The following is a 57671-nucleotide window of genomic DNA, read 5'->3' on the forward strand; positions in this document are numbered from 1 at the left end:
GCGCCTCTTGCCGATCTCCCCCCTTGAGGGGGAGATGCCTGGCAAGGCAGAGGGGGGTGAGCGGCGTACTCTGTTCATCATGACAGGCGGGTTACGCCTCCCGATCATCCCGGGTCTACCGAAACGGTCGAAAAATCATGATGAGCGATGCCAATTCATAGGGTTTTCAGGTGAGGGGTGGCCAACTGCGCCGACGAAAGCATCTCACATGGTGGGTGCAATCAGAAATCTCTTGCGTTTGGCCACCATATGGCGGCTAAGTTACGGGACCAAACCGGGAGAATCCAATGGCCAAGGGTCAAGTTCGCAGCAACAAAGAAGTCAGAAAACCGAAGAAGGACAAGGCCGCACCCGTTGCCGCTCCGACACTCGGTTCGCAGGTCAAAGCCAGCGAAAGCACCACCAAGAAGAAATAAGTCCAGGCTGCATCACCACCGTCCGGCACCCGCACTTCGGATGCCGGAGTGGGCGGTTAGCAGATGACGACGTTTCGCGACGCAACACGGCTGGCCGTACCAGCCATGGAGACCTCCCATTATCAAGATCATGGTATTGCTTCACGCCGCCGTCGGCACCGACTGGCAGACCCCACCGAAAGGCACGGGGCTAAAGACGCTGTTCGAAGCCGAAGAGCAGGGCTTCATCCAGATTCGCGGCGAATTTCAGAAACGACAGTTCCGGTTGACGAGCATGGGCTTTGAATATGTCGAGCGGGATAAGCGGCGGCTAGAAGCGCGGCGGATGTAGGGTTGGGTTTCGTTTTCTGTTTGTGGGTGGGGTAGGACCCCTCACTGGCAATTTCTAACACTTAGCTTTCAGCTAAGATGTTGAAATTGCTATCTCTCCCACAGGGGGAGAGATAGGGGTTCGCTGTGCTCTTTGCATTTCGTCACGACTAGTGAACAGCTGAGAGTATTGTGGGATATTATCCGAAGTCAATACTCATCGATCTGCAAGACGCTCGGTCGTTTCATCAATGTGATTTTCAACACTGGTGATTAGTCCTTCGCATATTTTATCGACTAGCGATACTGACGGGTCATCCCAACTTAAAGTGTACCATCGTTTAACAAGCTCCTCTCCCTCAGAACTAAAAGCATCCCAGTCTGTTCTTGGATGTTTTATGACCATCTCAAATACGTAGCAATTTTGGAGGCTGGGCGCACAACTAACTACAAGCATGAGGCGTTGAAGTGTTCTAAACTTTGGGATCAGGCTTATTTTGATTTGAGCCCGTTCCAAAGAGCAGTTTAGTTCTAGGTCGAAACGGTCGATATAGTCGTGGCGTAATGCCTCTAGTAAACCGAAACTAGCAGCTTCCCAAGGGTTATTTTTGCGTTTCTCTCTTTTGATCTCAGCTGTCACAAGCCTATCAGGACGCTTTTCGCGTGAAAGGACGCGGATCATAAATTCGTCGCTAATTTTCTCGTAGTACCGAGGATACTCACTGATCTCTACATCAAAAAACTCTGAGAACTTCGGACTACTAAGGTTCTCTTTCAGTCCATCAAACAGACTTCCTATCAGTTCCTTGACCTGTAGCGGTGAGCCGATCCGACTTTCTGCTGCTAAAAGACGTTGCATCGGCGATGGCGGGGTCGTTATTGCCACATCCTCGTGGTCGCTTTCAGCATCGGTAACGAAAGGTGCGTCACTGTGATTGGCCTCAGCTTGGCCGAGTTGCAGCATTATTCGTTTTCGAAATTCGTCTAACGTCTTGGCATCATCTACTAAAGTTTCGCGACCAGTCCCCTGATAGACAAAGAAAGGAGTCTGACCGTTATTGTGTATGAAGTTGTCTCGCAAAGTGTTCGAAAGGTCAGTGTAGAAGATCGCTCCCTCTGTCTTGCGAATGCTCGCTTCGATAAACGCACGTGTATAGTCGCTGAGAGGAATCCCGCCCATCGATGTCTGATCGTTCATGGATGAAGAGAACTGAAAAACGTTACTGAAGCCGTCTTTGACCAAAGGGGGTGGTGGCACCTCTCTCTTGACTAACGGCATTCCCGAGTAGCAGGCATCTATCACAACAACCAAAGTGGTAGGGGAAGCTGTTCTAAAAAGCCCATGGAGCTCCGAGTGCGACACACCTGTTTCATTGGGCCGCCTAGTGTCAAAGGTTGTTCCGCAATAATAAAACTCACCTTCAATCTGTGCGCCATGACCAGAGAAAAAGAAAAAAACTTCATTTTTCTTTTCTTCTGCAGGCAGGGCATTTCGAACAGCGTCGCGCATTGCATCAGCATCAACGTTAATGCAGTCAACTATGTGATCGAACCTGCCGGTCGCATTTAGTAGGTCGTGCATTGCCTCGACATCCTGTTGGCAGCACGGCAGGTCATTCTCGCTTTGGTAGCTCGCATTTCCTATTAAAATGGCGGTAGAAGACATACTTCTCTCCAGCAACGATATAGGTACCTTGGGTTTGCGTCGATTTGATCCCATAAATCATTTCAGGCGGTTACGAGCCGCCTGAAATGATTCTTTGATAAAAGATGTCTCTTTAATGTAGCACCTATATCAGCTGCAACCACTCGTCGCGCCGCACGTATCGCACTTCTCGCAAGTCCCATTTCTCACCATCGTGAAATTCTGGCACTCGGAGCACATGTTGCCCGTGTAGCCCTGGGCAATCGAGCGGATGCGGCGTTCGGCTTCCTTCTTTTTGGCTTCCGTCTTGGCCGATGCGGCGTCTGCTGCTGCCTTGTCGGAGAAGAGAGCGGTGGCGGCCTGTTCGGATTCGGTGGCGAGGCCTTCTTCGATCTCTACCGATTCCTTGGCGCGTTCCTCGTAGTCACGCTTGAAGGCGACGACTTCGGAGGTGGAGATGGCGACGGTGGGTTCGAGCTTGCGGACCGTGTTGCCGGAGATCTGCGTGACCGTGCCGGAGGCGCGGGCAGGGGCAGCTGTTGCCGAACCCTTGGGCTCGGAGGAGGCGCGCTCGGGGGTGTTGGAGACGAGCGTTGGCTTGTAACCGCGGGTCCAGCCGGTGGAGACGAGGTTGGTCTTGCCTTCTTCGATGCCCTTGCCGAGTGCCGTCTGCGAGAAGTCGGACGTATCCACATGGGCCAGATCGTGACGGCCGAGGTAGGAGACGGCGAGTTCGCGGAAGACGTAGTCGAGGATCGATGTCGCGTTCTTGATCGCATCGTTGCCGATGACCATGCCGGCTGGCTCGAACTTGGTGAAGGTGAAGGCCTCCACATATTCTTCCAGCGGCACGCCATATTGCAGGCCGAGCGAGATGGCGATGGCGAAGTTGTTCATCATTGCACGGAAAGCAGCGCCTTCCTTGTGCATGTCGATGAAGATTTCGCCGATGCGACCGTCACCGAATTCGCCGGTGCGCAGATAGACCTTGTGTCCACCCACGGCTGCCTTCTGGGTGTAACCCTGACGGCGGTTCGGCAGTTTTTCACGCTCGCGGCTGACACGCTCGACAACGCGCTCGATGATCTTTTCGGTGATGGTGACGGCCTGGGCGGCCTGTGGCTGAGCGATCAGCTCTTCCATCGCATCTTCGTTGTCATCGTCTTCGACCAGCGATGCATTGAGCGGCTGGGACAGCTTGGAACCATCGCGGTAGAGAGCGTTGGCCTTCAGCGCCAGCTTCCAGGACAGCATGTAGGCTGCGCCGCAATCTTCCACCGTTGCATCATTCGGCATGTTGATGGTTTTGGAAATCGCACCCGAAATGAAGGGCTGCGCTGCCGCCATCATGCGGATGTGGGATTCCACCGAGAGGTAGCGCTTGCCGATCTTGCCGCAAGGGTTGGCGCAATCGAACACAGGCAAATGCTCGTCCTTCAGGAACGGTGCGCCTTCCAGCGTCATCGCGCCGCAAACATGCACGTTGGCCGCTTCGATGTCCTTCTTGGCAAAGCCGAGATGTTCCAGCAGGTTGAAGCTCATGTCGGCGAGCTGGTCGTCGGAAACCTTCAGGGTATCTTTCAGGAAGTCGGCGCCGAGCGTCCACTGGTTGAAGACGAACTTGATGTCGAAGGCGGCCTTCAGCGCGCCGTTGACGGCTTCGATCTTCTCGTCGGTAAAGCCCTTGGCTCGCAGCGTCGATGGGTTGACGGCAGGTGCCTGGTTGAGGTTGCCGTGGCCGACTGCGTAGGCTTCGATTTCGGCGATCTGGCTTTCCGAATAACCGAGCGAACGCAGGGATTCTGGAACAGCGCGGTTGATGATCTTGAAGTAGCCGCCACCGGCCAGCTTCTTGAACTTCACCAGTGCGAAATCAGGCTCGATGCCGGTCGTGTCGCAATCCATGACGAGGCCGATCGTGCCTGTCGGCGCGATGACGGTGGTCTGGGCGTTGCGGTAGCCGTTCTTCTCGCCAAGCTCCAGAGCCTTATCCCATGCGGCAACCGCGTGGGTGATGAGGTCTGCATCCGTGCAATCGGCATGGATGAGAGGCACAGGATTTACCGACAGGCCTTCGTAGCCATAGGCGAGGCCCTGAGCGGCGCGGCGATGGTTGCGGATGACGCGCAGCATGTTGTCGCGGTTGGGTGCAAAGCCCGGGAAGGGGCCGAGTTCGCCAGCCATTTCAGCCGATGTTGCGTAGGAAACGCCGGTCATGATGGCGGTCAAGGCACCGGCAATCGCACGGCCTTCATCGCTATCGTATGGGATGCCGGAGGACATCAGCAGGCCGCCGATATTGGCATAGCCGAGGCCGAGCGTGCGGTATTCGTAGGAGCGTTCGGCGATTTCCTTGGATGGGAACTGCGCCATCATGACGGAAACTTCGAGAACGACGGTCCACAGACGAACGGCGTGTTCGTAGTCGGCAATGTCGATGTTCTTTGTCTTGGCGTCCTTGAACTGAAGCAGGTTCAGCGAGGCAAGGTTGCAGGCCGTATCGTCAAGGAACATGTATTCCGAGCAGGGGTTTGATGCGCGGATGGGGCCAGCGGCTGGCGATGTGTGCCAGTCGTTCATGGTGGTGTTGAAGTGCAGGCCCGGATCAGCCGATGCCCATGCGGCGTGGGAAATCTTTTCCCAGAGCGCGCGAGCCTTCAGCGTCTTCATGACCTTGCCGTCCTTACGGGCGGTCAGGTTCCAGTCGCCATCGTCTTCCACGGCGCGCAGGAAGTCATCCTTCAGTGACACGGAGTTGTTGGAGTTCTGGCCCGAAACCGTGAGGTAGGCTTCCGAATCCCAATCGGTGTCGTAGGTCTTGAATTCGATATCCTTATAGCCCTGCTGGGCGAACTGGATGACGCGCTTGACGTAGTTTTCAGGAACCATGTCCTTCTTGGCAGCGCGGATTTCGCGCTTCAGGGCAGGGTTCTTGGCAGGGTCGAAGCAATCGCCGTTATCGGCTTCGCAGTTGACACAGGCCTTCATGATGGCCTTCAGGTGCTTGGCAACGATCTTGGAGCCGGTGACGAGGGCGGCAACCTTCTGCTCTTCGTTCACTTTCCAGTCGATGTAGGCTTCGATATCGGGGTGATCGGCATCGACGACGACCATCTTGGCCGCACGGCGGGTGGTGCCGCCGGACTTGATGGCACCGGCTGCGCGGTCACCGATCTTGAGGAAGCTCATGAGGCCGGAGGAACGACCACCGCCCGACAGCTTTTCGCCTTCGCCGCGCAGGTAGGAGAAGTTGGAGCCGGTGCCGGAGCCGTATTTGAACAGGCGTGCTTCACGCACCCACAGGTCCATGATGCCGCCTTCATTGACCAGATCGTCTTCGACGGACTGGATGAAGCAGGCATGTGGCTGCGGATGTTCGTAGGACGACTTGGACTTGGTCAGCTTGCCGGTGAAGGGATCGACATAGAAGTGGCCCTGGCCGGGGCCATCGATGCCATAGGCCCAGTGCAGGCCGGTGTTGAACCACTGTGGAGAGTTCGGCGCAACGCGCTGGGTGGCCAGCATGTAGGCAAGCTCATCCTTGAAGGCGGACGCATCTTCTTCGGTCGAGAAATATTTGCCCTTCCAGCCCCAGTAAGCCCATGTACCGGCCAGACGGTCGAACACCTGACGCGCATCGATTTCAGAACCGTAGCGCTCGTCTTCGGGAATGTCCTTCATTGCCTTTTCATCGGCAACGGAACGCCAGAGGAAGGAAGGAACGTCGTTTTCCTCAACCTTCTTCAGGCGGGCAGGGACGCCTGCCTTGCGGAAATATTTTTGCGCCAGAACGTCAGTCGCAACCTGGGAAAACTGCGCGGGAACGTCGATATCCGCCAGACGGAAAACGATGGAACCATCCGGGTTCTTGATCTCGCTCACGGCCTTGTGGAATTCGATTTCCGCGTAGGCAGACTGGCCGGGCTTCGTGAAGCGGCGTTCGATGCGCATTGTCTTTGTTCCTCGTCCTTGGGCGCCTATGGGCAGGGCGCAAAAAATCGCTCCAGCGTCGCACCTTATCGCGCGCCGCCGGTTTGTTGTGTTGCCGGTGAAACCATCATCCGTTGGATGACGCTTCCTCTATCTCGTGGTGATTTCGGCTGCAAGCATACTATATATAGTATTAACAGTTTGTTGTCGCCATATATCCCGCATTTTGTTTTGGCAGCAAAGCCAGTTCACAGACAGCCGATTGCGCTCACCCCCTCATGGCCGGAACGCAAGACAAACGCGTGAACTGAAACTGATGAGAACCGAAGGTGGAACACCTGATTCCGTTGCCGCCGCAACATGAGCATTACCTTGCGGATATGTGGTGATTCCGTCAAGGCCTAGTTTGCAAGCGTTTGTTAACCACAAGATATTGTGTGGGGCGGCTGTGGAAAACGGGGAAAGAAAAAGCACCTATAAAATTCAGGCACTTGGATGAATTTTAGAAAGTTCGACGCCGACTACCTTACGTTACGGATGGCAGATTTATCGCGTTTTTTCGTTTTTTTCGGTGTGGTGTACAAGCAACAGAACCTGATTTCCACAATTAGCGGTGCATCAGCAGATAGGCCTTTACAAACCTAAAAGGGCCGTTCGCAGGCCGGGCTTAATACCTGAAATATGGAATGCTTTCCGTTGCAAATATCGGTCGTGGGGTTCTCATTTTTTCGTTAAGACCAGGAAATTCGCGACAGCGCGTTCGCTGTGCGCCAATAGGAGACATCGAAAGTCAATTTCGTTAGGTTAGCATTGGCGGGGCGGAGAGGAACAATGCTTATAATTTTTGGCGGACTGTCTGGATCAGGAAAAAGCACCGTTGCTCAAGCGTTGGCGCGGAGAATTAGAGCGCTTTATCTGAGAGTGGACACAGTCGAGCAGGCAATCCGTACATCCGCACCATTAGCGGAAGGGCTGGGTGTTGGCCCAAGCGGGTATGTGACAGTCTATCGATTGGCGACCGATAACCTGCGGCTCGGGCACACGGTGATCGCAGACTCCGTGAATCCTTTACCTACAACTCGAAATGCATTTCGAGACGTAGCCGCTGAGTCTGGTACTAAATTCATCGAGGTCGAAATCGTTTGCTCCGATGCTGCGGTCCACCGTCATCGCGCCGAGACAAGACTACCCTCTGTTGATGGACTATCCCCGCCATCGTGGGCGGCAATCCAGAACAGGCACTATGAGGCTTGGATACCCGATCTGCGCATAGATACCTCCCTTCTGTCTGTCGAACAAAGTGTTGTGGAGATCGTGAGGAAACTGGGCGAATGACCGCTTCGGGCCAGAAGCGGTCATCGCGCGAAGTGCAGTTGTTCCTCGTCAGCTCAACAGAAGCGAAAAAAATAAGCCTACAAAAACCAAGACTGATGCGATGTATGCGGATTTCCAGTTTGGAAGATAGGGAAACCAAAACGGATAAATAAAGCGGTTCAGCAACAATGCGCCGGATGCCATAGAGGCGATAAAAAAGCATACGATAATATCGTGCAGGTCTACCATTTTCTCCCTCTTGCCCAAGATTCTACTTTTAAGGAGAGTGATGTAGTGCACTCGCCTTAGCGTAACGTGAAGATATCTATCAGGTCACATCTATGACCGCTTCGGGCCAACTGTAGACGTCAGTTTTGCGCCAAGAGCGGTCATTGTTAATAGCGGAAGACGACCTTATTTAGAGGCCATAAAAAACGACTGCTTTCATCCAAGTTTTGGCGATGGGGCAAGCGATCAGATTGGATGCTTGATGCAATTTCAAAGACCACGCCTACCGCTGTCGACTGACCGCCTTATCCTGCGCGAATTTGTAAGCGGTGATTTCCCCGACTATGCTGTGTACCACTCTCTGCCAGAGGTTTACCGTTATCTCTACGCGGCACCTCCGATGGGAGATGCTTTGCAAGAGCAATTCTCGAGGTTATTGGATGCTCCATTCGATCATGATGGCGACGTCTATCGACTGGCGGTTGAGCGAAAGGACGACCATGCGCTGATGGGTGAAGTGCTGTTAAAACTGGCAAATATAGATGCGTTGCAGGGCGAGGTTGGATACATTTTCAATCCAGCCTTTGCCGGAAATGGATATGCGTCGGAAGCAGTTGCCACTATGATCAACACAGGCTTCTCCTCTTTCGGATTTCACCGAATTTTCGCTCGACTGGATGCGGCAAACGCCGGTTCCGTCGGTGTGGTGAAACGCCTAGGACTGCGTCGGGAAGCACATTTGATCCAGAACGACCGCTTCAGAGATGTGTGGGGAGATGAGTACATCTATGCCGTTCTAGCAACGGAATGGAATTCCCGCACCGCCTAAATATCTGAATAGTTTACGCTATGAATATCCTAACTGCTTTGCGCCAACACCGGACGTTGCGGCTGTCGCAAAACTCGCTATTCTGCGACGTCGCAAATTTGGAGTTGGAACTAAACGCATACATAAGCAGGTAATTGTGATCGACCTACATCTGGAGCAGGAGTACGTCATAGACAAAGCGACCATCGCTGCGAGCGTCGGCGTTTCAGAATCGCGGGTCAAGGATTTTTACTTCCTCAATCCTATGGCTATGGCGGATGGACGACTGGCGATCCGCTGTTCGACGTGGTTCGAGCCCAAGCGGGTTATTGATCGCGGGGATGAGATTTTTCAGATCGATCTTATTGCCTCGGGGGCGGTGCTTGTTCGCGATCTGGCGCGGCACTTTCCCATACGGCATGGCGACGCTGCCGCGTTTAACACGCATGTCGCGGTGCCGATCGGCGATTCAACGCTGTACCTCACGGGCAGCGACCGCGCCCTGCTGGTGCCAGCCTCGCAAACGCATGAGCCCTATGCCATTGAAATTGCGCAACCTCTTGGAAGAGTGAGAGTCCATGAGGATAAGACCGGCGCCCTATACCCCGGTTACGCGGTTCACCCGGTCGCGGAGGGCAATGTCATCGCGGTGCCATTACAGGCGGCGTCATCGACACGATGGCTGGCGTTCCTTTCCGTTGACATCGAGAATCGAACGGCAAGTTGGTCCGCATTTCCGGTCGCGCCTGCGCCAAGTGGCGGCGGTTCACTGTTGAAGCGTTTGTTCGGCACCAGTTCCGATCCGCTCAAAGCCCCGACAGGCGACGATCTTCTTCAACTGGTCGCCGAGGATTTTCCGCATCATCATTTCTTCCACTCTTATAGACCTTATATCAACCAGGCGCTGCTGCGTGCCGGCCGCGTTTACGTCTACACCAAAGGACACGGTGACTCGCCCAAATATGGGTATCCATGCAGCGGCATCGCGGAAATTGGCCCGGATGGCCGGGTAAAATCGCTGCCATTCATGCAGGACTACACGCGCACGGGCGACGAGAAGAAATATGGCATCGAAGGTAGGTTTACCGCATCCGGCCGCTTCTGCATTCTTTCCTCCGTTTACAAGACGACTGATCCCTGGAAGGGACGGCAGAAACTGTTCGACATGGACATTGGCGCGTTGGTCGACGTGAATCTACCGCGCGGATTTTCCAAATACAGGCTGATCGACCACGCTGGCGATCATTTCTGGGCCGAGCTATGGCCCATTCCGCGTGATAATGTGGGACGGATCGCGCGCTTCAGTTACGATAGAGGCGAGGATGCGCCGTCGCGAATCTCCTAAGTTTCGCGACAGATCGGCCACCGCAGAAATCAAAAGGGAATTTCCGTCGCAGAATTCGGTCGCAAAACTCAGAGTTTCGCGGCCAATTTTTGCGACGGCCGACGTCCGCAACGGGCCAAATGCAGCCTTGGCGGCAATGCGCCAATTGAGGAAATTGCGATCGATGAGTACCAGCAGCGCCGCTGCATGACTTTTCCACTGCAATAGTTTAGGGGAAAACCGTGCCTCCGAGAAACGTTCCTGGTGATCTATCGCTGGTAATTGATCCCCAGCCATCACTTGAAACTTGAAAGCCCGCTACATGGATAACAGTCGATCGACCGCCAAAGCGGCAGCATGGATGGTGGCATCTTTGTTGTTGATACTTCTAATGTCCGTTTCGGGGCGTATCATCACACTCGAGCTTGACGTCTTCCAAGTCATGGAAATGCGTTCCATCATCGCCTTTTTTATGCTGTTGCCACTGGTTTATCGAGAGGGCGGAATCCGGGCGATGCGAACCAGTATCCTGCCCAGGCACATCGGCCGCAACGTTGCTCACTACGTGGGACAATATGCATGGTTAATGGGATTGACGCTAATCCCATTGGCTCAAGTCATATCGATTGAATTCACTGCGCCTATTTGGGCTGCTTTCCTTGCTGCCATATTCCTGAACGAGAGACTGACATGGCGGAAGGGAATCGTCATCCTTTTTGGCTTGGCGGGCGTCGCGTTAATTGTGCGTCCGGGCGTAGCGCCTCTCAATCCAGGCCATTTGATAACGCTGGGAGCTGCCTTCGCGTTCGCAATCTCTTTCATCTCCACAAAGGCGCTGACGCGCTCCGACAGTGCCACGAAGATCATTTTCTGGATGCTCATAATCCAATCGATCATCGGCCTCGTTCCGGCACTGAACGTGTGGCTTTGGCCTTCGGCTTCAACATGGCCCTGGATAGTCCTGTTCGCATTTGCTGGTTCATTTGCCCACTTTTGCATGGCCAAGGCCTTGGCCCATGCAGACGCCACAGTTGTGATGCCTATGGACTATCTGCGAGTGCCATTATCCGCTGTACTCGGGTATTTCTTGTATGCCGAGGCGATAGACGGCTTCACAGCAGTCGGCGCGGGTTTGATCCTGTTTGGTAATCTGTTCAACCTGCGACGACCTAACGCCGAGAAAATTGAATCCATACCGAGTTGATGGTTGAGAAATGCTGCGAAGTAAAGATCATCGCGGAAATGCCGACGCTTGTTCCCAATCTGAGTGGATCGCATACCATTCCTGTGGCGGGCCATTCGCTTCAGCAAGGTAAGCCAAAAGAGGTCTCGGCGGCGATCTTAGATTTTTCGAAAGCATCTAGGCGACATTAGTTGGTGCATTGAGACGGCGACAAGATGTCTGCTTTGGGCCAATTGCGGACTTTCACCTTTGACGTAACCACAATTAAATCGACAGTTTCTCGACATCTTAGATTTCAAAGGTTCGCAACAGATGAGCGCGTATAACGCGTCTCAAACATATCTACAGCGAGATGATTTAACGCCACTATCGACTTTGAGTTAAGGGCCACCCTCAGGCAGCCCTTTCAAATCCATAAAGCGTCCGTAACCTCAGCCCGGTGCGCCCTTGGCGATGGGTTCTTGATAGGTGAAGCCGAGGTCCCAGGGGAAGTAGATCCATGTGTCCTGGCTGACTTCGGTGATGAAGGTATCGATGGTGGGGACGCCGGTGGGCTTGGCGTAGACGCAGGCGAAATGGGCCTTTGGCAGCATTTCGCGCACTTCGAGCGCCGTCTTGCCGGTATCGGTCAGGTCGTCCACGACGAGGATGCCTTCGCCCTGTCTTTCCATCAGTTCCGGCGAGATGCCCTTGAGCAGCAGCGTATCACCCTGATTGACGTAGTCATGGCGGGTGGCGATGCAGACGGTGTCGATGAGGCGGATGTTGAGTTCGCGCGAGATGATGGCTGCCGGAACGAGGCCGCCGCGGGTGATGCAGACGATGGCCTTGAACTCCTGGTTCAGGCCGGCCAGACGCCATGCAAGGGCACGGGCATCACGGTGGAATTGATCCCAGGAGACGGGAAAGGCTTTATCGGGAAGGGACATGAGGTGTCTACCATCTGGTCAAAATTGTCGATGGCTTTGGCTAATAGCGGGAAGAAAGCGTGGAACGCAAGCAAATCACGCCATTCTTCCTGCGGTTTCTGGTGCCGGGGCCTCAAGACCCCGGCGCCAAATCAGCCATTGCTGCCGAGAAACGAGCCGATAACCCGGTTTCGGCCTGCATCCTTGGCGCGGTAGAGCGCGGTATCGGCACGGCGCAGCAATTGTTGCAAACGCTCGCCGGGCCCTGCCTGCACCACGCCGAAGCTGCAGGTGATGCGGCCTTTGGGCAGGGGATCGAGGTAGCTTGCCTCGAAGGCGGCGCGCAGACGCTCGGCAATGGTGAGGGCATCTTCGCCCGAGGTGCGCGGCAGGACGATGCAGAATTCCTCGCCGCCGATACGGGCCGCCAGATCATAAGGCCGCAGGGAATCTTTTACGATCTCTCCGACGATCATCAGGACGTTGTCACCGACATCATGGCCGTAATCGTCATTGATCAGCTTGAAATTATCGAGGTCGAACAGAACGATCGAGATGGGTTCTCCGGCGCGCTCCGCCTGGGACTGCATGGCAGGCACCTGTTCGCTCAGTCGCCGACGGTTGGCAAGTCCGGTCAGGAAGTCGGTGGTGGCCTGATGCTTCAGCTGTTTTGCCAGCTCTTCGACCTGCGACAGCATCGACTTTGTGGCGTCCGTGACGATGGCGATCTCGTCATTGCCTGTCGTTTGAAGCTTTAGCACGCTCTTGTCCTGAGGATAGCGTTGCAGCGCTCCGGCCAGATGATGCAGCGGGCGAATGAAGTGCCAGATGGCATAAAGGCACGCGGCGGTGCCGAGGAGCGTGGCCACGAGGATAAGGGTGAACACCGGCACCGGCCCGGTATCGAAGCCGAACAGCAGGAAAACGATCAGGGCGATCAGAGGGACATGCACGCTGAGAAAGGAGACGAGGAAAATCTTCGCGATCAGGGACCGCCGAAAATTCGGCATGACGGGTCTTCTTTCATTCGGCATTCTATAACCTTCTCCGGTCTTTCTCACAGTCTATCCCATCCTTGCCGCTGGTTGGCCGCCAATGGCAACATCACCATTTTCGCCAGCCCAGCCGCAATTTTTGAGCGAGCTGTAGGGCATTATTTTAGTATGAGATAAAATCTCCCGGGAAAAACAGCAATTCCGTGACCATGCCAGTAATTTTCAGTGTTTTGGTTCTGTATTTTCAATTCCAGATATCAAATCGGGCCGCATGCAGGGTTTTTCTGTGGCTTGCTACTGGGGCGAGTGCTTGAAATTCCTTCTCATGACGGCAGTGGGGGCCGTGCTTTCATATGCACTACGCCCAAGACTGTTTCGCCAGATTCGTTGACTCCCAAACGTCTTGATGCCCCATCAACACATCACATCCGGTTTCCACAGGCAAAATAACCCTCTGTTTTGAAAAGGGAATCCTTGTTTTGCAGGGGCTTTGGGCTGGTCCGTCATTTTTTTGTCAAAAGGCGCATTTTCTCGCTTGCGGTATCGAAAACCTCTGACTATAAGGGCGCCACACTACAAGTGTACGCGCCCTTCGTCTATCGGTTAGGACGTCAGATTTTCATTCTGAAAAGAGGGGTTCGACTCCCCTAGGGCGTACCACTTGAGTGTTTTCTCCCCACATTAAATCTCAATCCTGACGTTGCGATCTTTTCGTTCTTGCGACGGATTATCTGCAGGATATTGACCCCCAACTTTGCGGGTTGATTGTTTGCGTGGATCGATGAAGCTGGCCTCCGTAAGACTCGGGAGGAGATATCAGTGACATCAGACGTACCATTTTCACTTGTCGGGATAGATCACGTCGTTCTGTTGGTGGACGATATGGAGAAGGCGTTGCGGTTCTATCATGAGGTGATGGGCTGCCGACCCGGCTATACCTATCCGGCGCTGGGCATGGAGCAGGTGTGGTGCGGTGCTTCGCTGATCGTTTTGTGGGATATCACCCATCCGGGTGGGCACAAGGCGGCGCCGCCGGTGGCGGGGGGACGCAATGTGGACCATATCTGCATCGCGACCGGGCCCTTCGAGCATGACGCATTGCGAGCGCATCTGGAAAGCCACGGCGTGGAAATCCACCGCGAGGCGCTGCATGGCGGGGCGCGGGGAATGGGGCACTCCTTCTATATATACGACCCCTTCGGCAACATGCTGGAAATCAAGGGACCGGCGGAATATCCCGACGGTCGGCCTGTGACGGGCTGAGCCCGCTATCGAACACGGTTTCATGATACCGGGCCATGCAACCGGGAAGCTGGATTGGCGTTGTTCTGCAAACAGAATTAACGGAGCGTTAACCATGACCAGTTTCCTTCGCCCGCTTGCAGCTACGCTGGCCTTTTGCGGGCTGAGTGCCTGCCTTATCGAAGAAGCCAAGGCGGAGGCACCGGTGGTGCAAACGCAAATGTCGCACTATCAGGGGAAATGGCTGGAAATCGGCCGCACGCCGATGTGGCTGACGGATGGCTGCGTGGCAGGCTTTACGGTCTACTCGAAAGGCGATGCGCCAAACCAAGTGAAGGTTCAGGATGGCTGTCGCGAGGGAATACCGCAGGGCAAGCTGAAGACGATTGAAGGCGTGGGCACGCTGACCGATGCCCGGACGACCAAAGCCAAGTTGAGAGTGCGCTATCCGCTGTTCATCACCTGGGATTACTGGGTGCTCTACCAGTCTCCCGACCGCAGCTGGTTCATCAGCGCCGATCCGAAGATGGAAAAACTATGGATCTACGCGCGCAAAGTGCCGTCCAAGCCGCAACTGGCGCGAATGGTGAAAAAAGCCGGTGAACTGGGTTACGATACGGCCAAGCTGGAATTTCCGAAGTTTTGATATAAGGGCGGTCCTGTGACATCGGGGCCGCCCTTATTTTATCAGGCCGCTGCTGCGGCGGCGAAGCCTGCCTCGAGGTCGCGCTTGATATCCGCCACGTCTTCCAGGCCGATTTGCAGGCGAATGACGGGGCCTTCCGTCGGGCCCTTCGCCACCGTACGGTCGCGCAAAGAGACCGGAACGGCCAAAGACTCGTAGCCACCCCAGGAAAAGCCAAGGCCGAATAGAGAGAGCGCATCGAGGAACGCGTGCGACGTTTCCTTGAAACGTCCGGACTCCGACTTCAGCACGAAGGAAAAGACGCCGCTGGAGCCCTTGAAGTCGCGCTTCCACAGATCGTGGGACGGGAAGCTGGGGAGGGCAGGGTGCAGCACCTGCGCGACATCGTCGCGGGCTTCCAGCCATTGGGCGATCTCGAGCGCGCTTTTCTGATGATGTTCCAGCCGCACACCCATGGTGCGCATGCCGCGCAAAACCTGATAGGCATCGTCGGAGGTGACGCAGAGGCCAAGGTCGCGGTTGGCGTGATCAAGCTTTTGCCAGTGCTTTTCATTGGCTGAGACAAAGCCCATTAGCACATCGGAATGGCCTGCCGGATATTTCGTCGCTGCGTGGATGGAGACATCGACGCCGTGGTCCAGCGGCTTGAAATAGAGCGGGGTCGCCCAGGTGTTGTCCATGGTGACGACGCAGTCATGCCGATGGGCGATCTCGGACATCAGTGCCACGTCCTGCATTTCGAACGTGTTGGAGCCGGGGGCCTCCAGATGCAAAAGCCGCGTGTTGGGACGGAAAAGCGCCTCTATTCCTGCACCGATGGCTGGGTCGTAATATTCCACTTCGACACCGAACTGCTTGAGCATCGTGTTGCAGAAGCGACGGCTTGGGTAATAGACGGAATCGACGATAAGCGCGTGGTCGCCCGCAGATAGATATGCCAGGAACGGCACCGTAACGGCAGCAAGGCCGGAGGGCAGGAGGATGGTGCCAGCCGAACCTTCGAGGCTGTTGACCATCTCGCACAGTGCATCCGTCGTCGGTGTGCCGTGGGTGCCATAGGTGTATTTTTGGTCCTCGCTGACCAGCGTCTGCGCGTTGGGAAACAGCACAGTGGAGCCACGGGCGATGGGTGGATTGACGAAGCCGTGGTAGCTGCCGGGGTCATTGCCCAAATGGGTCAGCCGCGTGTTGATGCCGGCGGTCTTGGGAAGCCCGTCCTTAGGTGTCATGCTGAAATGTCTCTCACGTGATCGATGGCAGCAAAATGGGACGCAAAGGCTGTTGCGGTCAAGACTTCGTTATCGAAACAGGTGTCGGGGCGGGAATCGTCTGCAACGGCGCAAATGTGAGCCTCGGATGACGCCGAATGATCGTGCATTGCACGGAAGACGATCATGATGGAGAAAAATTTGGTCTACCTGCCAGACAGCTTGAGCAGTTTTTAATCAGTTTTAGCGTATTTATTAGACATTTGCCCACAAAAGGGACACTTTTTGAAAAAATCCGTTTTTTGGACACAATTCTTTGGGGTGAGGCTTGACCGTGACGGCAATTGCGATTGTGATAGATGAGCGCACCGGGAGGTGAGGCGGGGAGCAGATCGCGTACCACGAGATATGCGGCTTTCTTCCGATGACAAATAAGAAACAAAGGTTGGGAAAAAATGAAAAAGGCACTTCTGTCAGCCGCCATTGGCGCAGCAGTTTTCGGAGCTGCATCGGCTGCATCTGCCGCAACGCTTGCAGACGTCAAGTCCAAGGGCTTCGTAACCTGCGGCGTAAGCTCCGGTATTCCAGGCTTCTCCAACCCTGATGACAAGGGTGAATGGTCGGGTATCGACGTTGACTATTGCCGCGCGATCGCGTCTGCGGTTTTTGGCGATGCAACCAAGGCAAAGTTCGTACCATTGACGTCCAAGGACCGTTTCCCGGCTCTCCAGTCTGGCGAAATCGACGTTCTGACGCGTAACACGACATGGACAGTCAGCCGCGACTCGTCGCTCGGCTTCAACTTCCGCACCGTCAACTACTATGACGGCCAGGGCTTCGTCGTGAAGAAGGCTCTCAACGTTAAGTCGGCTCTCGAGCTGTCGGGCGCTGCCGTTTGCGTTCAGCAGGGCACGACCACCGAACTCAACCTTGCCGACTACTTCAAGACCAACAACCTTCAGTACAACCCGGTCGTGTTCGAAAAGGAATCCGACGCCACCTCCGCTTACGATAGCGGCCGTTGCGACGTTTACACCACCGACCAGTCCGGCCTGTACGCGATCCGTCTGAAGATGAAGACGCCGGACGAAAATATCGTTCTGCCTGAAATCATCTCCAAGGAGCCGCTCGGACCTGCCGTTCGCCAGGGCGACGACCAGTGGTTCGACGTTGTCAGCTGGGCTCACTACGCGATGATCAATGCCGAAGAACTCGGTATCACATCGAAGAACGTGGACGAGCAGAAGTCTGCCGCCAACCCTGACATCAAGCGCCTTCTGGGCACTGAAGAAGGCACGAAGATCGGTACAGACCTCGGCCTGACCAACGAATGGGCCTACAACATCGTCAAGCAGGTCGGTAACTACGGCGAAGTCTTCGACCGCAACGTCGGTGCCGGTTCTCCGCTGAAGATCGAGCGCGGCCTGAACGCGTTGTGGAACAAGGGCGGCCTTCAGTACGCTCCGCCAGTTCGCTAATAGCGGATCACGGCATCTCTACGCGGGAGGCGGGGCGAACGCTCTGCCTCCCGACTGGCTTCTGCCCGAAGCTCGAAAACGACGCTCGGGCACCATGATGCCGATGCGATAAGTTAAAAGAAGCTCGCAAAGAGCACACAGAGGGAAAGGTGCCGATGGCAGGCAAAGCGCTCCACCCGGAGTCCAGCTCAAAAAGCGCGACATCCATTATTTACGACCCGCAAGCGCGGTCGATTTTTTATCAAGTCGTTACAGTCATTCTTCTCGTGCTGTTCGTTTGGATGATTGCATCCAACACTGTTCACAATCTTCAGCGCGCCAATATTTCGTCCGGCTTCGGCTTCCTCAATGGCAGAGCAGGCTTCGATATCGGCCAGTCGCTGATCGCCTACAGCAATGACAGCACCTTCGGCCGCGCACTGGTCGTCGGTATTCTCAACACGCTTCAGGTGGCGTTTCTCGGCATCATAACTGCGTCCATCATCGGCTTTATCGTCGGTATTGCGCGGCTGTCCAACAACTGGTTGATTTCCAAGCTGGCGCAGGCCTATGTCGAAATCTTCCGCAACATCCCGCCGTTGCTGGTCATTTTCTTCTGGTACAAGGGCGTCATCACCATTCTGCCGCAGGCGCGCGATTCGCTTCAGCTGCCTCTCGGCACCGTTCTCAACAACCGTGGCTTCTTCTATCCGAAGCAGGTGTGGGGTGAGGGCTCCTGGCTCATTCCGGTGGCCTTCCTCGTCGGCGTCGTCATCACCTATTTCGTCTACCGCTGGGCCAAGGCCCGCCAGATGAAGACGGGTCAACCATTCCGCACCGGCATCGTCGGCACTGCCATCATCATCGGCCTGCCGGTTCTGGCGTTTCTTGTGATGGGCGCACCGCTGACCTTCGATTATCCGGTTGCCGGACGCTTCAACCTCAGCGGCGGATCGGTCATTGCGCCTGAATTCCTGTCGCTCTATCTGTCGCTGTCCTTCTACACCGCGTCCTTCATCGCCGAAATCGTTCGCGGCGGTATCAAGGCCGTTGCGAAGGGCCAGACGGAAGCTGCAAGCGCACTCGGTCTGCGTGGCAACAACATCACGCGGCTCATCGTCGTGCCGCAAGCCATGCGCATCATCATCCCGCCGCTGACGAGCCAGTATCTCAACCTGACCAAGAACTCCTCGCTGGCGGTCGCCGTCGGCTTCTCGGATCTCGTGGCGGTTGGCGGTACCATCCTCAACCAGACAGGGCAGGCCGTCGAGGTCGTGGCCATCTGGCTTGTGGTCTACCTTTCATTGTCGCTGACAACCGCGCTGATCATGAACTGGTTCAACGCGAAAATGGCGCTGGTGGAGAGATAATATGACAGCACATCAAATCTCCTATGTTCGCGCCAATATGGTTCAGCCGGAGCCCGCTCCTTCCAGCCAGGTGGGTATCACCCACTGGCTGAGAACCAAGCTGTTCGCCACGCCGAAAGACATCGTCTTAACCGTGCTGGCCATCGCATTCCTGGTCTACATCATCCCGCCGCTCGTGCAGTGGCTGTTCATCCATGCCACATGGACGGGCACCGACCGCACGGCCTGCCTGACGCAGGAGCAGGGCGGCGCATTGCCGAACGGGCAGTCCGGCGCATGCTGGGCCTTCGTCAATGCGAAGTTCGCGCAGTTCATGTTCGGCCGCTATCCCTCATCCGAATACTGGCGTCCGCTTCTGGTCCTGGCAGCCTTCGTCGCGCTGCTGATTCCGATGCTCATTCCAAAGGCACCGTTCAAGGGCCTGAACGCGCTTCTGGTGTTCATCGTCCTGCCTGTGGTGGCCTTCTTCCTGCTGGTCGGCGGTCATTTCGGTCTGTCGCATGTCGAAACGCCGCTGTGGGGCGGATTGATGGTGACGCTGATCCTGTCGTTTTGCGGGATCGTCGTCTCCTTGCCGTTCGGTATTCTGCTGGCACTGGGCCGTCGATCGAACATGCCCGTCATCAAGATGCTGTGCACGACCTTCATCGAGGTGATCAGAGGCATTCCGCTGATCACAATCCTCTTCTTCGCCAGCATCATGTTGCCGCTGTTCCTGCCCGATGGCTGGACCTTCGACAAGTTCCTGCGTGCACTTGTGGGCGTGGCACTGTTTGCCTCTGCCTATATGGCGGAAGTCATTCGTGGCGGCTTGCAGGCCATTCCGAAGGGACAATATGAGGGTGCCGATTCGCTCGGTCTCAACTACTGGCAGAAGACACGTCTGATCGTGCTGCCGCAGGCGTTGAAGCTCGTCATTCCCGGTATCGTCAACACCTTCATCGGCCTGTTCAAGGACACCTCGCTGGTCTATATCATTGGCATGTTCGACCTCCTGGGTATCGTCAATCTCAACCAGTCGGATGCGAACTGGTCGACACCTGTCACACCTATGACCGGCTATATTTTCGCCGGCTTCATATTCTGGATATTCTGCTTCGGCATGTCGCGGTATTCGCTGTTCATGGAACGGCATCTCGACACTGGACATAAGAAATAAGGGGAAAACAATGGCAGAAACCCAAGTCAAAAAGCTGGATGTCTCGGCGACCGACGTTGCAATCGAAATCACCGGCATGAACAAGTGGTACGGCGACTTTCACGTCTTGCGTGACATCAACCTCAAGGTCATGAAGGGCGAGCGCATCGTCGTGGCCGGTCCTTCGGGATCGGGCAAGTCCACCATGATCCGCTGCATCAACCGTCTGGAAGAGCACCAGTCGGGCAAGATCGAGGTCGATGGTATCGAGTTGACCAACGACCTGAAGAAGATCGATGAAGTGCGCCGCGAAGTCGGCATGGTGTTCCAGCACTTCAACCTCTTCCCGCATCTGACCATTCTGGAAAACTGCACGCTGGCACCGATCTGGGTTCGCAAGACACCGAAGAAGGAAGCCGAAGAAATCGCGATGCACTACCTCAAGCGCGTCAAGATTCCCGAGCAGGCCAACAAATATCCCGGCCAGCTCTCCGGCGGTCAGCAGCAGCGCGTGGCGATTGCCCGCTCGCTGTGCATGAAGCCGAAGATCATGCTGTTCGATGAGCCGACATCGGCACTCGACCCTGAAATGGTCAAGGAAGTTCTCGACACGATGGTCGGCCTTGCCGAAGACGGCATGACCATGATCTGCGTCACCCACGAAATGGGCTTTGCCCGCCAGGTCGCCAACCGCGTCATCTTCATGGACCAGGGCCAGATCGTCGAACAGAACTCGCCAGCCGAATTCTTCGACAACCCGCAGCACGAGCGCACCCGACTTTTCCTGAGCCAGATCCTGCACTAGGGATTTCGCCGAAGGAGTGGTGCTGATGGCGCCGCTCTTTTGTGAGGGGAACCGGGGTTGAGGCGAATTTCGCTTCTGATGGCCCGGCGTCGATTGCGCTAGATATGAACACCACCGGCTGACTGTATCAGCCGGTGGTGTTTTGCTTTGTGGGTCGGGCTGATCGGATGTCGGGGTAAGGGCGCGGTGTACCGCTCTACGCTTGGCTGGCTCCGGAGCGTTAAGCGGTCATGCCAAAGAGAACGAGACGTATGGAGTGCCGGAGCCTGTGGCAGGCAAACGGCGCCTGCGCGCCGTACGGTTTAAATTAGGGGACATTCTTTTGCTTCCGTCACCGGCAATTGGCTAGCAAGGTCCAGCCGAAGCGCGTCTGTGGACAGCAGCGAGTATAACCAGATGATGCGTCAATGGGCAGTCAACGTCGCCCGCACCATCGCCCCTTACTCATCCAACCGCATTATAATCAAAGTACCCGCACACCGGCACGTGGTCGGATGGCTTTTCCCAGGCGCGGACGTGTTTTTCGATGGAGACGGACTGGAGGCGGTCGGCGGCTTGCGATGATAGCAGGAGGTGGTCGATGCGGATGCCGTTGTTCTTGGGCCAGGCGCCCGCCTGATAATCCCAGAAGGTGTACAGACCCGCGGCATCGGTGGTGGCGCGTGTCGCTTCGGTCAGGCCGAGATTCTCCAACCGGCGAAATGCCGCGCGGGTCTGCGGCAGGAACAGCGCGTCGCCTTCCCAGGCGCGCGGATCGTAGCAATCGAACGGCTCTGGAATGACATTGTAGTCGCCAGCGAGAATGAGCGGCTCTTCGAGCAGAAGGCGGTCCTCGGCAAAGCGGCGCAGGCGTTCCATCCATGCCAGCTTGTAGGGGTATTTGACCGGATCGTCGGGCGGGTTGCCGTTGGGAAGGTAAAGCGAGCAGACGCGGATGACGCCGCCTTCGACGGAAAATACGCCTTCGATGAAGCGGGCCTGTTCGTCGGCATCATCTCCCGGCAGGCCGCGATTGACTTCGTCGGGTCTGATCTTCGACAGTAGGGCAACGCCGTTGAAGCCTTTTTGACCATGTGTTTCCACATGGTAGCCGAGGTCTTCTATCTCCTGGCGGGGAAAGTTCTCGTCGACGGATTTGATTTCCTGGAGGCAGGCGATGTCCGGGCTCGAATCTTTCAGCCACTGGCACAGGTTTTCGATGCGCGCTTTGACGCCGTTGATGTTCCAGGTGGCAATCTTCATCGTACATTCCATGTTTTGATGGAGACCGTTTTAAACCAAGTGCTGGCGAATGCCACCCGTTTTCAATGTTTCAACAGGCGTAATAAGGGGGAACGTCAGACCGAGAAGCTGGTGCCGCAGCCGCAGCTGGCGACGGCGTTGGGGTTCTTGATCTGAAAGGATTGGCCAAGCAGATTGTCAACGAAGTCGATCTCCGAGCCTTCCATATAGACCACCGACATGCTGTCAATCAGCACTTTGGCATCGTCTCTGGAGATGACGAGGTCGTCGTCCGTCGGTGCGCCGTCAAGGTCGAACTTGTAGGAAAAGCCGGAGCAGCCGCCGCCCTCTACGGAGACGCGCAGGGTCTGTTTACCTGCTTCCGCGGAGACGATCTGAGCGATTCGTTTTGCGGCGGATTCGGAAAGTGTAATGGCTGTGGTCATGTCGTTTCTCCAACCGGGGTCAAGAACCGGAGAGCAATGTTTGTGTAAAGACGATTATAAACCAGTCAAATTAATGGTCTATAGCCTTGTTACCGGGCAAGCGCGCTTTGCGGCAACCTTCAGGATAGGTATGAAGGGTAATGGAAAAGGTCAATGGCCGTAAAGCAGGATATGGAATGATAATCGATCAGCGTGCACTGGGTTTCGGAAGCGGAGAGAGGGCGGTCTATGCCACCGATCCATGGACGACGCGTGGACGTCTGTTTCCAGAAGCCTCCAGCCTGACGCGTTCCGATTTTCAGCGGGACCGTGACCGCATCGTTCACACCACCGCCTTCCGTCGGCTGAAACACAAGACGCAGGTCTTCATCAGCCCTGATGGCGACCATTACCGCACCCGGCTGACCCACACTGTCGAGGTGGCGCAGATTGCTCGTGCGCTGGCACGTGCGCTGAAGCTGGACGAAGATTTGGCGGAAGGTGTGGCGCTGGTTCATGATTTTGGCCACACGCCTTTCGGTCACACCGGCGAGGATGCGCTGGATGCGATGCTGGCACCCTATGGCGGCTTCGATCATAACGCCCAGTCTCTGCGTATCGTCACCAAGCTGGAACGGCGCTACGCCGAATATGACGGCATCAACCTGACATGGGAGACGCTTGAGGGCCTCGTCAAGCACAATGGCCCGCTGCTGGACAAAGACGGGCAGGGCACCCACGGCCCCGTGCCGCTCCCTATTCTGGAATATTGCCAGCTACAGGACCTCGAAATCGGCACCTTTGCCAGCCTTGAAGCGCAGGTCGCGGCGATTGCCGATGATATCGCCTATAACACGCATGACATCGATGATGGTTTGCGCGCAGGCTATCTGACCTTCGACATGCTGGAGGAAGTGCCGTTTCTGAGTGGCCTGATGGCGGAAGTGCGGGCGAAATATCCCAAGCTGGACGACGACCGTTTCGCCCATGAAATCATGCGTCGGCAGATCACCCGCATGGTGGAGGATGTTATCGGCGTCGCGCAGCACAATCTGGCCAAGCTGAAGCCGACCTCGGCTGCCGACATTCGCCATGCCGACATCACGGTTGCCGCGTTTTCGCCCGAGATGGCGCAAACGGACAAGCAGATCAAGAAGCTGCTGTTTGCGCACATTTATCGTCACGCCGATATCATGCGTATCAGAGCCGGTGCCACGCAGATCGTGACCGATCTTTTTCATCGTTACATGGAAACGCCCGCCGAAATGCAAAGCCACTACTGGGTGGACAGCATTCCGGGCATGAGCGTACCCGCAAAAGCCCGGCACGTCGGGGATTATCTGGCCGGTATGACCGACAGTTATGCACTGAAAGCCCACCAGCGGCTGTTTGACCACACCCCCGATTTACGATAGGCAGCGGCAACCGCAGACCCGGTTTCAAGATGACCGGGACGTAGATGACAGCCTTCGCGCAGGTATATGATGATGAACCTTTTTGCCGATTTCGACACCAGAATCAAAAACGCGCTCGAGACGATCGACCTCGTCAAAGCCCATCGCGATACTGTGGATTTCGGCCGCATCACCGTGGAGTCTCCGCGCGACCCGAGCCATGGCGATGTCGCAACCAATGCCGCGATGGTGCTGGCCAAGCCGCTGGGCACCAACCCGCGTGCGCTGGCGGAACTTATCGTTCCGGCACTGGAACAGGATGAGGACGTTGACAGCGTCAATGTCGCCGGTCCTGGCTTCATCAACATTCGCGTGTCCGTCGCATACTGGCAGCGCCTGCTGGCTGGCATGATCGAAGCCGGTGCCGACTATGGCCGCTCGACCGTGGGTGCGGGCAAGACGATCAACGTCGAATATGTCTCCGCCAACCCGACCGGCCCCATGCATGTCGGCCATTGCCGTGGCGCTGTGGTGGGCGATACGTTGGCGAATGTGCTGGCTTTTGCCGGCTACGGCGTGACCAAGGAATACTACATCAACGATGCGGGCTCGCAGATCGATGTGCTGGCGCGCTCCGTTTTCCTGCGTTACCGCGAAGCGCTGGGTGAAGATGTCGGCGCCATTCCGCCGGGTCTGTACCCTGGTGATTATCTGGTGCCGCTGGGCAAGACGCTGGCCGAGGAATTCGGCATCAAGCTGCGGGCCATGCCGGAAGAGCAGTGGCTGCCGATCGTCAAGGACAAGGCCATCGACGCGATGATGGTGATGATTCGCGAAGATCTGGCGGCGCTCAACGTGAAGCACGATGTGTTCTATTCCGAGCGCACGCTGCATGCGGGCCATGGCGGCCCTATCCAGTCCGCCATCAACGATCTGACCTTCAAGGGTCATGTCTACAAGGGCACTCTGCCGCCGCCGAAGGGTGAGCTGCCGGACGATTGGGAAGACCGCGAACAGACGCTGTTCCGCTCCACCGAAGTCGGTGACGACATGGACCGGGCGCTGATCAAGTCCGACGGTTCCTATACCTATTTTGCCGCTGATGTTGCCTACTTCAAGGACAAGTATGATCGCGGATTCGGCGAGATGATCTATGTTCTGGGTGCCGACCACGGCGGCTACGTGAAGCGTCTGGAGGCGGTTGCGCGTGCTGTGTCCGAAGGAAAGTCGAAACTGACCGTTCTTTTGTGCCAGCTGGTCAAACTTTTTCGTGATGGCGAGCCGGTCAAAATGTCGAAACGCTCCGGCGATTTCGTCACTTTGCGCGATGTTGTGGATGAAGTCGGGCGCGACCCGGTGCGATTCATGATGCTCTATCGGAAGAATTCAGAGCCTCTGGACTTCGATTTTGCCAAAGTAACGGAGCAGTCCAAGGACAATCCGGTATTTTATGTGCAGTATGCGCATGCTCGGTGCAAGTCTGTTTTCCGGCAGGCGAACGAGGCATTTCCAGACCTCGACGTGTCGCAGTCAACCATGCAGTCGAGTGCAGCTTTGATTAGCGATGTCAATGAGTTGCAGCTGATTGCTAAACTGGCCGAATACCCGCGCCTGATCGAATCTGCGGCGCTCAACCATGAGCCGCATCGCCTGGCATTTTACTTGTATGATCTGGCCAGTTCCTTCCATGGACATTGGAATAAAGGTAAAGATCAGCCAGAATTACGTTTTGTTAACGATAAAAACCGAGAATTAAGCGTTGCCAGACTCGGGCTGGTGAATGCTGTCGCAAACGTACTGAAATCTGGACTGTCGCTTTTAGGAGCGGACGCGCCTGACGAAATGCGATAACATCTCACCATTATTTGCTCATAATACGCTGGCAAGAGCTGTGATGCGTAGATGGTGGAACACGTAATGGTCGAAAAAAATGTCGCGTATAACCGGGACAACCGGGCAGAAGAATTCGCTGACAACGATCCCCTGGCACAATTGGCTCGTCTGGTTGGCCAAGAGGATCGTCCTTCCCACGTTGCTTCTCCGGCTGCGCCGCATCCGGGCGAACGCCGGGAGCCTGAATTCAATCTCGAAGATGAATTGCTTCGCGAATTCGCGATCTACGATTCCCCACGCTACGAACCGATAGCGCTTGATGCTGCGAACGATGTTCGATCGTCGGTTCCCGCTGACGAATTCATGCAGCGCGTCGAATCAGTTTTCGCTCGCAAGGAGCCTGAGCTTGTGCCCGTGGAGCAGTATGCGCCAGCCGATACGGAAGAGTATCTGGTGGCGGAACATGCCGCCGATCATCATGCGCAATCCGATCTGCGCGACGATTTCAGCGATGACCCGGCATCCGTTGCTGCCTTGTTCGACGTTGCCCAGCGCCATGCACCGCAGCAGCCTGTTGAGCAGGCGCCCGCACCGGCTGAGCAGGCTCCGGCCTATGTCGAGCCTGTTGCCTACGTCGAGCCAGAGGTTCACGTTCCCGAGCCCGTCGCTTATGTCGAACCGCCAGTGGAAGAGCCTGTCTATTCCGCACCTTTGGCAGATCATATCGATCCTTCTGCATCGCACCAGCCCGACTGGGAGCTGATGGCTGAGACGTCTGGCGAGGCGGCTATCGATCTGGCCAGCGAGCTGGAAATGTCCGTGGCCGAAGACGTTCCGCCGCCTGTGCAGGCAGCGCCCGCCATCGCCCGCCGCTCTTCGCTCGACTATTCCAGCCTTCGTCTTCCGCTTGCCAACTTCGGTTCGCCGCGCCCCACGCCTGTCGTTCCCAAGGTTGAGGAGCCTGTGGCGGCCCCAGCACCTGTTGCCGCGCAGTTCGTAGAGCCCATGCAGGCGCCTGCTGACCACGTCGAGCCCGCGCTTCCCGTCGGTCAAAAGCTGTCGGCCATGGACGAGCTGATCTACGACGTTGCGAAATACGAAATCATTGGCCGGGAAACTCGCATTGCCGAGCCTGCTGTCAAAATCGAGCCGGAGCCGGTTGCCGCACATGTGGTGCAGCAGCCTGTCGTTCAGAAGCGCGAAGAGCCAGTCGTTGCGCCGGTGGCGGCAGCACAGCCCGCTGCTGCCAAGGCAGAGCCTGATTTCGGCGACTTCGACGCTTTCAACGACGATGATTTCGAATTGGCCTTGGACGATATCGATTTCGATATCGATCTCTCTGAAATTGCCAATATCGAAGTGGCAACGCCCCCCGCTGCTGCGCCGGTCGTCGCTCCACAGCCTGCGTCTGTTGCCCAGGCACCGGTTCAGCCAAAACCTGTCATTGTTCCTGCGCCAGTCCCTGTGGCCGTTGCGCGTCCTCAGCCGGTCGTAGCCGCGCCACCAGTCGCCCGTCAGGAGCCACCGCGCCCTGTAACGCCTGTCGTCGTTGCGCCTGCCGTGCTTGAGCCTCTGCCATTCGATCCGTCGCAGATCGGTGAGACGGAAGATCAGCCCGAAACCATCTCCGAGATGGAAGTGCCTGAACTGCCAGTTGGCGTGTTCGAGCCGAAGCCCGTGCCGCGTCGTCAGGAAGAAGACGTCGACCTCGATACCGAACTGGCATCGCTGTTCGCACCTGCCATGACCGGCGGTCTGGATCGCAACAAGAATGCCGCCGCATCGCGTCAGCCTCAGCCGACGCAGGAAGAGGTCGATGAGTTCGAACGCGCGCTGGAGCAGGATTTCCGCCGCAGCATGCAGGAGGCCGCTGAAACCCGTGCTTCCGTCGAACGCATTCCTGAAGCCGAGCTTGCGCAGCCTGTCCGCTACAGCGATGAAGAGCGCGGTGGTGTTCGCCGCTGGTTCGTTCCCATGGCTGCTGTTCTGGGTGTCGTGCTTGTCGGTGGTGGTACCTATGCGCTGATGTTCGGTGGCTCCTCGGGCTCCGGCTCCAACGGTGCACCTGTCATCATCTCTGCCGATAGTGAGCCGACAAAGGTCGTGCCGGAAAATCCGGGCGGTCGCGTGGTTCCGAACCAGGACAAGGCGGTTTACGACCGCGTCGCCGGTGCTGCCCCTGCCGATCCAAAACAGCCGTCGCTGATTTCCAGCAATGAGCAGCCTGTGGACGTGGTTCAGCGCACGCTGATCCCCGAGCAGTTGCCGCTTGAGGGCGAAGACGAAGAAATGGACGCCATGACCTCGACGCCGGTTGGCGAGACCGAGGACCCGCGTCTGCTGTCGCCGGACGAGAAGGCTAAGGCTGCTGAAAATCAGAACGGATCGCCGGTCAACGTTTCGCCGCGCAAGGTCCGCACGATGATCGTCAAGCCTGATGGTACGCTGGTTGCACAGGAAGTTGCCGTACCGGCTGCTTCTGCTCCTAAGGCAGACACGGTCGAGGAACTCGCTGCACCGCAGGCCAACACCGTTGCTGAAGCCGCACCGGCTGTGATCCCTGCATCGCGTGTTCCTGTTGCGCCGCAACAGCCTGCCCAGCCGCAGACACCGGCTCCGGTTGCCGCGGCACCGAAGCCTGCGCAGACAGCAGCGCCGATGCCAGCATCTCGCCCTGCTGCACAGCCTGCCAACGTCGTCGCGACGGTTACCAATCAGGGCAATGTTCGCCCGGCACCGCCTTCGCAGCCTGCGCAGGAAACTGCCGCAGCACCGACAGCAACGACCAACGCCTCCTCAGCCGGTGGCTATTATGTGCAGGTCGCCTCGCTGCCAAGCCAGGCCGAAGCCCAGAAGTCTTACCAAAGCCTGTCTGCCAAGTTCGGCTCCGTAATCGGCGGTCGCGGCGTGGACATCAAGGCTGCTGAAATTGCCGGCAAGGGTACGTTCTACCGCGTCCGCATTCCCGCTGGCGACAAGAACGAAGCCGCAGCTTTGTGTGAGCGCCTGCGCTCTGCCGGTGGTAGCTGCCTGATTGCTCGCTGATTTAGGCCTGACAAGAATTGAAGCCGGGATAGTTCTGCTGTCCCGGCTTTATTGATGGCGGGTCTCAGCGTCTTTCCCAACCGCGACGTCATCCTCGGGCTTGTCCCGAGGATCTGATCACGTCCAATGTTGTGGTTCGTTAGATCCTCGGGACAAGCCCGAGGATGACGGTAGAGGGAGAGGCTTTGAGCGCGGACCGTTATCGCTCTCGAGATTTACGACCGAAAATTCCAAGCAGGACGAATCCCATGACCGACACGAAAGCTATGATCCTCGGCTGTAGCGGCCTGACCCTGACCGATGACGAAATCGCGCTGTACAAGGCGGAGCGTCCGTGGGGTTTCATCCTGTTCGGTCGCAACATTGGTGACGCCGAGCAGATCACGGACCTTGTGGCGTCCATGCGCGATGCCATCGGCAATCCGAACGCACCTGTGTTGATCGACCAGGAAGGCGGGCGCGTGCAGCGTATTCGCCCTCCGATCCTGCAATCCTATCCCAATGCGCAGGCGCTGGGCGAAATCTATTTGCGTGACAAGGTGCAGGGTCTGCGCGCCGCGTGGCTGATGTCACGCCTGCACGCTTTCGACCTGACGAAGCTTGGCATCACCGTGGATTGCCTGCCGGTGCTGGATGTCCCAGTGGAAGGTGCCAGCAACGTGATCGGCAACCGCGCCTATGGGTTCGACCCGGCACTCGTGGCGGCGATGGGGCAGGCGGCGGCGGATGGGCTGAAGGCGGGTGGCATGTTGCCTGTCATGAAGCACATCCCAGGCCACGGTCGCGGTCTGGTCGACTCGCACCACGAACTACCGGTGGTCGATGTTCCCCTAGACGAATTGGATGCGCATGACTTCGTGCCCTTCCGTGCCATGAACAAGGAACTGATGGCGATGAGCGCCCATCTGGTGTTCACCGCCATCGATGCAGAACGCCCGGCGACGACATCACCCATCGTCATCGACGAGATCATCCGTGGGCGCATCGGGTTTGATGGTCTGCTGATCTCCGACGACAGCTCCATGAATGCCCTGAAAGGGACGCTGGGAGAACGTGCAGCCAATATTGTTGCGGGTGGTTGCGATATAGTCTTGCATTGCAACGGCGTGATGGATGAAATGCTGCAGGTCGTGAAGGAAGTTCCAGTTCTCTCCGGCAAAGCTCTGGAGCGCGCACGCGCCGTCGAAGCCGGTTTCCCCGTGGCTGATGGTGGCGATGAGGCGGTCTTGAGAGACGAATTCAACGCCCTGCTGACGGTTGCCTAGAGGCTACCGGGCCGGGCGTCCTGACAGACGGGTTGCCCGGTGGATGAGTGAATGGCGGCAGACAAATCGCGCGGCAGCGCGCCGATGGAAAAGCTCTGGGAGAACGTAACCCCAGAGCGCGCCACCGGCGAAGCGGCATTGATGATCGACGTTGCGGGCTTTGAGGGCCCACTCGATCTTTTGCTGCATCTTGCCCGCACGCAAAAAGTCGACCTCTCGCGGATTTCCGTGCTGGCGCTGGCCGAGCAATATCTGATCTTTGTCGAGCAGGCGCGGCGCGTGCGAATCGAACTGGCCGCCGATTATCTCGTGATGGCCGCATGGCTTGCCTTCCTAAAATCCAAACTGCTCATCCCGCAACAAGCCAAGGATGAGGGGCCGAGCGGCGAGGAGATGGCGGCGACGCTGGCCTTCCGGCTGAAGCGGCTGGAGGCCATGCGCGATGCGGCTGAGCGGTTGGTCAACCGTCACCATCTGGGCCGGGATATTTTTGCACGCGGTGCGCCTGAACACATTCCGCACAAAAGCCGTTCGTCCTTCGAGGCTAGCCTCTACGATCTGCTGAGTGCTTATGCCAATTTGCGCCAGCGGCAGGCCATCACCCAGGTGACCATCGAAAAACGGCAGGTCTGGTCGCTGGTCGATGCGCGCGAATTGCTCACCTCCATGCTGGGCGAGATCGGCGAGTGGACGGCGCTCGATCGCTATCTGCTGCAATATGTCGCCGATCCTGCCATGCGCGCCACGGCGATGGCCAGCGCCTTTGCCGCGTCACTGGAGTTGGTACGGGAGGGTTCGCTGGAGATTCGCCAGGACGGCGCGTTCCAGCCGATTTTCATGCGCAAGGGTGCTGGCCGTGAAAGGACACAGGATGTCGAGTGAATTGGACGCGGATCACGACGCCCATGTGACGGATGGGGTGGGATTCGAACCCACGGTGTCCGAGCGACAGCTGAAGGATGCTGAACGTATCGCCGAGGCTTTGGTGTTTGCCTCCGCACAGCCCGTCTCGGAGGCGTTCATCGCCGAGCGCGTGGCGCGTGGAGTCGATGTCGGCGCTGTCATGGAGAAACTGAAATTCGCTTACAGCGAGCGGGGCGTCAATCTCATTCAGGTGGGTGGAAACTGGGCGTTCAGAACGGCGGGCGATCTTTCCTTCGTCATCCGCATGGATGAAAAAGAACCCAAGAAGCTTTCACGCGCCGCGCTGGAAGTGCTGGCCATCATTGCCTACCACCAGCCGGTGACACGCGCCGAAATCGAGGAAATCCGCGGCGTGCAGACATCGCGCGGGACGCTCGATGTGTTGATGGAAGCGGGCTGGGTGCGGTTTCGCGGACGACGCAGAACGCCGGGTCGACCCGTGACCATGGGCACGACGGTCGATTTTCTCGATCATTTCGGGCTGGAGGAACTGCGCGATCTGCCGGGGCTGGACGAGTTGAAGGGGGCAGGGCTGCTATCGGGCCGCATCCCGTCCAATTTCGGAATTCCCCTGCCATCCATGAGCGATGAGCTGACGGAAGACGAAGACCCGATCACGCAGCTCGATCTTGAGGAGCTGGGTTTGCTCTCACCGAGCGGTGACGAGCCGGAGAGGTGACGACCTGATGGTGTGCGTCATCACAAAGAGTTGCCTGTATCAGGCAACTGTCGGATTTATAGTGAAGTATCGTTCGGTGAATAGACATTTTGGTGTTTGAAAAACCTCGACAAACGTCTTACATCGGATCAAAGCAAAATTCAGGGAGTTTGCGTTATGGGTTCTTTTAGTGTGTGGCATTGGCTGATCGTTCTGATCATCGTGCTGGTCCTCTTCGGTCGCGGCAAGATTCCAGAATTGATGGGTGATGTCGCCAAGGGCATCAAGAGCTTCAAGAAGGGCATGGCCGACGAAGACGGTACAGCACGCCCCGCAGACCACGACACCACGCAAGAGCCGACCACCCCTGTTCATCCCCGCACGGTGGACCACAAGGCTGACGAGCTCAAGTAATCGATTTTGCAGTGCGGCGTTGAACGCCGTGCCGCGACACTGCGCGTGTCAGGAGCTTTATGATGTTTGATATCGGCTGGAGCGAGCTGCTGGTGATTGCGATCGTGCTGATCGTGGTCGTCGGTCCCAAGGACTTGCCGCCCATGATCCGGGCTTTCGGCAAGACCATGGCCGGTTTGCGCAAGATAGCGGGAGATTTCCGCACGCAGTTCGACGATGCCTTGAAAGAGGCTGACATGGACGACGTGCGCCAGACGATTTCCGATGTCCGCAATCTCAACCCCACGAATTCGCTGCGCGACGCGATGAATCCGCTGCGTCAACTGGGCAACGACATCCGCTCCGACCTTCAGGGCGCGGCAACGCCCCCGGCATCTCCGGCCACCAGTGCACCGGCTGGTGCGCCTGCGGTCAGCCTGTACGAGCCTGAGATGAAGCTGCCTGACGGACCGCCTGCGATTGCCACGGAAGCTGCGGTAGCTGCTGGCGTTGCCTCGGCCTCAGCGACTGCGGCTCCGGCCACTCTCTCAACCGCAGCAGCCCAGCCATCGGCTGCACCTGCAGAAAAGCCGAAGACTGTGCGCAAGCGTGCTCCTGCCAAGTCCACGCAGGAAGTCGAAGCCGAAACGGTGGCTGCAAAGCCGAAGCGTGCGGCCAAAACCGTTTCCGCAAAAACGGAAGCGACGAAAACCGCCAGTGCAAAGCCCGTTGCGCCGAAAAGCAGCAAGCCCGCCGCGCTGACGGAAGCGTCCGCAAAGGCTTCAAAGGTAAAGGCTGCGAAGGCGACTGTCGAAGCCGGAAAGCCCGTGATCGCCGAGGCCAAGGCGCTGGTCGAGAAGGCCGAAACCGAAAAGACGGCGGCGCTGACGCCCGCCAAACCAGTGAAGACGGCCAAGGCCAAAAAGGGTGAAGCATGAGTGAGGATACCGATGATAAGCCACAGCCGCTTATCGAACACCTCATGGAACTCCGCACGCGACTGATCTGGTCGATTGGTGCTTTCTTCGTCGCGTTTCTCGGTTGCTTCGCGGTCGCCAAGCATCTCTTCAACCTGCTGGTCATTCCCTATAAATGGGCGGTGATCTGGGCCGGGCTCGATGTTGCGAAATCGTCGCTGATCTATACCGCGCCGCAGGAATTCTTCTTCACGCAGATCAAGGTTGCCATGTTTGGCGCGCTGGTGATTTCGTTTCCGGTCATTGCTTCGCAGCTCTACAAGTTCGTGGCACCCGGCCTTTACAAGAACGAGCGTGCGGCGTTTTTGCCGTTCCTGATCGCGTCTCCGCTGCTGTTTCTTCTGGGCGGCGCGCTGGTCTACTTCTTCTTCACGCCCATGGTCATGTGGTTCTTCCTTGCCATGCAGCAGCTGCCGGAAGATGGTGAAGTCGCGATTTCGCTGATGCCGAAGGTGTCGGAATATCTCAGCCTCATCATGACGCTAGTTCTGTCCTTCGGTCTGGTGTTCCAGTTACCGGTGATCACCACACTGCTCGCCCGCGTCGGCCTGTTGACGAGCCAGTGGCTGAAAGAAAAGCGCAAATTCGCGATTGTTGCGGCTTTCGTCGTTGCTGCGGTTCTCACGCCGCCCGACCCGATGTCCCAGATCGGTCTTGCGTTGCCTGCAATCATTCTCTACGAGATTTCCATACATTTGGCTCGACTCGTGGAAAAGAAGCGCGCTGAGGAAAATGCAGGCCGTGAGCTTGGAAATTCCACTGACGACTGACGGTTTCCGCCAGGTTCTTCTTCAGACGCCGGGCCCTTCGTCCCGGCGTTTTGTTTTTTAAAACATGATGCAAATTACGGTCTGGAACCACGATGCACGACATTAAATGGATACGCGAAAATCCCGAAGCTTTCGATGCAGGCCTTGCCCGTCGCAATGCCGAGCCGCAATCCGCTCAGCTGATTGCGCTCGATGAAAAGCGCCGTTCCGTTATCCAGACCCTGCAAGACATGCAATCCCGCCGCAACGCCGCCTCCAAGGAAATCGGCGCAGCGATGGCGCAGAAGAATTCCGAGCTTGCCGAAAAGCTGAAAGCCGAAGTCGCCGACATCAAGGACAGCATGCCGCGCCTTGAGGAAGAGGACCGTCAGGTTTCGGCTGAGCTGACCGATGCCCTGTCGCGCATTCCCAACCTGCCGTTTGACGACGTGCCAGTCGGCAAGGACGAACACGACAACATCGTTGCGCGCGTCGTTGGCCAGAAGCCCGGCTGGAACCACGCCGCCAAGGAGCACTACGAGATCGGCGAAGCCCTCGGCTACATGGATTTCGACCGCGCAGCAAAACTGTCCGGTTCGCGCTTTACCGTGTTGACCAGCCAGATTGCGCGTCTGGAACGTGCGCTCGGCCAGTTCATGATCGACCTGCACACAAGCGAGCATGGCTACACGGAAGTGTCGTCGCCGCTGATGGTGCGCGATGAGGCGATGTATGGCACGGGCCAGCTCCCGAAGTTTGCCGAGGATTTGTTCAGGACGACCGATGGTCGCTGGCTGATCCCGACCGCCGAGGTGACGCTGACGAACCTCGTTGCCGGTGAAATTCTGGAGCAAGAAAAGCTGCCGCTGCGCTTCACCGCGCTGACGCCATCCTTCCGTTCGGAAGCAGGCTCTGCCGGTCGCGATACGCGCGGCATGCTGCGCCAGCACCAGTTCTGGAAGTGCGAACTGGTTTCGATCACGGATGCCGAAAGCGCTGTCGAAGAGCATGAGCGTATGACCGCCTGCGCCGAAGAGGTGCTGAAGCGCCTCGGCCTGCATTTCCGCACCATGACGCTGTGCACAGGCGATATGGGCTTTGGCGCGCGTAAGACCTACGACCTCGAAGTCTGGCTGCCCGGTCAGGATACCTACCGCGAAATCTCGTCCTGCTCGGTCTGCGGCGATTTTCAGGGGCGGCGGATGGATGCGCGTTATCGGGCGAAGGGTGAGAAGACGACGAAGTTCGTGCACACCCTCAACGGCTCCGGCACGGCTGTCGGACGCTGCCTGATTGCGGTTCTGGAGAACTACCTGAACGATGATGGTTCGGTCACAATTCCAGACGTGTTGCTGCCTTACATGGGCGGTCTGACGCGGATTGAGAAGGCTGTTTGAACTTCCGTCATCCCGCACTTGATGCGGGATCCAGTGCCTTGCGTCTGCAAGGCAAAAGACTCTTCTCGCCGCGCAGACGCGCGACGGCTGGACCCCGGATCTAGTCCGGGGTGACGGAAGTGGGAGATGTTATCTAAAAAACTAAAGCGGGAGAGAGCATCATGCGGATATTGCTGACAAACGATGATGGCATTCATGCCGAAGGGCTGGCGGCGTTGGAGCGCATCGCTCGCACGTTGTCCGATGATGTATGGATAGTGGCGCCGGAGACGGATCAGAGCGGGCTTGCCCATTCGCTGACGCTTTCAGAGCCGCTACGTCTGCGCAAGATTTCCGACAAGCATTTCGCCCTGCGTGGCACGCCGACAGACTGCGTCATCATGGGTATTCGCGAGGTGCTGCCCGGCAAGCCAGATCTCGTGCTGTCGGGCGTCAATGCCGGGGCGAACATGGCCGATGACGTGACCTATTCTGGTACCATTGCCGGTGCCATCGAGGGCACGTTGCAGGGCGTGCGTTCCATCGCGCTCAGCCAGGCCTTTGCCTATACGGGACACGCCGAACGCATCGTGCCTTGGGAAGTTGCGGAAACGCATGCGCCAGACCTTATCCGCAAGCTTATCGAGGTCGATCTGCCGGATGGCACGTTCCTCAATCTCAACTTTCCCAACTGCGCGCCTGAAGACGTGCGCGGCGTCAGCGTCACCGAGCAGGGCAAGCTGGATTTCGGCCTGACGGTTGAACAGCGTCAGGATGGCCGGGGCATTCCCTATTACTGGCTGCGCTTTGGCGAGCGGCTTGGCAATTTCCGTGAGGGAACGGATATCCACGCCGTCAAGGATGGCCAGATTTCTGTCACCCCGCTCAAGCTTGACCTGACGGACTATACCGTGAAGGATCGCGTGGCAGCGGCGCTTGGGTTTGGAGTGAAAGATTGAAATCAGCTATGGTCGAGAGGGAAGGCTTTGCAGCCCTGGTGCTGCGGTTGAGAGCCGAGGGCATTTCCGACATCGATCTGCTGACGGCGGTTGAACAGACGCCGCGCTCGCAGTTCGTGCCAGCGCAATTTGCGGAGGAAGCCTATTCCAGCCGCACCATTCCCATCGATTGCGGTGCCTTCATGGAAAGTGCCGACATGGTGGTGAAGGCCGTCCACCGCCTTCAGGTCAAGCCCGGGCAGCGCGTGCTGGAAATCGGCACCGGCAGCGGTTTCATGACTGCCATTCTGGGACGCCGTTCCGAGCGCGTCGTGTCCATCGATCGTTACAAGACGCTGGTGCAACTGGCGCAGAACCGCACGGATGATCTCGGGCTGCGCAATGTGGTGATCAGGCAGGCGGACGGCACCAACGGTCTGGTGGGCGAGGGCACCTTCGATCGAATCATCTCCACGGCGGCATTTACCGCCATGCCGCGCTTTTTCACCGAGCAGATCGTGTCGGGTGGCATGATGGTCGCGCCGATTATTCTGGAAGACGGTCGCTGCGTCATGACACGTTTTTCCAAGACCGGCAGCCGTTTCGAACGCGAAGAACTGTTCGAAACGCCCTATTTGCCCATGGAAACGCACATCGCACGCTATCTCTGATAAATTTCAATTCCGTGCACCGAAACGGAACGAAAGAAGAATTTTTACAAATTATTGATTTCAAAATATTTTCTCATCCCACGCGCTTGTTTCTGGCTCATTTCGGGCCGCGTCATGGTTATCGAAGAGTCAAAAAAATTCCGAACGGCTTAACGTTTTAACGGCGTGGTAACACTAACGCGCTTTAATGATCTCCATCAACGCATGGTTTTCCCATCTCGGGAGAGGGGCCTTGCAGAGTGTTGTTCCAGCCGGATCGGGGTTCGATGCGGCGGTTGGCGTCAGTGTAGATCGAGTCATGCGTATGAGTAATTCGCCTAAAATCGGAAAATCAATCGCAAAGATGTTCGCAGCGGCATTGCTGGCAAGCGTCGCAACGGGTTGTAGCTCGGACGCCACGCGATTTGGCGGCCTCTTCTCCAGTGGACCGGACCAAATGACGACGGCATCCATTCCCGCCCGCAATGCAGGGGGCGCTTACGGGCAGGCTCCCGTGCCGCAAGGCGATGTGAATAGCGGTCAGTATGGATCGGCAGCGCCGCAGGGTGGCTATGCGAACCAGAATACGGCCATGAACCAGCCTTACCCGGCAAACAATGGCGGTTACGGTTCGGTGCAGCCATCTTCGGCACGCGCAGCGTCCTCTTCGGCAACAGTCCAGCGTTCGGAGCTTTCGGCTCCCACGCAGACGGCAAGCCGCGAACCTGCAACGCGCCGTGAGGCTGTGTCGCAGCCATTCCCGTCGGCCACCGCAAATTCAGCACCGTCAATGGCGTCGGCACGTCCGGCACCTTCTGGTGACAACCTGTCCACCGGCTCGATCAAGGCCGAGGGTAATGGTTGGCACACGGATGGCGCATCGTCGGTGACGTTGAAGTCCGGCGAGACGATTGCCACCCTTTCCAAGCGCTACGGCGTGCCTGAGAAGGCGCTGTTGCAGGCCAACGGCCTGTCCAGCGGCTCTGCGGCAAGGCCCGGTCAGTCGATCGTCATTCCGAAGTTCGGCCAGTCCCGCAATGCGGCACGCGCCGCCTCGGGCAATATCGACCTGAGCAAGAACAATAACGGCCCGACGCCATTGCGCGGTCCGGAGCAGAACGTCGCCGTCCTGCCGTCCCAGAATGCTGCCCGTGACAAGGCTTCGGCTGAAGGCGGCAAGCTGACACCTCCCGGCGGCAAGCCGCTTCCGCCCACAGGTGGTTACAAGGTGCAGAACGGCGACAGCCTTGCAAAGATTGCCCGTGCAAACGGCGTCTCCGTTGCAGAGTTGAAGGCAGCAAACGGCATTTCCGATGGCGGCATCCGCATCGGCCAGACCCTGAAAATTCCGGGTGCTGGAACAGATGGCATCAAGACGGCATCCGTTCAGCACCAGCCAGCGGCTCAGCCAACGGCAGCAAAGCCTGCTGAAGCACCAGCGGTCGCCAAGGCCGAAGTGCCAAAGGCACCTGCCGCTGAAGCCAGCGTCAGCGATGTCGAGAAGAAGTCCGACATGGCGTCGCTCGCGCCTGAATCCACCGGCATCGGCAAATATCGCTGGCCGGTTCGTGGCGCCGTGACATCGGGCTTCGGTGAAAACGTCGAAGGCAGCCGCAATGACGGTATCAACATCTCGGTTCCCGAGGGTACGCCTATCAAGGCAGCCGAAAACGGCGTTGTCATCTATTCGGGCAATGGTCTGAAGCAGCTCGGCAACACGGTTCTCATCCGTCACGACGACGGTCGGGTCACGGTTTACGGCAACGCCGCAAGCCTCGACGTGCAGCGCGGCCAGAAGGTGCAGCGCGGCCAGACGATCGCGTCTTCCGGCATGACGGGCAGCGCCAAGCGTCCACAGGTTCACTTCGAAGTCCGCAAGGACGCAACGCCGGTGAACCCATCCTCTTTCCTTGAATAGGTATTGCGTTTCAAGGATGGAAAAAGCCGGGTCAACGCCCGGCTTTTTCTCGTTTTAGGGTCTGGTGAGCCCAACCGTTCTTTCGATGAAATCGGCAACGCTTGCCGTATCATCAAGATCGAACACCGGCAGCGCGGTGTCGGTGACAGCGTGGTCGGCAGCGATGGCAACGATGTGCGGGTCATGCGGCGCAAGCGGCTCGGTCTTGGCGGCGTTCCGCCTACGGGCCTCGATCTTCGGCACCGGCTCGTACTTATAGCCCTCGATCAGCACCAGATCGCACGGAGCGATGCGCGCGAGGATGTCTTCGAAGGATGGCTCCGGGCCGCCGCGCAGCTCGTGCATGATCGCAAAGCGGGTGCCGGAAACGATGGTCACCTCATGCGCACCTGCCTGCCGGTGGCGCCAGCTATCGGCACCGACCTTGTCGATATCGAAGTCGTGATGGGCATGTTTGATGGTGGAAACGCGGTATCCACGCGCCGTAAGCTCGGTGACGATGCGGACGGCGAGGCCAGTTTTGCCGGAGTTCTTCCAGCCGGATATCCCGAATACTTTTTGGGTCATGTATCAATGCTCTTCAGAAATGCCTTCGCCGTGGCAAGCTCATCCGGCGTGTTGATATTATAGAAGGGATCTATGGAGGATGTTGCGCTTTCCACCGGAGGGAAGGTGACGCCAAGCGTCTGATGCCGCGCGAGGAAGCTTCTGATACGGCGATTGTTGTCATCCGCCAGCCATTGCTCCAGATCATCCGCAATCGCAATCGGCCATAGCCCGAAGACCGGGTGGACGTGACCGGAAGATGCCGCGATGACGATGGCGCTTTCGCCCGTCACATATGCGGCCAGTCGTTGCGCAAGATCAGTAGGGAAGAAAGGGCTGTCGGCGGGTACCGTCAGGAAATGCGTGATGTCAGGCGCTGTACTGGCGAAGTGCCGCATGCCCGCGAGAATGCCTGCCAGCGGCCCGGCGTGTCCTTCCCTAGTATCTGGCACAAGCGGTAGATCGAACGCCTCCGCCCAGCTTTGCGATGCATTGAGCACGAGACTGGAAACCTGTGGCGCGACATGGTCGATGACATGTGCAAGCAAGGGCTTGCCGCCGAGTGGGCTCAACGCCTTGTTGGTGCCCATACGTCTGGAAAGTCCACCCGCGAGAATGAGGCCGGGTATGTTGTCGTCTGTCATTATACGGAACCTTGGCTGTGACGGCGTTCCTGCACACCGGTATAGGCACTCGCGGCCAGTGCCAGCAGCGCATTCGCAAGCATGACCAGCAACAGCGGCGCGGTGCCAGATTCCTTCGATAGCAGAGAGGATGCCAGAACGGCCAGTCCTGCACCGCCGCCAATGGTCAGTGCGCCACCAAGGCCAGAGGCGGAACCTGCAAGGTGCGGCTGGACATTGACCATGCCCGCATTGGCACTGGGCAAGGTCACGCCGTTGCCAATCCCGATCAGGGCCAGCGGCAGGAAGAATTCGTAGTGCGTGTCGAGATTGAGATAGGGCAGGGCAAGCGCTGCTAGAATGCCTGTCGTGGCGATGGCATTGCCAGCCAGCATCATTTTCGTGATGCCGACGCGGCTGGCGTAACGTCCCGAGATGAAATTGCCGAGCATGTAGCCACTGGCCATGAAGAAGAATTGCACACCCAGCATGGCGGGTGTCAGGCCGTAGAGAATATTGCCGACGAAAGGCGCGCCGCCCAGAAACGAGAAGAACAGGCCCGATGAAAATGTCGAGGTCAGCGCATAGCCCCAGAAACGTCTGGAGCGCAGCAATCGCGGCCATGCGTGGAACTGGGCGGAAAAGCTCGCCGACTTCTGGTGGTTCGTCTCGCCGAGATCGAAAAAGGCAAGTGCAAAGGCGGCGATGCCACAGCAGGCGAGCAGCGCAAAGCTGGCATGCCATGAGGAAATATCGTTGAGAAAGCCACCAATCGTGGGACCAACCATGGGTACGGCGGACATGCCCATGGTGACATAACCGATCATCGAGGCGGCCTGATTGGCGGGCACCATGTCACGGACAATGGCGCGGGCCAGCACGAATCCAGAGGCGATGACCGCCTGCATCATGCGCCCGATCATGAAGACGGTGATATTGGGGGCCAGCGCGCAGATGATGGTGGCGACCACCATAATCGCAATTCCCGCCAGCAGCACCGGGCGACGCCCGAACAGGTCCGACAGCGGGCCGATGACGAGTTGCAGCAGGGCCGTTGTTGCCAGATAACCGGAAACGGCAAACTGCATGACGGCATAATCCGTCTCGAAATACAGCGCCATTGCCGCAAGCGACGGCAGGAAAATGTTCATGCTGAGCGCGGCGATGCCAGCAACGAGAACCAGCGTGGCGATATGCGGTGGTGTGGACCGGTTCAGGAAGACGACGGCGTTCATTGAATTCTCGTGGTGGTTTTCGCAATCGGCGGCTGGCGACGACGGCTTTCCCGGTAAAATGTATAGAGGCCCGAGGCGACGATGATGGCCGTGCCGAGCACGATGAACGAGTTCAGCTCTTCTCCGAAGACGAAGAAGCCGATGGAGAAGGCCCAGATCATGCTGGTATAGCGGAAGGGTGCAACGAAAGCGATTTCACCGCTTCGCATGGAGAGGATGACAGCCTGATAGCCGATGACGACGAGGACGGCGGATGCGAAGAGATGCGACCACACGAAGCTATCCATCGGTTGCCAGCCGCCGAACGGCACCACCAGTGCGGCCCCGACCAACGTGTTGACGAAGGCCGTCGTCATCGTGACCGTCATCGACGGGATATCGCTGTACATGCGCCGCGTCAGCAGGTCGCGTCCGGCGGTGACGAAAACGGCAGCGACGACCAGCAGGGCCGCCGTGGTGAAACCTTCAGGTCCGGGTCTCAAAATGATGAGCACGCCGAGAAAGCCGACGAGAATGGCGGTCCAGCGACGCCAGCCGACAGGCTCGCGCAGGAAGATGGCGGCACCCAGCGTAACGGCGAGCGGCAGCGACTGCATGATGGCAGCGACATTGGCGAAGCCCATGGCGGCAAGAGCGCTGAGATAGAGGATCGAGGCCGATACCTCGCACAGACAGCGCAAGAGAATGATCGGGCGCAAGATCATTTTCAGCGGTCGCAACGCACCCATGCGGCGGGCAACGATGTAGACGATGATGCATGTCAGGAGACCACGGACGAAGAGGATCTGGCCGACATTGATGTAAGGGGTGACGGATTTCGTGAAGGCGTCATTGACCGTAAAACAAGCCATCGCGAGCGCCATTAGCAACGCGCCGCGCGTATTATCGGTCAATGCCATTATTCCAAATCCCAGATACGAAACGGCGTCGATGCACGTCGTACGACTCCGCCCACTCCTCTTACAGTGAATGGGTGACACGCGGCTATTGGGATTTCAATCGAATAATATGTTGGATGGCGAATAAAGCGGCATCAGCCGCCGGTCACGCTCATATGGCGGGCAACGGCTGGACGCTTGTGGGTGCGGTCGATGATGAAGTCATGACCCTTCGGCTTGCGCAGAATGGCATCGTCGATGGCCTGGGACAAAAGCGCGTTGTCATCGGATGCACGCAACGCCGTGCGCAGGTCGGCGGCGTCGTCTTGGCCGAGGCACATGTAGAGCGTACCGGTGCAGGTCAGGCGGACACGGTTGCAGCTTTCGCAGAAATTATGGGTCATAGGCGTGATGAAGCCCAGTCTGCCGCCGGTTTCCTTCACCGAGACGTAGCGGGCGGGTCCACCGGTCTGGTAGCCAATCTCGCTCAGCGTGAACTGTTCTTCGAGCGAAGCGCGAACCTGCGACAGCGGCAGGTAGCGATCGGTGCGATCTTCCTCGATCTCACCCATTGGCATCGTCTCGATGACGGTCAGGTCCATGCCGCGTTCATGGGCGAAGCGCATGAGATCAGGGATTTCATGCTCGTTAAAATCCTTCAATGCCACGGCATTCAGCTTGATTTTCAAGCCTGCGGCCAGCGCTGCATCGATGCCGGCCATGACCTTGGAGAAGTCGCCCCAACGGGTAATCGTGCGAAACTTTTCGGGGTCGAGCGTGTCGAGTGAAACGTTGATCCGGCGCACGCCGCAATCGTACAGTTCCGCTGCATGAGTTCCAAGCTGTGACCCGTTGGTGGTCAGCGTCAGTTCGTCCAATGTGCCGTTGCCAACGTGCTGGCCGAGGTCACGAACCAGCTGCATGATATTCTTGCGCACCAGCGGCTCACCGCCGGTTAGCCGTATCTTGCGCACACCCTTGGCGATGAAGGCGGAACAGAGCCGGTTGAGTTCCTCCAGCGTCAGAAGGTCCTTCTTCGGCAGAAACGTCATATGCTCGGACATGCAGTAGGTGCAGCGGAAGTCGCAACGGTCGGTCACGGAGACACGCAGATAGGTCACGGCGCGACCGAAAGGATCGATCATCGGCGCTTTGCTTTCCATCAGAGACTTCGCTTCCGGGAGCGTTCCGAGAAAGCTGTTCAACCTTCATTTTCCTTTGCGATCTGCGCTGACATACGCCATTTCATGCTACATGTAGTGGCTTGCCGCAACACCGGCAAGGTCATAACTGTGCGGTATATCATCTGGCAATGGAAATTAAACATGAGTGATCCCTGGCCGACCGAATTGCGGGTTTCATCCGACCGGGCGCAGTTGAACGTGACATTCGACAATGGCGCAGCCTTCAAGCTGCCCGCCGAAATGCTGCGTGTTCTGTCTCCTTCCGCAGAAGTGCAGGGGCATGGGCCGGGCCAGAAAGTCACCGTTCCGGGCAAGAAGAACGTCACCATCCGCTCCGTCGTGGCAACGGGAAATTACGCCGTGCGAATCGCCTTCGACGATGGTCACGACAGTGGCATCTTCACATGGCGGTATCTGTTCGAGCTTGGCGAGACCGGAGACACACTGTTCAATGCTTATGAGCAGGAACTGAAGGAAAAAGGCTTGAGCAGAGAGCCGAAAATCCGGTAGCAGGAACCCGGGGATTTCATACAGTGACAGGGGTGACACTTGGCCGTCGAGGGAAACGCAAATGATCTGGCGCAAGTCGTCGTCCTCCTGGCGGCGGGAGTCGTCGCGGCACCGCTGTTTAAACGGATAGGGCTGGGCTCGGTTCTCGGCTATCTGGCAGCGGGCCTCGTCATCGGGCCGTTCGGCTTCGGTGCGTTTTCCGACCCGCAGGCCATCATTCACATTGCCGAACTGGGCGTGGTGATGTTCCTCTTCATCATCGGGCTGGAAATGCAGCCGTCGCGGCTGTGGTCCATGCGCAAGGACATATTCGGGCTTGGCGCACTTCAGGTTCTGACCTGTATGGCGGGCCTGACGCTGATCGGCCTTGCGCTTGGATTTTCTCTTATCCCCTCATTCGTTGCGGGCACCGGCTTTGTTCTGACATCGACCGCCATTGTCATGCAGATGCTGCAGGAGCGCAGCAGCATGTCGACGCTGAAAGGCCAGCGCATCATTGCCATTCTGCTGTTTGAAGATCTGGCCATTGTGCCGCTTCTGGTGCTGGTCGCATTTCTGGGGGCAGGCGGCGAGACCGTAACGTTGGTCGAGCGGATGACCTCCATCGGCATCGCGCTGGCTGCCATTGTGGCGCTTGTCGTAGCGGGCCGGTATCTGCTCAACCCGTTCTTCCGGCTGCTGGCATCATCCGGCGCGCGTGAGGTGATGACGGCTGCGGCTCTTCTCGTCGTGCTCGGATCGGCGCTGTTGATGCAGGTCAGCGGTCTTTCCATGGCGATGGGCGCGTTTCTGGCGGGCGTTCTTCTGTCGGAATCGTCTTTCCGCCACCAGCTGGAAGCGGATATCGAACCTTTCAGAGGTATTCTGCTCGGCCTCTTCTTCCTTGGTGTGGGCATGGCAATCGACCTCACGGTCATTGCAGCCAACTGGCAACTGGTGATGATGAGCGTCGTTGCCTACATGTTCGTCAAGGCGCTGTTGATCTACTGCGTGGCGCGGGTGCTGGGCACCTGCCAGCGCGAAAGCATCGAGCGTGCGGTGTTGATGGCGCAGGGCGGTGAATTCGCGTTCGTGCTCTATTCTGCTGCCGCCGCTGTCGGCATCCTGGATGCCGAGGCCAACGCCGTACTGACGGCGACCATCATCATCTCCATGATCCTGACACCGCTGATGGTGATCGCCCATGACCGCATCATGCCCGCGAAGTTACCCGATACCGACGATCTCGATTTGCCCGAAAATGTGGATGGCAGCATTCTGATGATCGGTTTCGGTCGCTTCGGCCAGATCGTCAGCCAGCCACTTCTGGCGCGCGGCTATACGCTGTCGCTGGTCGACAAGGACGCCGACTTCGTACGCGATGCGGCAAGCTTCGGCTTCAAGGTCTATTACGGCGATGGCTCACGCTCGGAAATTTTGCATGCGGCGGGGGCAGGGTCGGCCCGTGCCGTGCTGATCTGCGTTGATGATAAGGACGCGGCAGTGCGCATTGCCGAAATCGTCAAACACGAATTCCCGCTTGTGCCGGTACTGGCCCGCGCCTTCGATCGCGGACATGCGCTCGACCTGTTGAAGGCGGGTGTCGATTACCAGATCCGCGAAACCTACGAATCGGCGCTGGACTTTAGTGAGAAGGTGCTGACATCAGTGGGTGAAGACACGGAGCTGGCAGAGCGGCTGGTCGAAGAGTTCCGCGATGTCGACAAGGAGCGCTTCGCCCTCGAAGTCGTGGGCGGCATCTATGCCGGTCGCTCCCTTATGCGCGGCAATTTGCAGCCTGCGGATCTCGTTGCTGCCCGCACCGCACGCGAGCGCGCGGAACGCGAAGCCCGCGAGGAGGCGGAACAGCGCGGTTAAGGCGTCACCAAATCTATCCATGACGGTTTTCAGGAGGACATCATAATGAGCATCATTGCTAGCGTTGAAGAATTGAAAGCAATTTACGGCGAGCCTTCGGAGGGGTCGATCATCAAGGTCACCAGGGAGCTCACACCGGAATATCGCCTGATGATCGAAGCCGCGCCCTTTCTGGCGCTGGCCACCGTCGGGCCCGATGGCATGGATTGTTCACCGCGCGGTGACAAGGGTGGTGTCGTTAGAGTTCAGGACACCAAGACGCTGCTGCTGCCCGACTGGCGGGGCAACAACCGCGTCGACTCGCTGCTCAACATCGTGCGCGATCCGCGTGTGGCGCTGATGTTTCTGGTGCCGGGCTCGACCACCACGATGCGCATCAACGGCAAAGCTGTGGTGTCAGTCGATCCAGCCCTTCTGGCGAGCTTTGAAATGGATGGCAAGAACCCACGCACGGTGACTGTCGTGACCATCGATGAGGTCTATTTCCAGTGCGCCCGCGCCATCATCCGCTCCGAACTGTGGAACGTTGAAAACTTCGTCGATCCCGCGTCTTTGCCGACTGCCGGTTCTCTACTGAAGGCCGCAAAAGCGGATTTCGACAAGGATGCCTATGACCGTGCGCTGCCAGAGCGCGTCGCCAAGACCATATGGTGAAGAAGAGTGGGAGCCGGGTGAAACCGGCTCAATGCTTATAGATGAGCCAGCTCTTGCCCGAATAATTCTTCTGCATGCCGTCTTCGAAAAACACCGTGCGGTTCCGACCGTTTTCCTTGGCGTGGTAGAGCGCGATGTCGGCGCGGGCGTAAAGCTCGCCGGGGTTCTGTGCCTGTGATGCCATGGCGTAACCGATGGAAATCGTTACCTGGCCATAGTCGATACCGGACTTGGAATGGCGGAAGGGCGTCTTTTCCAGTGACATGCGAATGCGCTCGCACAGCACCTGGATTTCGTCCTGGCTGCTGCCTTCGAGAATGATGGCGAATTCTTCGCCGCCGCTACGCGCTACAAATCCGTCCTTGCGCACATTGGCGCGGATGACAGAGGCGACGCTTGCAAGAATTTTGTCGCCGACCGGATGGCCGAACGTATCATTGACGCGCTTGAAATTATCGACATCCAGCAGCACCAGCGATGAAAACTGAAGTGCCATGGTGTTGTCGTACATGGAGGCCAGCTTGTCGTCGAAGGCGCGGCGGTTGGAAAGGCGCGTCAGCGAATCCGTATTGGCGATGCGCTTGTATTCGTCCAGCTCGAGACGGACCTGCTGCATCTCCTCGGCGTGACGATCGACGTTTTTCGATGTCGTCTCGTTTTCGGCTATCTTGTTGCCGGTCGCTTCCGCCAGCATGGAAATGGCGGTGCGCAAAAGATGCGCGCTGGAATGGTTTTTATCCGCAATCCCCGCGCGGGTCTCGTCCAGAATGCGATTGTAGTTTTCCAGGCATGTCTGTTCGTGCTGGAGAACGACCAGCAAACCGCTCAATTCGGAATTCAGCTTGTCGCGGGCGGCCTCCAGCAGTTGGCCATGCGTGTGATCGAAGTAGCGTGAGCCCAATTCATCCAGCTCTTCCTGCGTGGCTCTGCTGCCCAGCGCCGCCAGTTCCCGCGTCAAGGCCGGGTTGGAGCCGATATAGGCTTCGTAGAACAGGTTATAGTTTCGCGGAATCGGAACCACGCCCATGTTTCGCATGGCAAACAGAATCTGCGCGGCGATATCTGGTCCCTTGGGCGCTGAGGGCGTCGTCATTAAGTCACTCCCGGAAATGACGTTCGTATCTTTACACTATGGTACGTCTAAACTTATTTCGGAAATCATGGATGGCAGCATCGATATGAGAACGCGCAAGCAGATGTCCCAGAAAACCCAATCTATTCCAGACGTTATTTTTTATAATTAGAATCGCCTAAAACAGAAATGGTCATTTCCCATAGCATTTTGTGGGTCAAATTATAGTGGTAATTTCTTATAGGATTGTAAAATTTAAAATCGAAAAAACGATTTCCAGTCGCGTAAAAAAGAGAGGGCGGCCCGTCTGGACCGCCCTCGATGTTTCTATATTACTTGGGGCCGATCATGTTCTCGGGGCGAACATACTGATCGAATTCCTCGTTTGTCAGGTAACCGCCACCAACGGCTTCCTCGCGCAGCGTCGTGCCGTTTTTGTGGGCGGTCTTGGCAATCTTCGCGCAGGCGTCGTAGCCCAGCTTGCTGTTGAGGGCGGTGACCAGCATCAGCGAGTTTTCCACACCCTTGCGGATGTTGTCTTCACGGGCTTCGATGCCGACAACGCAATTGTCGGTGAAGGACACGGCAGCATCGCCCAGAAGCTGGACGGACTGAAGGAAGTTGTACGCCATCATCGGGTTATAGACGTTGAGTTCGAAGTGGCCCTGAGAGCCCGCAAACGTAATCGCTGCCTGATTGCCGAAGATGTGCGCGCAAACCTGTGTCAGCGCTTCCGACTGTGTTGGGTTGACCTTGCCCGGCATGATGGACGAGCCGGGTTCGTTTTCCGGCAATGCCAGTTCGCCGAGACCGGCGCGTGGGCCGGAGCCGAGGAAGCGGATGTCGTTGGCAATCTTGAAGAGTGCGGCGGCTGCGGCATTGATGGCGCCATGGGCAAAGACCATGGAGTCATGGGCGGCGAGTGCTTCGAACTTGTTCGGCGCGGTCACGAAGGGCAAGCCGGTGATCTTGGCGATCTTGTCGGCGACCTGCTCGGCAAAACCGATGGGCGCATTGAGACCCGTGCCGACGGCGGTGCCGCCCTGCGCCAGTTCGCAAAGGCCTGGAAGCGTCAGTTCGATGCGCTTGATGGCGGAGGCGACCTGTGCGGCATAACCGGAGAATTCCTGACCCAGCGTCAGCGGCGTTGCATCCTGCGTGTGGGTGCGGCCGATCTTTATGATGTGGGCAAAGCCCTTGGCCTTGGCATCGAGTGCTGCATGCAGGTGCTTGAGGGCTGGCAGCAGGTGGTGAACGATCTGCTCTGCGCAGGCAATGTGCATGGCCGTTGGGTAGGTGTCGTTGGACGACTGGCTCATATTGACGTGGTCGTTCGGGTGAACCGGCTTCTTGGAGCCCATTTCACCACCGAGCATTTCAATCGCGCGGTTGGAGATGACTTCGTTGGCATTCATGTTGGACTGGGTGCCGGAACCGGTCTGCCAGACGACGAGCGGGAAGTGCTCATCCAGTTTGCCATCGATCACTTCCTGCGCGGCCTTGATGATGGTCTCGCCGATCTGGGAATCGAGCCCGGCCAGTGCCATGTTGGTGCGTGCTGCTGCCTGTTTGACGATGCCCAGCGCACGAACGACCGAAGCGGGTTGTTTTTCCCAGCCGATCTTGAAGTTTCCGAGCGAACGCTGTGCCTGTGCGCCCCAGTAACGGTCGCTTGCAACGTCGATTGGGCCAAATGTATCGGTTTCGGTGCGTGTGGATGTCATCAGTCCTGCCTCTCCTGTGCGGTCCATGGGCAGGACGGCTTTTCCGCCGGGCCTGCGCGGGCAGACATATAAAGCGATAGCGCAATCATGGAAAGCCTGTCGTGCGGTGTAGTGTCATATTTCGCAACTGTTTTGCACGCTCTGCCGCAGGGTTCGAAAGTCGGCGGGCGTGGCTTTTGGGTCACGTGCTTCGCAACCGCAATATTTTGACAGATGTTAAAAGACACTGTCGAAAACTTGTTTGCGCAATGCCAAGAAATTAAAGAGAAATTTAACTATTCTCCCCAAACGTGGGGCCCATGCCAAAGCGGTATTTTATCGTGATGGGACCTCGTGTCTGGCACTGGATTGGCGTTCGTGCGTTTCTTTTCAAAACAAGGCCAATCAGCTAGACAGACACATACTCTTTACATGCGCCCCAATGATTGATGGCGCGGACGCGGCGAGGACTAAATTGAAGATCACATCGGGAAAAACATCGACGGCGCTGATCCTGGCTCTCGGTCTTTCTGTTTCGGCAGGCATGCCGGGCACGGCGGGAGCCGTTACGCTTATGGACCTTTTGCGCGGCGGCCCGGGCAAGGTCGAGCGTGAGCGTCAGGACCGCGGTCTGCCCGGCGTGGCGCAGCAGCGCACCATGCCAGCCACCCGCGATGTCGATCCAGAGCCGCTGCCGCGCGTCTCCGGCCCTCGCTATTACACCTACAAGGCCGATGGCACCCGTGCCGTCGATACGTCCAAGTTCGCCGCAGGACTGGCAGGCGTGAAGCTCTCTGCAACGCCTGAAATCGCCAAGGCGCTGGAAGGCTATTACAATGAAGGCGGCAAGCCTTTGTGGGTGGAAAATGGTGATCTGAGCCCACGCGCCAGCGCCGTTCTCGCCTTCTTCGAAACCGTTGGTGACAGCGGCCTAAACCCAGCCGATTACAGCATCTCTGCGCCATCGCAGGACGTAACGGCCAGCATCACGAGCGAGCCGCAGGCGCCGGTGCAGAACGTTGCCCTGACCGAAGAGCAGACCGTTTCGCCTGCCATGATGCAGTTCGAACTGGCGCTTTCGGCCAAGGTTCTCGCTTACGTGCAGGACACGACGCGCGGTCGCGTCGATCCTAACAAGCTGTCGGGTTATCACGACTTCAAACGCAAGACGGTCAATCTCGCGCCGGTGCTGAAGCTTGCCGGCCTCAGCCCCGACGTTGCCGCCTATCTGCGCAGCCGCGAGCCTTCCAACCCTGAATATCAGGGCCTGAAGGCCGAGCTTGCAAAGCTGCGCGACACGGACAAGGACGGCTCCCACAAGATCGTCGTGCCCGCAGACCTCGTTCTGAAGCCCGGTGAAAACAACCCTGACATGGCAACCGTCGTCAAGGCTATCGAGCATCGCTCGTCCGCGTCGTTGAAGACCGGCCATGCGACGACGCTGGCAGGCTATCAGCAGACACCGGAATACACGCCCGATCTTGTTGATCTCGTTAAGGCATTCCAGAGCGAGAACGGCCTCAAGGCTGATGGCGTGATCGGTCGTGCAACCGTGCGCGCCATGACCGGTGACAGCAACGAAGCCAAGATTGCCAAGCTGGAAGTTGCAATGGAGCAGGTTCGCTGGTTGCCAGCCGATCTGGGCGATCGCTTCGTCTTCATCAACCAGCCAGCTTTCATGGCCTACTACCACAATGAAGGCGTCGAAGATTTCGGCATGAAGGTGGTCATCGGTTCCAAGACGAACCAGACCTACTTCTTCCAGGATGAAATCCAGACCGTGGAATTCAACCCTTACTGGGGCGTGCCACAGTCGATCATCATCAACGAGATGCTGCCGAAGCTGCGCAACGATCCGTCCTATCTGGATCGCCTGGGCTACGAAGTTTCCGTCAACGGACGCGCCGTGTCGTCTTCCAGCGTCAACTGGTATGGCTCCACCAACGCCGTGTCCGTGCGCCAGCCGCCAAGCAGCGACAATGCGCTGGGCGATCTGAAGATCCTGTTCCCGAACGCGCATGCCATCTACATGCATGATACGCCATCCAAGAGCTTCTTCAGCCGCGATATGCGCGCGCTCAGCCATGGCTGCATCCGTCTTGTTGACCCACGCCGCATGGCAGCAGCAGTGCTGGGCACGACGCTCGATAACGTCAACAAGCAGATTGCCGCTGGCCAGAACCGTGCGGTGACTGTGCCGACGAAAATCCCTGTCTACGTGGCCTACTTCACGGCATGGCCTGACAAGGACGGAAAGGTGCAGTATTTCGACGACGTCTATGACCGCGACAGCTACGTCATGAAGGCCTTCGATACGACGACGAAGGCGCGGGCTTCTTCGATCTAACGGCGTTTGGTTTGTTCGTCGCGAATGCTCGCGACAGGGCCGCACACCTCTCTTCCGTCATCCTCGGGCTTGTCCCGAGGATCTGACCACATTGGATTTTGGGGTGAGTTGAATCCTCGGGAAAAGCCCGAGGATAAAGTTGAGGTTAAGTGCGCCATCGTCGTCATGGCGCTTTTTCTTTAAGTGGGCAGGGCATGCAGGACATTCAGGCGGTCATCGATTCCATCTGCGAAAAAATGCAGCCGCGTCTGGGTGAGGGCAAGGTTGCCGACTATATTCCGCAGCTCGCCAAGGTCGATCCGAAACAATTCGGCATTGCCGTCACCACCGTTGAAGGCGAAACCTTCGTGGCAGGCGATGCGCGGACGCCGTTTTCCATCCAGAGTATTTCCAAGGTCTTCATGCTCACGCTGGCACTCGGCAAGACCGGCGAGAGCGTCTGGAGGCGAGTGGGCCGAGAACCCTCCGGTTCGGCCTTCAATTCCATCGTGCAGTTGGAGCGCGAAGCGGGCATTCCGCGCAATCCCTTCGTCAACGCAGGTGCCATCGTTATTACAGACATGGTTCTGGCTGGTCACCAGCCGCGAGAGGCGATCGGTGAACTGCTGCGTTTCATCCGCTATCTCGCCGATGACGATACGATTTCCATCGACAATTCCGTGGCGAAGTCCGAGCAAACGAGTGGCTACAGAAATTTCGCGCTGGCCAATTTCATGAGCAGCTTCGGCAATCTGCACCACCCCGTCGACCATACGCTGGGCGTCTATTTTCACCAGTGCGCCATTTCCATGAACTGCGTGCAGCTGGCGCGGGCAGGGCTGTTTCTGGCTAATCGCGGGCGCAACCCGATTACCGGCCATTCGGTGGTTTCGGAAAAACGCGCGCGCCGTATCAATGCGCTGATGTTGACCTGCGGACACTATGACGGCTCTGGCGATTTCGCCTATCACGTCGGTCTGCCGGGCAAGAGCGGCGTGGGCGGCGGCATTCTGGTGGTGGCACCAGGCAAGGCCTCCATCGCCGTCTGGTCTCCCGGTTTGAACGAGGTCGGCAACTCTGCGCTTGGCTCCGATGCGCTGGAAATGCTGGCCAATGAAATGGGCTGGTCCGTATTCGGGGCTTGATCTTGACGGCATATGCGGGCATTCCCTGATACCGGACGCTGTGGCGTCGGGAACAAACGAGATTGCCATGACCATTTCCGCAGATATCGATGACATGCCCGAAGGCGTGGAGCCCGAAGGGCAGGGTGGCGCGCATCCACTGTTTGCCAACGCGCCCGGTTCGGTCTCGTTCAACAAGCTGCGCAAGCGGCTTTTGCGCAATGTGCGTCAGGCCTTCGATGATTTCGGCATGCTGAACGGACAGAAGCGCTGGCTCGTCGGTCTGTCCGGCGGCAAGGACAGTTACGGCCTGCTGGCACTGCTGATGGACCTCAAGTGGCGCGGCCTGCTGCCGGTGGACCTGATCGCCTGCAATCTCGATCAGGGCCAGCCGAATTTCCCCAAGCACATTCTGCCGGAATATCTGACCCGGATCGGCATGCCGCACCGCATTGAATATCGCGACACCTATTCGATCGTGAAGGAAAAGGTGCCCGCTGGCGGTACCTATTGCTCGCTCTGTTCGCGACTGCGCCGTGGCAATCTCTACCGCATCGCCCGTGAAGAAGGCTGCGATGCGCTGGTGCTCGGTCACCACCGCGAGGACATTCTCGAAACCTTCTTCATGAACCTCTTCCACGGTGGACGCCTTGCCGCGATGCCAGCCAAGCTGATGAATGACGAAGGCGACCTGATGGTGCTGCGGCCCCTGGCCTATTGTGCCGAAGAGGACATGTCGAAGTTCTCGACCGCGATGGATTTCCCGATCATTCCCTGCGATCTCTGTGGTTCGCAGGACGGCCTTCAGCGCAATGCCATGAAGGATATGCTGGCGGACATGGAGCGGAAAATGCCGGGCCGCAAGGATGTGATGCTGCGCGCCATGGCGCACGTTAACCCGTCTCATCTTCTTGATACCAAGCTCTTCGATTTCGCAGGCCTGACTGTCACCGATCCGTCATGCTAGGAGCTTAGAGCGTGGAGGCTTTCTCTCCCATCTTTTAGAAGAACCTTCATGACACTTTCAGATACCGATCTAGATTTCCTGATTTCGACCGTTGCAGATGCTGGCGTCAACGAGATCATGCCCCGCTTTCGCAATCTCAGCGCCTCCGATATTTCCCAGAAGACCTCGGTTGTCGACCTCGTGACCGAGGCCGATGTTCTGGCGGAAAAGCGCATCACCGCCGCTTTGCTCTCACGTTTTCCCAAAGCCCATATCGTTGGCGAAGAGACCTATGACGCTGACCATTCCGTCATTCCGGCGCTGACCAGTGCGGACCTCGCTTTCGTGATCGATCCCGTCGATGGCACATTCAACTACGCCTCAGGATTTCCCGCCTTCGGAACGCTGCTTGCCGTGACTGTCAAAGGCGAGACGGTCGCGGGCATCATTCATGACCCCGTCATGGGCGACACGATTGTTGCCGTCAAAGGGGCAGGGGCGACGCTGAAACGCAAGAACGGCAGCGATGCCAAGTTGCGGGTCGCGCAGAGTGTTTCGCTGTCCGAAATGGTCGGCATCTTCTCCTGGGGCCACAGCTTCGAAGAGCGCCGCCCTGTTATCGCGGCCAACATGACGAAGGCGAAGATGGCCCTTTCGCTGAACTGTTCGGCCCATGAATACTGGCTCGTCACCACCGGCAAGCTGCATTTCATTGGCCATGAAAAGCTGATGCCGTGGGACCATCTGGCTGGCGTGCTGGCGCATCAGGAAGCGGGCGGCCACACCGCAAAATTCGACGGCACACCCTACCGCCCCGGTGACCTGACCGGCGGTATTCTGTCCGCACCGGACAAGGAAAGCTGGAAAATGCTTCGCCGCGAAATCGTCGGCCTTTGATTAGACACGCAAAAAGGAATTGATATGACCGTTGAACTCGACATCGCATCTCTCGCCAACGCGCTGCAGGAAGCAGCCGCCGTGGAAATCATGCCAAGGTTTCGCAATCTGGGCGAAGACGATGTGCGGGTGAAAACGGAAGCCATCGACCTTGTGACGGAAGCGGATGAGGCGGCAGAGCGCCTGATCCGTGCCCGCGTTGCCGAATTCATGCCGGATGCCCTGTTTATCGGCGAAGAAGCGGTTGCCAGTGATCCCGAACTGCTGACCAAGCTTGGCGATGCAGATCTGGCCGTGGTGGTGGACCCCATCGACGGCACCTTCAACTTCGCAGCCGGACTGCCGCTATTCGGCGTTATGCTCAGCGTCATCTCGAAGGGCGAGACGGTTGCGGGCATCATCTACGATCCGCTCGGCAATGACTGGACCATCGCCGAAAAAGGCTCCGGCGCATGGATGTGCAGCGCCGACGGTTCACAGTCGCAGATGAATGTCGTTCCGGCCCCTGAGCTTTCGCAGATGATCGGCATCGCCAACACAGGCTATTTCGACGGCGAGGTTCGCCGCACGCTGTTGAGCAATCTGGCCGATGTGCGCCTGTTCACCAGCTACCGCTGCGCCGCGCACGAATACCGCATCTTCGCGGGCGGGCACATGCACTTCCTCATGTACAACAAGCTGATGCCTTGGGATCACCTTGCAGGCACGCTGATCTCGCAGGAAGCCGGTGCTTACGCGGCGCGCTTCGATGGTTCGCCCTATCTGCCGAGCCATGTCAGCGGTGGCCTGCTGCTTGCGCCCGACAAGGAAACGTGGACCCTGCTGCGCGAAAAGATATTCACGGTCTGATTTCTCACCTCATGAATACAAAAGGCGCGGATGTCACCATCCGCGCCTTTTGTGTTTTCGATAGTTCGAAATCAGTGTGTCGGCTTGTTCTGCGGCTGGAACAGCACGCCCTTTTCACCGATCAGCACGAAGACGAGGCCGAGGACCGAGACCACGAAGAAGCCTGCCACCATGGGCAGGGCCGTTCCGTTGAAAGCCTGGCCGATGGCCGCGCCGATCAGCGAGCCGCCAATCGTGCTCATGAAGCCGATGACCGATGACGCCGTGCCCGCCACGTGGCCGAGCGGCTCCATGGCCAGCGAGTTGAAGTTCGAGCCGATGAGGCCGAACTGGAACATAGCCAGTGCGAACATCAGAATGAACAGGAAGAATGGCATGGGTTGCGGGCCGACGATTTGCAGCACAAGCCAGACGAGGGTGATGCAGATAAAGCCGATCAACGAGCCATGCGACAGCTTTCTCATGCCGAAGCGCCCAACGAGACGGGAGTTGAGGAACGACGACAGCGCCATGAACAGCGCCACGCCCGCAAAGGCCGCCGCAAACCATGGGCCCAGCCCGTAAATGCCCTTATAGACCTGCTCTGCCGAATTGATGAAACCGAACAGCGCACCGAAGATGATCGTGCTTGCAATCGTGTAGCAAAGCGCGACCCGGTTGGTCAGAACGATCTTGAAGCCCGCCAGAACGGATGAAACGGTTAGGGGCCGCACGTCTTCTGCATGCAGCGTTTCCGGCAGACGCAGATACATCCAGACAGTGACGATAGCAGCAATACCGGCCATGAAGCCGAAAATCAGATGCCAGTCGCCGAAGAACAGCACGATCTGTCCCGTCCCGGGCGCGATGACGGGAACGACCATGAACACCATCATGATCAGCGACATGACTTCTGCCATCTGCCTGCCGCCGTAGATATCGCGGACGATGGATATGGTGATGACGCGCGTGGCCGCAGAGCCGATGCCCTGAATGAAACGCAAAACGAGAAGTCCCGCAAAGGACGGCACGAAAATAACGGCAATGGACGAGATGATGTAGATGCCCAGACCGAACAGCATGGGTTTACGACGCCCGAAGCGGTCTGCAATCGGGCCATAGAAGAGTTGCGAAATGCCAAAGCCGATCAGATAGGCCGAGATGACATATTGGCGATGGTTTTCATTATCGACACCCAGCGAGGCGCCGATTTCCTGCAGGCCCGGCAACATGATGTCGATAGCCAGTGCATTCAGCGCCATCAGCGCCGCTGCCAGCGCGATGAATTCCGTCCGCCCCATGGCGACGGCGCGCGTCGATTCCGATTGTGAAGGATGTGTCACAGAGTTTGTCCCAAAAGAACGGCAAAGGCGTTGCTTGGGGCAACGCCTAGACAAGTTTTTAAAAGTAGGGGGGCCGGGGAAACCCGGCCGGAATCACGCCGCGCGGACGCTGATACCCTGTTCCTGAAGTTGTTCCTGAAGCTCACCCGACTGGAACATCTCTCTCACGATGTCACAGCCGCCGAGAAACTCGCCCTTGATGTAGAGCTGAGGAATGGTCGGCCAGTTGGAGTAATCCTTGATACCCTGACGCAGATCGGCATCCGCAAGAACGTTGATGCCCTTATATTCCACACCCAGGTAGTCGAGAATCTGTACGACCTGCCCGGAAAAACCACACTGCGGAAACTGCGGTGTGCCCTTGAGGAAGAGAACGATATCGTTACCCTTCACTTCGCCGTCGATCATGTCGTGAATGCCGCTCATGGCCATTTCCTTTCACACGCGGTTCAAGGCCGCTGCTTCGTTTGTTCTTAGATAACATGGTGGCGGATGATTTCCAGCCATGAACGGCAAAAAATCGAATGCAGTTGCGCATATCGGCTATGTCAAATATCCAAATTCTCCGCAAACGCGGAACGATCCTGAATGAACCGGAAGCGTGCTTCCGGCTTCGTGCCCATCAGGTTGTCAACGGCTTCGCGGGTGCCCTCGAAATCCACGTCATCGATTTCCACGCGCAGCAACGTGCGCTTGGAGGGGTCCATGGTCGTTTCTTTCAACTGCGCGGGCATCATTTCGCCGAGGCCTTTGAAGCGGCCGATTTCGACCTTCTTGCCTTTGAAGACGGTTTCCATCAATTCGGCACGGTGCGCGTCGTCGCGGGCGTAGACCGTCTTCGCACCCTGACGGATGACGTAGAGCGGCGGCACAGCCAGATAGAGGTGGCTGCCGCGGATGAGTTCCGGCATTTCCTGATAGAAGAAAGTGATCAGCAGCGAGGCGATATGTGCGCCATCGACGTCGGCATCGGTCATGATGACGATGCGCTCATAGCGCAAATCCTCATCGCGATACTTGGTGCGTGTCCCACAGCCCAGCGCCTGAATGAGATCGGCGATCTGCTGGTTGGCAGAGAGCTTTTCGCGGCTGGCGCTGCCGACGTTGAGGATCTTGCCTCGCAGCGGCAGAATTGCCTGATTGGCGCGGTTGCGCGCCTGCTTGGCCGAACCGCCAGCCGAATCACCCTCAACGATGAACAGCTCGGCACCCTCAGCCGTGTTCTGCGAACAATCCGCCAGCTTGCCGGGAAG

The 57671-nt window shown here is 57.6% G+C and carries 50 protein-coding genes and 1 tRNA gene (1 of these 51 running past the window's edge); 34 read left to right on the forward strand and 17 right to left on the reverse strand.

All coding sequences use genetic code 11. From position 1 onward, the window contains the following. Window positions 1-287 precede the first annotated feature (287 nt). Complete coding sequence (locus QRN55_RS21725; RefSeq protein WP_277877902.1) at window positions 288-416, forward strand: hypothetical protein; 129 nt, start codon at window positions 288-290, stop codon at window positions 414-416. A 130-nt stretch (window positions 417-546) separates the two neighbouring features. Beyond that, window positions 547-747 carry a hypothetical protein gene (locus tag QRN55_RS21730; RefSeq protein ID WP_111839025.1) on the forward strand — a complete coding sequence of 67 codons (201 nt, stop codon included), beginning with the start codon at window positions 547-549 and terminating at the stop codon, window positions 745-747. A gap of 195 nt (window positions 748-942) precedes the next feature. On the opposite strand, the gene QRN55_RS21735 is transcribed toward QRN55_RS21730, so the two are convergent. Together QRN55_RS21735 and QRN55_RS21740 are read right to left on the reverse strand one after the other, a co-directional pair. Then, a complete protein-coding gene (locus QRN55_RS21735; protein WP_284778281.1) occupies window positions 943-2391 on the reverse strand; it encodes a caspase family protein in 1449 nt (482 codons plus the stop codon). A 129-nt stretch (window positions 2392-2520) separates the two neighbouring features. Next, window positions 2521-6321 (reverse strand): vitamin B12-dependent ribonucleotide reductase, encoded by a 3801-nt coding sequence (locus QRN55_RS21740; protein ID WP_284778282.1) that lies wholly within the window; start codon window positions 6319-6321, stop codon window positions 2521-2523. 810 nt (window positions 6322-7131) lie between these two features. Between QRN55_RS21740 and QRN55_RS21745 the strand changes: the two genes are divergently transcribed. The 4 genes from QRN55_RS21745 to QRN55_RS21760 all read left to right on the forward strand — a co-directional run bounded on the left by QRN55_RS21745 (window position 7132) and on the right by QRN55_RS21760 (window position 11178). Next, window positions 7132-7635, forward strand: a complete 504-nt coding sequence (locus QRN55_RS21745) for a P-loop nucleotide/nucleoside kinase family protein (protein ID WP_284778283.1) — start codon at window positions 7132-7134, stop codon at window positions 7633-7635. A 469-nt stretch (window positions 7636-8104) separates the two neighbouring features. Then, window positions 8105-8671, forward strand: a complete 567-nt coding sequence (locus QRN55_RS21750; protein ID WP_284778284.1) for a GNAT family N-acetyltransferase — start codon at window positions 8105-8107, stop codon at window positions 8669-8671. A gap of 136 nt (window positions 8672-8807) precedes the next feature. Then, window positions 8808-9995, forward strand: coding sequence for a hypothetical protein (locus tag QRN55_RS21755; RefSeq protein ID WP_233137936.1), 1188 nt, complete (start codon window positions 8808-8810; stop codon window positions 9993-9995). Between the two features lie 301 nt (window positions 9996-10296). Next, window positions 10297-11178 (forward strand): DMT family transporter, encoded by an 882-nt coding sequence (locus QRN55_RS21760; protein WP_284778285.1) that lies wholly within the window; start codon window positions 10297-10299, stop codon window positions 11176-11178. 410 nt (window positions 11179-11588) lie between these two features. Here QRN55_RS21760 and gpt read toward each other — a convergent pair whose 3' ends face one another. Both gpt and QRN55_RS21770 read right to left on the reverse strand, forming a co-directional pair. Next, window positions 11589-12086, reverse strand: a complete 498-nt coding sequence (gene gpt, locus QRN55_RS21765) for a xanthine phosphoribosyltransferase (protein ID WP_111839032.1) — start codon at window positions 12084-12086, stop codon at window positions 11589-11591. A 131-nt stretch (window positions 12087-12217) separates the two neighbouring features. Further along, a complete protein-coding gene (locus QRN55_RS21770; protein ID WP_284778286.1) occupies window positions 12218-13099 on the reverse strand; it encodes a GGDEF domain-containing protein in 882 nt (293 codons plus the stop codon). Between the two features lie 546 nt (window positions 13100-13645). Here QRN55_RS21770 and QRN55_RS21775 point away from each other — a divergent pair. From QRN55_RS21775 to QRN55_RS21785, 3 genes are all read left to right on the forward strand, one after another. Then, window positions 13646-13720, forward strand: a tRNA-Glu gene (locus QRN55_RS21775). 159 nt (window positions 13721-13879) lie between these two features. Beyond that, window positions 13880-14323, forward strand: coding sequence for a VOC family protein (locus QRN55_RS21780; RefSeq protein WP_284778287.1), 444 nt, complete (start codon window positions 13880-13882; stop codon window positions 14321-14323). Between the two features lie 94 nt (window positions 14324-14417). Next, complete coding sequence (locus QRN55_RS21785) at window positions 14418-14948, forward strand: lipocalin family protein (protein WP_350225195.1); 531 nt, start codon at window positions 14418-14420, stop codon at window positions 14946-14948. Window positions 14949-14989: 41 nt separating this feature from the next. On the opposite strand, the gene QRN55_RS21790 is transcribed toward QRN55_RS21785, so the two are convergent. After that, window positions 14990-16177: a cystathionine beta-lyase gene (locus tag QRN55_RS21790; RefSeq protein ID WP_284778288.1), complete on the reverse strand. Its 1188-nt coding sequence runs from the start codon at window positions 16175-16177 to the stop codon at window positions 14990-14992. Window positions 16178-16611: 434 nt separating this feature from the next. On the opposite strand from QRN55_RS21790, the gene QRN55_RS21795 reads away from it, so the two are divergent. The 4 genes from QRN55_RS21795 to QRN55_RS21810 all read left to right on the forward strand — a co-directional run bounded on the left by QRN55_RS21795 (window position 16612) and on the right by QRN55_RS21810 (window position 20926). Next, entirely contained in the window at window positions 16612-17634 is a 1023-nt protein-coding gene (locus tag QRN55_RS21795) for an amino acid ABC transporter substrate-binding protein (RefSeq protein WP_111839036.1), read from the forward strand. Window positions 17635-17789: 155 nt separating this feature from the next. Then, the gene (locus QRN55_RS21800) at window positions 17790-18983 is read left to right on the forward strand and encodes an amino acid ABC transporter permease (RefSeq protein WP_112501653.1); all 1194 of its coding nucleotides are present in this window, start codon (window positions 17790-17792) and stop codon (window positions 18981-18983) included. A 1-nt stretch (window position 18984) separates the two neighbouring features. Beyond that, on the forward strand, window positions 18985-20142 hold the full coding sequence (locus tag QRN55_RS21805) for an amino acid ABC transporter permease (protein WP_422387296.1): 1158 nt from the start codon (window positions 18985-18987) through the stop codon (window positions 20140-20142). A 10-nt stretch (window positions 20143-20152) separates the two neighbouring features. Beyond that, a complete protein-coding gene (locus QRN55_RS21810) occupies window positions 20153-20926 on the forward strand; it encodes an amino acid ABC transporter ATP-binding protein (protein WP_062449574.1) in 774 nt (257 codons plus the stop codon). Between the two features lie 444 nt (window positions 20927-21370). On the opposite strand, the gene xth is transcribed toward QRN55_RS21810, so the two are convergent. Further along, the gene (gene xth, locus QRN55_RS21815; RefSeq protein WP_284778289.1) at window positions 21371-22168 is read right to left on the reverse strand and encodes an exodeoxyribonuclease III; all 798 of its coding nucleotides are present in this window, start codon (window positions 22166-22168) and stop codon (window positions 21371-21373) included. A gap of 95 nt (window positions 22169-22263) precedes the next feature. Further along, on the reverse strand, window positions 22264-22593 hold the full coding sequence (gene erpA / locus QRN55_RS21820) for an iron-sulfur cluster insertion protein ErpA (protein WP_233123172.1): 330 nt from the start codon (window positions 22591-22593) through the stop codon (window positions 22264-22266). A gap of 176 nt (window positions 22594-22769) precedes the next feature. On the opposite strand from erpA, the gene QRN55_RS21825 reads away from it, so the two are divergent. The 13 genes from QRN55_RS21825 to QRN55_RS21885 all read left to right on the forward strand — a co-directional run bounded on the left by QRN55_RS21825 (window position 22770) and on the right by QRN55_RS21885 (window position 38692). After that, a complete protein-coding gene (locus QRN55_RS21825; RefSeq protein WP_284778290.1) occupies window positions 22770-23987 on the forward strand; it encodes a deoxyguanosinetriphosphate triphosphohydrolase in 1218 nt (405 codons plus the stop codon). 72 nt (window positions 23988-24059) lie between these two features. Further along, window positions 24060-25817 (forward strand): arginine--tRNA ligase, encoded by a 1758-nt coding sequence (argS, locus tag QRN55_RS21830; protein ID WP_112501706.1) that lies wholly within the window; start codon window positions 24060-24062, stop codon window positions 25815-25817. A gap of 66 nt (window positions 25818-25883) precedes the next feature. Next, a complete protein-coding gene (locus QRN55_RS21835; protein WP_284778291.1) occupies window positions 25884-28844 on the forward strand; it encodes an SPOR domain-containing protein in 2961 nt (986 codons plus the stop codon). Window positions 28845-29092: 248 nt separating this feature from the next. Further along, window positions 29093-30109 carry a beta-N-acetylhexosaminidase gene (nagZ, locus tag QRN55_RS21840; protein WP_284778292.1) on the forward strand — a complete coding sequence of 339 codons (1017 nt, stop codon included), beginning with the start codon at window positions 29093-29095 and terminating at the stop codon, window positions 30107-30109. A 51-nt stretch (window positions 30110-30160) separates the two neighbouring features. Beyond that, a complete protein-coding gene (locus tag QRN55_RS21845; RefSeq protein WP_284778293.1) occupies window positions 30161-30991 on the forward strand; it encodes a segregation and condensation protein A in 831 nt (276 codons plus the stop codon). Next, complete coding sequence (scpB, locus tag QRN55_RS21850; RefSeq protein ID WP_284778294.1) at window positions 30981-31712, forward strand: SMC-Scp complex subunit ScpB; 732 nt, start codon at window positions 30981-30983, stop codon at window positions 31710-31712. The genes QRN55_RS21845 and scpB overlap by 11 nt, the downstream gene beginning before the upstream one ends. Before the next feature lie 156 nt (window positions 31713-31868). Then, on the forward strand, window positions 31869-32105 hold the full coding sequence (locus QRN55_RS21855; RefSeq protein WP_284778295.1) for a twin-arginine translocase TatA/TatE family subunit: 237 nt from the start codon (window positions 31869-31871) through the stop codon (window positions 32103-32105). A gap of 62 nt (window positions 32106-32167) precedes the next feature. Further along, window positions 32168-33022: a Sec-independent protein translocase protein TatB gene (gene tatB / locus QRN55_RS21860; protein ID WP_284778296.1), complete on the forward strand. Its 855-nt coding sequence runs from the start codon at window positions 32168-32170 to the stop codon at window positions 33020-33022. Beyond that, window positions 33019-33831 (forward strand): twin-arginine translocase subunit TatC, encoded by an 813-nt coding sequence (gene tatC / locus QRN55_RS21865; RefSeq protein ID WP_111839047.1) that lies wholly within the window; start codon window positions 33019-33021, stop codon window positions 33829-33831. Before tatB ends, tatC begins: the two co-directional genes overlap by 4 nt. Before the next feature lie 92 nt (window positions 33832-33923). Further along, the gene (gene serS, locus QRN55_RS21870) at window positions 33924-35207 is read left to right on the forward strand and encodes a serine--tRNA ligase (protein ID WP_284778297.1); all 1284 of its coding nucleotides are present in this window, start codon (window positions 33924-33926) and stop codon (window positions 35205-35207) included. Between the two features lie 161 nt (window positions 35208-35368). Beyond that, window positions 35369-36145, forward strand: a complete 777-nt coding sequence (gene surE, locus QRN55_RS21875; RefSeq protein WP_112501663.1) for a 5'/3'-nucleotidase SurE — start codon at window positions 35369-35371, stop codon at window positions 36143-36145. After that, complete coding sequence (locus tag QRN55_RS21880) at window positions 36142-36795, forward strand: protein-L-isoaspartate(D-aspartate) O-methyltransferase (protein ID WP_284778298.1); 654 nt, start codon at window positions 36142-36144, stop codon at window positions 36793-36795. Before surE ends, QRN55_RS21880 begins: the two co-directional genes overlap by 4 nt. Window positions 36796-37138: 343 nt before the next feature. Beyond that, window positions 37139-38692, forward strand: coding sequence for a peptidoglycan DD-metalloendopeptidase family protein (locus QRN55_RS21885; protein ID WP_284778327.1), 1554 nt, complete (start codon window positions 37139-37141; stop codon window positions 38690-38692). A gap of 54 nt (window positions 38693-38746) precedes the next feature. Here the strand turns inward: QRN55_RS21885 and mobB are convergent, their stop codons facing one another. The 5 genes from mobB to moaA all read right to left on the reverse strand — a co-directional run bounded on the left by mobB (window position 38747) and on the right by moaA (window position 43137). Next, entirely contained in the window at window positions 38747-39259 is a 513-nt protein-coding gene (gene mobB / locus QRN55_RS21890) for a molybdopterin-guanine dinucleotide biosynthesis protein B (protein WP_233136419.1), read from the reverse strand. After that, window positions 39256-39882, reverse strand: a complete 627-nt coding sequence (mobA, locus tag QRN55_RS21895; protein ID WP_284778299.1) for a molybdenum cofactor guanylyltransferase MobA — start codon at window positions 39880-39882, stop codon at window positions 39256-39258. The genes mobB and mobA overlap by 4 nt, the downstream gene beginning before the upstream one ends. Further along, window positions 39882-41096 carry a multidrug effflux MFS transporter gene (locus QRN55_RS21900; RefSeq protein ID WP_284778301.1) on the reverse strand — a complete coding sequence of 405 codons (1215 nt, stop codon included), beginning with the start codon at window positions 41094-41096 and terminating at the stop codon, window positions 39882-39884. The genes mobA and QRN55_RS21900 overlap by 1 nt, the downstream gene beginning before the upstream one ends. After that, window positions 41093-41995 carry a DMT family transporter gene (locus tag QRN55_RS21905; protein ID WP_284778302.1) on the reverse strand — a complete coding sequence of 301 codons (903 nt, stop codon included), beginning with the start codon at window positions 41993-41995 and terminating at the stop codon, window positions 41093-41095. The genes QRN55_RS21900 and QRN55_RS21905 overlap by 4 nt, the downstream gene beginning before the upstream one ends. 134 nt (window positions 41996-42129) lie before the next feature. Next, complete coding sequence (gene moaA, locus QRN55_RS21910) at window positions 42130-43137, reverse strand: GTP 3',8-cyclase MoaA (RefSeq protein WP_233136598.1); 1008 nt, start codon at window positions 43135-43137, stop codon at window positions 42130-42132. 162 nt (window positions 43138-43299) lie between these two features. Here moaA and QRN55_RS21915 point away from each other — a divergent pair, with 162 nt between their 5' ends. Genes QRN55_RS21915 through QRN55_RS21925 form a run of 3 tightly spaced genes read left to right on the forward strand, consistent with a single transcriptional unit; the run spans window position 43300 to window position 46179 of the window. Continuing rightward, the gene (locus QRN55_RS21915) at window positions 43300-43668 is read left to right on the forward strand and encodes a gamma-butyrobetaine hydroxylase family protein (protein WP_284778303.1); all 369 of its coding nucleotides are present in this window, start codon (window positions 43300-43302) and stop codon (window positions 43666-43668) included. Between the two features lie 39 nt (window positions 43669-43707). Beyond that, window positions 43708-45525 carry a monovalent cation:proton antiporter-2 (CPA2) family protein gene (locus tag QRN55_RS21920; protein ID WP_284778304.1) on the forward strand — a complete coding sequence of 606 codons (1818 nt, stop codon included), beginning with the start codon at window positions 43708-43710 and terminating at the stop codon, window positions 45523-45525. 45 nt (window positions 45526-45570) lie between these two features. After that, the gene (locus QRN55_RS21925) at window positions 45571-46179 is read left to right on the forward strand and encodes a pyridoxamine 5'-phosphate oxidase family protein (protein WP_284778305.1); all 609 of its coding nucleotides are present in this window, start codon (window positions 45571-45573) and stop codon (window positions 46177-46179) included. Window positions 46180-46207: 28 nt separating this feature from the next. Here the strand turns inward: QRN55_RS21925 and QRN55_RS21930 are convergent, their stop codons facing one another. Both QRN55_RS21930 and fumC read right to left on the reverse strand, forming a co-directional pair. Beyond that, the gene (locus QRN55_RS21930) at window positions 46208-47272 is read right to left on the reverse strand and encodes a GGDEF domain-containing protein (protein ID WP_284778306.1); all 1065 of its coding nucleotides are present in this window, start codon (window positions 47270-47272) and stop codon (window positions 46208-46210) included. A gap of 311 nt (window positions 47273-47583) precedes the next feature. Next, the gene (gene fumC / locus QRN55_RS21935) at window positions 47584-49002 is read right to left on the reverse strand and encodes a class II fumarate hydratase (protein WP_284778307.1); all 1419 of its coding nucleotides are present in this window, start codon (window positions 49000-49002) and stop codon (window positions 47584-47586) included. A gap of 394 nt (window positions 49003-49396) precedes the next feature. Between fumC and QRN55_RS21940 the strand changes: the two genes are divergently transcribed. From QRN55_RS21940 to QRN55_RS21960, 5 genes are all read left to right on the forward strand, one after another. Next, the gene (locus QRN55_RS21940; protein WP_502871360.1) at window positions 49397-51301 is read left to right on the forward strand and encodes a L,D-transpeptidase family protein; all 1905 of its coding nucleotides are present in this window, start codon (window positions 49397-49399) and stop codon (window positions 51299-51301) included. A 194-nt stretch (window positions 51302-51495) separates the two neighbouring features. Then, complete coding sequence (locus QRN55_RS21945) at window positions 51496-52425, forward strand: glutaminase (RefSeq protein ID WP_045230563.1); 930 nt, start codon at window positions 51496-51498, stop codon at window positions 52423-52425. Window positions 52426-52492: 67 nt separating this feature from the next. After that, window positions 52493-53371 carry a tRNA 2-thiocytidine(32) synthetase TtcA gene (ttcA, locus tag QRN55_RS21950; RefSeq protein ID WP_502871361.1) on the forward strand — a complete coding sequence of 293 codons (879 nt, stop codon included), beginning with the start codon at window positions 52493-52495 and terminating at the stop codon, window positions 53369-53371. 48 nt (window positions 53372-53419) lie between these two features. Next, complete coding sequence (locus QRN55_RS21955) at window positions 53420-54247, forward strand: inositol monophosphatase family protein (protein ID WP_284778308.1); 828 nt, start codon at window positions 53420-53422, stop codon at window positions 54245-54247. A 24-nt stretch (window positions 54248-54271) separates the two neighbouring features. Further along, window positions 54272-55096 carry an inositol monophosphatase family protein gene (locus tag QRN55_RS21960; protein ID WP_112501674.1) on the forward strand — a complete coding sequence of 275 codons (825 nt, stop codon included), beginning with the start codon at window positions 54272-54274 and terminating at the stop codon, window positions 55094-55096. 71 nt (window positions 55097-55167) lie between these two features. Here the strand turns inward: QRN55_RS21960 and QRN55_RS21965 are convergent, their stop codons facing one another. The 3 genes from QRN55_RS21965 to parE all read right to left on the reverse strand — a co-directional run. Next, window positions 55168-56376, reverse strand: coding sequence for a multidrug effflux MFS transporter (locus QRN55_RS21965; RefSeq protein ID WP_233123446.1), 1209 nt, complete (start codon window positions 56374-56376; stop codon window positions 55168-55170). 135 nt (window positions 56377-56511) lie between these two features. Beyond that, window positions 56512-56844, reverse strand: a complete 333-nt coding sequence (gene grxD / locus QRN55_RS21970) for a Grx4 family monothiol glutaredoxin (RefSeq protein ID WP_045230640.1) — start codon at window positions 56842-56844, stop codon at window positions 56512-56514. 122 nt (window positions 56845-56966) lie between these two features. Continuing rightward, window positions 56967-57671, reverse strand: partial view of a DNA topoisomerase IV subunit B gene (parE, locus tag QRN55_RS21975; RefSeq protein ID WP_284778309.1) — the final stretch only. It continues 1362 nt past the right edge of the window; 705 of the gene's 2067 nt are visible here — the last part of the coding sequence; its start codon lies off the right edge, out of view — the gene reads right to left on this strand; the stop codon is at window positions 56967-56969.

Source organism: Agrobacterium sp. lyk4-40-TYG-31 (genome assembly GCF_030209855.1).
Classification (GTDB): Bacteria; Pseudomonadota; Alphaproteobacteria; order Rhizobiales; family Rhizobiaceae; genus Agrobacterium; species Agrobacterium vaccinii.

Excerpts from the sequence above, each read along its gene's own strand:
- QRN55_RS21725 (WP_277877902.1), top strand. The coding sequence starts at position 288 with ATGGCCAAGGGTCAAGTTCGCAGCAACAAAGAAGTCAGAAAACCGAAG.
- QRN55_RS21730 (WP_111839025.1), top strand. The coding sequence starts at position 547 with ATGGTATTGCTTCACGCCGCCGTCGGCACCGACTGGCAGACCCCACCG.
- QRN55_RS21735 (WP_284778281.1), bottom strand. The coding sequence starts at position 2,391 with ATGTCTTCTACCGCCATTTTAATAGGAAATGCGAGCTACCAAAGCGAG.
- QRN55_RS21740 (WP_284778282.1), bottom strand. The coding sequence starts at position 6,321 with ATGCGCATCGAACGCCGCTTCACGAAGCCCGGCCAGTCTGCCTACGCG.
- QRN55_RS21745 (WP_284778283.1), top strand. The coding sequence starts at position 7,132 with ATGCTTATAATTTTTGGCGGACTGTCTGGATCAGGAAAAAGCACCGTT.
- QRN55_RS21750 (WP_284778284.1), top strand. The coding sequence starts at position 8,105 with ATGCAATTTCAAAGACCACGCCTACCGCTGTCGACTGACCGCCTTATC.
- QRN55_RS21760 (WP_284778285.1), top strand. The coding sequence starts at position 10,297 with ATGGATAACAGTCGATCGACCGCCAAAGCGGCAGCATGGATGGTGGCA.
- gpt (WP_111839032.1), bottom strand. The coding sequence starts at position 12,086 with ATGTCCCTTCCCGATAAAGCCTTTCCCGTCTCCTGGGATCAATTCCAC.
- QRN55_RS21770 (WP_284778286.1), bottom strand. The coding sequence starts at position 13,099 with ATGCCGAATGAAAGAAGACCCGTCATGCCGAATTTTCGGCGGTCCCTG.
- QRN55_RS21785 (WP_350225195.1), top strand. The coding sequence starts at position 14,418 with ATGACCAGTTTCCTTCGCCCGCTTGCAGCTACGCTGGCCTTTTGCGGG.
- QRN55_RS21790 (WP_284778288.1), bottom strand. The coding sequence starts at position 16,177 with ATGACACCTAAGGACGGGCTTCCCAAGACCGCCGGCATCAACACGCGG.
- QRN55_RS21795 (WP_111839036.1), top strand. The coding sequence starts at position 16,612 with ATGAAAAAGGCACTTCTGTCAGCCGCCATTGGCGCAGCAGTTTTCGGA.
- QRN55_RS21800 (WP_112501653.1), top strand. The coding sequence starts at position 17,790 with ATGGCAGGCAAAGCGCTCCACCCGGAGTCCAGCTCAAAAAGCGCGACA.
- QRN55_RS21805 (WP_422387296.1), top strand. The coding sequence starts at position 18,985 with ATGACAGCACATCAAATCTCCTATGTTCGCGCCAATATGGTTCAGCCG.
- QRN55_RS21810 (WP_062449574.1), top strand. The coding sequence starts at position 20,153 with ATGGCAGAAACCCAAGTCAAAAAGCTGGATGTCTCGGCGACCGACGTT.
- xth (WP_284778289.1), bottom strand. The coding sequence starts at position 22,168 with ATGAAGATTGCCACCTGGAACATCAACGGCGTCAAAGCGCGCATCGAA.
- erpA (WP_233123172.1), bottom strand. The coding sequence starts at position 22,593 with ATGACCACAGCCATTACACTTTCCGAATCCGCCGCAAAACGAATCGCT.
- QRN55_RS21825 (WP_284778290.1), top strand. The coding sequence starts at position 22,770 with ATGATAATCGATCAGCGTGCACTGGGTTTCGGAAGCGGAGAGAGGGCG.
- argS (WP_112501706.1), top strand. The coding sequence starts at position 24,060 with ATGAACCTTTTTGCCGATTTCGACACCAGAATCAAAAACGCGCTCGAG.
- QRN55_RS21835 (WP_284778291.1), top strand. The coding sequence starts at position 25,884 with ATGGTCGAAAAAAATGTCGCGTATAACCGGGACAACCGGGCAGAAGAA.
- nagZ (WP_284778292.1), top strand. The coding sequence starts at position 29,093 with ATGACCGACACGAAAGCTATGATCCTCGGCTGTAGCGGCCTGACCCTG.
- QRN55_RS21845 (WP_284778293.1), top strand. The coding sequence starts at position 30,161 with ATGGCGGCAGACAAATCGCGCGGCAGCGCGCCGATGGAAAAGCTCTGG.
- scpB (WP_284778294.1), top strand. The coding sequence starts at position 30,981 with ATGTCGAGTGAATTGGACGCGGATCACGACGCCCATGTGACGGATGGG.
- QRN55_RS21855 (WP_284778295.1), top strand. The coding sequence starts at position 31,869 with ATGGGTTCTTTTAGTGTGTGGCATTGGCTGATCGTTCTGATCATCGTG.
- tatB (WP_284778296.1), top strand. The coding sequence starts at position 32,168 with ATGTTTGATATCGGCTGGAGCGAGCTGCTGGTGATTGCGATCGTGCTG.
- tatC (WP_111839047.1), top strand. The coding sequence starts at position 33,019 with ATGAGTGAGGATACCGATGATAAGCCACAGCCGCTTATCGAACACCTC.
- serS (WP_284778297.1), top strand. The coding sequence starts at position 33,924 with ATGCACGACATTAAATGGATACGCGAAAATCCCGAAGCTTTCGATGCA.
- surE (WP_112501663.1), top strand. The coding sequence starts at position 35,369 with ATGCGGATATTGCTGACAAACGATGATGGCATTCATGCCGAAGGGCTG.
- QRN55_RS21885 (WP_284778327.1), top strand. The coding sequence starts at position 37,139 with ATGTTCGCAGCGGCATTGCTGGCAAGCGTCGCAACGGGTTGTAGCTCG.
- mobB (WP_233136419.1), bottom strand. The coding sequence starts at position 39,259 with ATGACCCAAAAAGTATTCGGGATATCCGGCTGGAAGAACTCCGGCAAA.
- mobA (WP_284778299.1), bottom strand. The coding sequence starts at position 39,882 with ATGACAGACGACAACATACCCGGCCTCATTCTCGCGGGTGGACTTTCC.
- QRN55_RS21900 (WP_284778301.1), bottom strand. The coding sequence starts at position 41,096 with ATGAACGCCGTCGTCTTCCTGAACCGGTCCACACCACCGCATATCGCC.
- QRN55_RS21905 (WP_284778302.1), bottom strand. The coding sequence starts at position 41,995 with ATGGCATTGACCGATAATACGCGCGGCGCGTTGCTAATGGCGCTCGCG.
- moaA (WP_233136598.1), bottom strand. The coding sequence starts at position 43,137 with ATGGAAAGCAAAGCGCCGATGATCGATCCTTTCGGTCGCGCCGTGACC.
- QRN55_RS21915 (WP_284778303.1), top strand. The coding sequence starts at position 43,300 with ATGAGTGATCCCTGGCCGACCGAATTGCGGGTTTCATCCGACCGGGCG.
- QRN55_RS21925 (WP_284778305.1), top strand. The coding sequence starts at position 45,571 with ATGAGCATCATTGCTAGCGTTGAAGAATTGAAAGCAATTTACGGCGAG.
- QRN55_RS21930 (WP_284778306.1), bottom strand. The coding sequence starts at position 47,272 with ATGACGACGCCCTCAGCGCCCAAGGGACCAGATATCGCCGCGCAGATT.
- fumC (WP_284778307.1), bottom strand. The coding sequence starts at position 49,002 with ATGGACCGCACAGGAGAGGCAGGACTGATGACATCCACACGCACCGAA.
- QRN55_RS21940 (WP_502871360.1), top strand. The coding sequence starts at position 49,397 with ATGATTGATGGCGCGGACGCGGCGAGGACTAAATTGAAGATCACATCG.
- QRN55_RS21945 (WP_045230563.1), top strand. The coding sequence starts at position 51,496 with ATGCAGGACATTCAGGCGGTCATCGATTCCATCTGCGAAAAAATGCAG.
- ttcA (WP_502871361.1), top strand. The coding sequence starts at position 52,493 with ATGACCATTTCCGCAGATATCGATGACATGCCCGAAGGCGTGGAGCCC.
- QRN55_RS21955 (WP_284778308.1), top strand. The coding sequence starts at position 53,420 with ATGACACTTTCAGATACCGATCTAGATTTCCTGATTTCGACCGTTGCA.
- QRN55_RS21960 (WP_112501674.1), top strand. The coding sequence starts at position 54,272 with ATGACCGTTGAACTCGACATCGCATCTCTCGCCAACGCGCTGCAGGAA.
- QRN55_RS21965 (WP_233123446.1), bottom strand. The coding sequence starts at position 56,376 with ATGGGGCGGACGGAATTCATCGCGCTGGCAGCGGCGCTGATGGCGCTG.
- grxD (WP_045230640.1), bottom strand. The coding sequence starts at position 56,844 with ATGAGCGGCATTCACGACATGATCGACGGCGAAGTGAAGGGTAACGAT.